This is a genomic window from Streptomyces sp. NPDC030296 (assembly GCF_055572815.1).
The window spans coordinates 228598-286268 of the sequence record NZ_JBVICQ010000005.1 but is presented as its reverse complement, the minus strand read 5'-3'; the positions used below and the strand labels follow the sequence as shown (position 1 = coordinate 286268).

Genomic DNA, 57671 nt, shown 5'->3' with positions numbered 1-57671 from the left:
GGTTGCGCCGTCGGAGGTCTGCATGCCCGAGGAAGGCGTTCCGTGCGGTGGGACCTTCCTGTCATGCCCTTTGGAGATGCTCGGCATCGCCGTTCCTGAGGTTGGCGCAGGAGGGCTTCGGCTCATTCAATGTACGCCGGTGGGCCTCAGTGGCGCTTGCGCACGATGGGCCGCGAGGAGTCTGCGCAAGGCGTCGACACCCTCCTCGGTGTGGTCCGGCGCGCCGGACGTGACCTGGTGGAAGACCAGGCCGTCCAGGGTCGCGAAGACGATCTCCGTCATCTCTTGTGACACGTCGAAGCAGGCCAGTGCCTCGCGGACGGCGTCGCGGTAGGCGTCGTAGAGCAGGTCGACGTGGTGGCGCAGTTCTGGCCGTCGGCGGGATTCGAGCTTGAGCTCGTACTGGAAGGCCTGGACGTCGGGGTCGGCCGCGATGAAGTCGGCCAGGGTCGCGGCGAAGTCCTCCAGCCTTCCGCTGGCGGGCACCAGCGACGACGTCTCGATGCTGCGGGTGACACACCACCGCAGTGCCTCTTCGAGCAGGGCGTCACGCGAACCGAAGTGGTGGGCGACCAGCCCGTGCGTGACACCGGCTTCGGCGGCCACGGCACGGTAGGTCAGCTTGCGCAGACCGCCCCGGGCCACCACTCTGACGGCCGCCGCCAGGAGCGCCTCCCGCCCTTCGCCGTAACCGGGCCGGGCCTCCTGGCCGGCCTCCGTCTCTGCCACGGCAGCCACTCGCCCTCCCTCTGCATACACGCCCCCAAAGGTCAATCTATCCTATTGACAAGTTATCCAGATGGATAGATTCTCGCTGCAGCGCAAGTCACCTCTCTCCGCTGGAGTTCCCCATGGCCGTCCCCGAAGGACTGAGCACCACCCCGTTCACTCCCCGCTACGCGGACCGGGTCGAGGAGTGGATCGACATCTACGGCAACGCCGTACCGCTGGCCATCGGTGATCCGGCCGAGGAATACGAGGCGATCCGCTCCGCCGTCGGCGCCTCCGAGTACTCGATGCTCTACAAGTGGCACGTCGAGGGCGAGGACGCGGTCCCCGCGGCCGACGCCGTCTTCTCCCGCAGCGTCAAGGGGCTGGGCGCCGGACGCATCGCCTACGGGGTCGTGGTCGACAGCGACGGGATGATGCTGGACGACGTGACCGTGGCGGTCCTCGCGCCCGATCACGTCGTCGTCACCGGCGGCAACCCGGCCACTCAGCAGTCGCTGGCCGCGCACGCCCCCGCCGGGACCACGGTCACCGAGCGCCGCGACGAGTCCGCCGTCCTGACCCTGCAGGGCCCGCGCAGCCGCGACGTCCTGCGGCGCCTCACCCACGTCGACGTGTCCAACGAGGCCTTCCCCTACTACACCTTCCTGCGCGACGCCCTCATCGCCGGCATTCCCGCACAGGTCAGCCGGCTCGGGTTCACCGCCGAACTCGGCTACGAGATCCAGGTCCCGCGGGAACGCGCGCTGGAGCTGTGGGACGCGGTCTTCGAAGCGGGTGCCGACCTCGGGATCAAGGCCTTCGGCGCCATCGCCCTGCTGACCTGCCGCACCGAGGCCGGGATGATCATGGGTGGGCTGGAGTACGACCACACGGTCACCCCGTTCGAGTGCCGGATGGGCTGGGCGCTCGACTTCGACAAGGGCCCCTTCCAAGGCCGGGACGCACTGCTGGCGAAGAGGGACAGCGTCACCGGACGGGTCGTCAGCGTCGTCGTGGACGCAGCGCCGGAGGCCGCTGAGGGGGCCCGGCTGGAGCTGGACGGCCGGGACATCGGCTACGTGACGATGGCGGTGCCCTCGCCCGTCCTCGACGGCGCCACCCTCGGCCTGGCCCGGGTGCACCGCGACGCCGTGAAGTCCGGGACCGCGCTGACCGCCGTCGCCGCCGACGGCTCCAAGGCCGACGCCACGGTCCGGCCCACACCCGTGTACGACCCCGAGCGCGCCCGTGTGCGGGCCTGACCCGACGGAGATCCTGACGTGCAACGCTACATTCTCACGCTCCGCTGCCCCGACCAGCCGGGCATCGTCCACGCACTCGCCGCCGGCGTCGTCGAGGCCAAGGGCAACATCCTGGAGAGCGCCCAGTTCTCCGATCCCGGCACCGGCATCTTCACCATCCGTGTGAGCCTGGAGACACCCGAGGCCGACACCGAGAGGCTGCGGGACGAACTCGCCCTGCGCCTCGCCCGCTTCGACCCGGTGCTGACCGTCCGGCCCGAGGGACAGCGCCGCCGGGTGCTGCTGATGGTCTCCAAGTTCGACCACTGCCTGGTCGACCTGCTCTACCGCTGGGACCTCGGCGAACTGCCCGTGGACATCCCGCTGATCGTCTCCAACCACCCCGACCTGGAACCGGTCGCGAAGCGGTACGGCATCCCCTTCGTCCACCTCCCCGTCACCCGCGACACCAAGCCCGAGGCGGAGGCGGAGCTGCTGCGGCTGGTGGCCGACCACCAGGTCGACTTCGTGGTGCTCGCCCGCTACATGCAGGTCCTCTCCGACGACCTGTGCCGCAAGCTGTCCGGGAGAGTCATCAACATCCACCACTCGTTCCTGCCGGGCTTCAAGGGCGCCAAGCCCTACCACCAGGCCCACGAGCGGGGCGTCAAACTCATCGGCGCCACCGCCCACTTCGTCACCGCCGACCTCGACGAGGGCCCGATCATCGAGCAGGACGTCGTCCGCGTCGGACACCGCCATACCGCGCCCGAGCTGGTCGCGATCGGCCGGGACGTCGAGCGGATCGTGCTGGCCCGGGCGGTCCGGCTGCACGCGGAGGACCGCGTCGTCCTCACCGGCTCCCGCACCGTCGTCTTCAACTGAGGACCGCACCGGGAGGCTCGTACGACATGACCACCGCGACGCTGCTCGACGGGAAGGCCGCGGCAGCCGACACCAAACGTGAACTCGCCGAGCGAGTGAAGCTGCTCAAGAGCCGGGGCATCGCCCCCGGGCTGGGCACCGTCCTGGTCGGCGACGACCCCGCCAGCCACTCCTACGTCGGCGGCAAGCACCGCGACTGCGCCCAGGTCGGCATCGCGTCGATCCGGGTGGAACTGCCCGCCACGGCGACCCAGGCCGATGTCGAGGCCGCCGTCCTCAGACTCAACGCCGACCCGGCCTGCACCGGTTTCATCGTCCAACTGCCGCTGCCGGCCCACATCGACACCCACACCGTGCTGGAGCTCATCGACCCGGCCAAGGACGCCGACGGGCTCCACCCCGCCAACCTGGGCCGACTCGTGCTGGGCATGCCGGGGCCGCTGCCCTGCACCCCGCGCGGCATCATCGACCTGCTGCGGCGCAACCACGTGCCCATCACGGGGCAGCAGTTCTGCGTCATCGGCTGCGGGATCACCGTGGGCCGCCCGCTCGGCCTGATGCTGACCCGCAGCACCGAGCACGCCACCGTGACCCTGTGCCACGAGGCCACCCAGGACACCGCCGCCCACGCCCGCGTCGCCGACGTCGTCGTGGCCGCGGCCGGCGTGGCCCACCTGGTCAGGCCCGACTGGATCAAGCCCGGCGCCACTGTCCTGTCCGTGGGCATCACCCGGACCGTCGAGGGCATCCTCGGAGACGTCCACCCCGATGTCGACCAGGTCGCCGGCTCCTTCGCGCCGCCGGTCGGCGGCGTGGGACCGATGACCCGAGCCATGCTGCTGACCAACATCGTCGAAGCCGCGGAGCGCGCCTGACATCTCGGGGCCGGTGCCGCACACGCGGTACCGGCCCCGAGGTGTTGCATCGCACGGTGTCCTCCGTGGCGAGGGTCCATTGCTCGGGTTCGCGGCCGGCCTGGTCGGCATCGAGCTCTCCCGCCGCAACGCTGTCCTGTGCGGACGACGAGAGCTGCTGGGACAAGTGCAGGAAGACGTGCTCACCCGACGGTTGCCGGAGGCGCAGCCCGTACACCGCCTCGCCGCGTACGGGCTGGAGGTGGCCGACAGCCACCGCGTTGTCCATCCACAACCACCGCCCCCGCAACCTGCCGGCGGTGTTGTTGCTGACCGGGGTGGAAGCCCGGGTGCCGCTGTACGAACTGAGTAGTGAGGTGCTCGGTTCCGAGGTGGCCCGACTCGTCGAACTCGGTGCCCGGGTCCGCGTGCCGAGCACCGACACCTCCTTGAGTGCCTTCGCTGTACTCACCGACCCGCAGGGCATCGCCTTCGGACTCCGGACGCGAGCGTCGGACATCCTGCTGCGGACGGTGTCCTACGCGGCAGAGCAGCAGATGCCTGTCCCATAGGCGCGTCCTCCGTGCGTTTGATCCGAAGGACCCGGCGCCCCCATCGCCCTCTGACGGCGGCTTCAGCGGGCGAATTGTTCCACCGGGTCCCCCTCGTAGTTCCACGGCCACGGCGTCACCAGCCCGCCGACCGCGGAGAAGACCGGATGGGCCTCGCCGCTGCGGCCCGCCCGGATCAGGGCGTAGGCGAGGATTCCCAGGTCCGCGACGGCGGCCGCGTGACGCAGGTATCCAGGTTGCAGCCAGTGGGCCATGCCGTGGCCCAGCAGCCGTGCGGTGTGCGGCTGCGACCAGTACCGGCTGACCCCCAGCGCCTGGATGCCCCCGCTGCTCCTCTCGCGGTGGTACTGCCGCACAGCCGCGGTCAGGGGCAGGCATGCCGTCGGCGCGTCCCACGGCATGACCGCTATGGCGTCGTCGAGGAAGTCCCGCAGCGCTGCCAGGCTGCCCTGCTCCTCCGGGGAGAGGTAGCCCAGGATCTGCAGATGCGCCTCCCGGTGCCACGGATCGCGCGCGCGTATCTCCTGCCAGACGGGGGAAAGTTCAGAGCTCGGCCGGCCCAGGATCCGCAGCGCCGCCAGCGCACCCACCCACGGGGTCGGATCAGCGGGGCGGGCGTCGGCGGCGACGCGGCAGAGCGCCAGGGCCCCTCGCGGGTCGGCCGCCAGTTCGGACCACGCGGCCAGCGCCAGGGCGTCCGGGTCGCGGGGCCGGCGCTCGCGCCAGCCGCGGGCCAGCGCGGGCGCGGCCTGCGCGAGGACGCCGACACGGTGGCAGCGGCGGTCCCAGTCGTCGCCGGTGTTCCGCAGGAGCCGCTCCACCTGGGCGATGGCGAGGTCCTGCGGCCCGGGGTCGCGGGCGGCGGCGATGCCTCTCAGCACCCGGCCCAGCGGAACGTCGTCGAGTTCGGGGGTGAGGCGGGGTGCCTGTCGCTTGGGGCCGAAGAGAGCCATGTCCTTTTCAGTGTCTGTCGTGGGCGGCCTGGACCAGTGCGTCGAACAGGGCCTGCTGCGCCGGATCCTGGTCCGCGGTGTCCTCGGGGTGCCGTTGCACCGCCGTGAACCACGCCGGGTGTCCGGGCAGTTCGAGTCCCTCCACCGTGCCGTCGGCGGCTCCGATCCCGATGGTCTCGACCAGCGCCACGCCGGAGGATTCATGGCACATGTTCGAGCAGTCCGGCAGGTTGTTCGTATCCAGCGCACGGGCGAACAGCCGGTAGACGAACGCCGCCTCGTTGCTGGTGCGCCCGGAGGTGGAGAAGGACGCCTCGTCCGGCGATTCCAGCCCGGCAAGCTCCTCCGTCACGATGTCGTAGGCCCGCTCCCAGCTCACCGGCGTGTAGTGCCGGGCCCGGGTGCGAGGTACATGGGATGGGTGAGCCTGCTCTCCTGGCCCAGCCAGTAGTCGCTGCGCTCCAGCAGCTCCGCCACGCTGTGCTCGGCGAAGAAGGCCGGGGTGACCCGGCGCAGCGTGGCCTCCTCGGCAACCGCCTTGGCGCCGTTCTCGCAGAACTCGGCGGCGTGGCGGTGGTCGCCCTCCGGCCAGGCGCAGCCGGGGCAGTCGAAACCGGTCTTCTGGTTGACGCTCAGCAGGGTCGGCAGGGTCCGCTTGGCGCCCGTCTGGCGGCCGCCGTGTCGCAGCGACTGGACGACGGCCGGGATGCCGGCCGCGTACTCCTTGGGCGGACCGACGGTCAGACCGCTGTCGCCCGGGTTGCTCTCCGGTGGCCCGGACGCCATCGGTGACATGCCGCGTTCCCGTCTCTACGCGTGCACCGTGATGGCCTGCAGCGGACAGACCTCGGCGGCCTCGTACAGTTCCTCGGCGCTCTCCTCGGCCACGTCGGCCACGTAGACGTCGGTCGCCTGCGACCGCAGGGTGAGACGCCCCTCGTCGTCCAGCGCGAACAGGTCGGGGGCCGCGTACACGCACTGGCCGTGGTCCTGGCACTTCTTGAGATCGACTTCGACCTTCATGACGGCTCCTGTCTCTCGAAAGGGTCGGGGATCAGCGGAAACGGACGGGGAGATGCGTGATGGTGCGCAGGAACTCGGTGTGCGCGTGGGCGGGCTCTCCCGCCAACTCGACACCGGAGAACCGGTCGACGATGGAGCTGAAGACGATGTCGGCCTCGGCGCGGGCCAGGACCTGACCCGCGCAGCCGTGCATGCCGGAGCCGAAGGCAAGGTGCTGGCTGGCGGCGAGGGGGCGGGTGTGGTCGAAGGTGTCGGGGTCGGCGAAGACCTCGGGGTCGCGGTTGGCGGAGGCGATGAGCAGGGCCAGCGCCTCTCCGGCCGGCACGGTGGTGTCGCCGATGACGGTGTCCTGGGTGGTCAGGCGCACCACCATCGACTCGGGCGTGTCGATGCGCAGGATCTCGTTGATGATGCCGGGCCGTGCCTCGGGCTCGTCGCGGTAGGCGGCGAACAGCTCGGGCTGCCGCGTCATCAGCCAGAGGCCGTGGTTGATCAGGTGCTTGACGTCGAGGTGGCCCACGGCGAAGAACAGGAAGATCGTGTAGACGACCTCTTCCTCGGTCATCCTGCCCTCGTCCTGTGCGGCGATGAACGCGTCGATCAGTCCCTCGCCGGGGTGGGCCCGCTTGTCGGCCACCAGTCGGCGGATGTGCCCGGCGAACCACTCCAGGGCTTCGGCGGTGCCCTTGGCCTCCTCGTCGTTGCCGCCGGGGCCGAGGCTCAGCCCGATCTCGTAGGTCTTGCGCTGGATGGTGTCCATCTCGGTCGGCTCGATGCCGAAGATGTGGCAGGTCGTCTCGAAGGTGCACTTCAGGGACAGCCCGTCGGCCGCGTCCAGAGTGCCGTCGCCCTTCTCGACCCCGTCGAGCACGGCCTCCACGGAGGCGCGCATCACCTTGGACCACTCCTCGACGGCCTTGGGGGTGAACCAGCGGTTGGTGATCCGCCGCAGCCTCGTGTGGTCGGGGGCGTCCTTGCCGAGCATGGTGTGGTGGATCGGGGCGGCCGGTCCGAAGTCGAGCTGCTGCACGCTCAGGGTGGGGTTGCGGATCAGCCGGGCGACATCCTCGTAGCGGGAGACGACGTACAGGCCGAGCGGATGCCGGTAGACCGGGTGCTCCTGCCGCAGCCGCGCGTAGTACGGGTACGGGTCCGCACGGAAGCCGGGGTCACGGAAGGGCAGCAGGTCCTCGGTGGCGGACGCGGGTTCGGCGGTGGTGACGGTCATGGCGAGGCACTCCTCGTATCGGGCGCGAGGCGGAGGGAGCTGGGGAGTGGAAGAAGGAGGGGCGACCCAAGGACCCCGTACCGCCGAGAATTATCCAGCCGGATAATTTCGTCAATACTTCGCGGGCACGTAATCAACTCTTTACGCCGCCGGAAACGGACGAGCCCCCGTCGCTAGGCGACGGAGGCTCGTCCTGACCTGCTGTTATGCGGGGATTGGCAGGGGGCGACTACTCTGCGTCTCCCCGCTGCCGGGTCAGCAACGACCGCAGTTCCTTCAGCGCGGCCTCGGTGACGTCCGGCTCGTTGAGCACCAGCTGGTGCAGCACGAGACCCTCCAGGGCGGCGAAGACGAGCCGGGTCAGGGCCGGGCTCGTGCCCTCCGGCAGGCTGCGGGACAGCTCCCTCTCCGTGGCCTGGAAGTACTCGTCGTACAGCGCGCGGATCTGCGGCAGCAGCTCGGGCCTGCGTCGGGATTCGAGCATGAGCTCGTACTGGAACGTCTGCAGGGCCGGCTCGCGGGCGACCATGTCCGCCAGTCCCGCGGCGAAGTCCGCGATGTCGCCCGTGCCGGGCTCCAGGGAACTCGTACTCGCGCTGGTGCGCACCGCGTGTTCGAGGGCTGCCTCGATCAGCGCGTCCCGCGAACCGAAGTGGTGCACCACGAGACCGTGCGTAACACCCGCCTCCTCCGCGACGGCACGATAGGTGAGCTTGCGCAGCCCGCCCCGGGCCACCACGCGCACGGCCGCGCTGAGCAGGGCCTCACGACCGGTCCCGTAGTCCACCCGCTTGCGGGGCCTGGCCGGGGGCTTCTCGGAGGAATCGCTCATGAGCGCGACCCTACCCGTACGCCGGGACTGGCAGACCGTCGCAGGAGCGTCAGCGCTTGGACGGGCGGATGCCGCGGAACTCCCGGTCGCCGCCGGGCGCGGTGGACACGACCTCCTCGGACTCGGTGGGCTGGGCGCCGACATCGGTACGGACCGGGGTGGGGCCGGTGACGATGTGGTTGGTGAGCCGTCCGAGGCCCTCCACCTCGACCTCGACGACGTCACCGGGTCGGACGGGGCGAGAGTTGGCGGGGGTGCCGGACAGGAGTACGTCGCCCGGGTAGAGGGTGATGGTGCGGGCGATGTCGGCGACGAGGTGGTGCATGTCCCACTGCATCTCGTCGGTCGATCCGTCCTGCGCGACCTCGCCGTTGACGTAGGTGCGCAGGCTCTTGCCGTGGAAGTCCCAGTCGGTGACCAGTCCGGGACCGAGGGGGCAGAGGGTGTCGGAGCCCTTCACCCGGAGCATGGAGCCCGCGTCGGTGTCGCGGAAGTCGTGCAGGCCGTAGTCGTTGGCGACGGTGTAGCCCGCGATGTACTCGCCCGCTTCGGCGGGGGAGATGTTGCGCGCCGTCCGCCCGATGACGATGGCGACCTCGCCCTCGTAGTTGAGCCACTTGCAGCCCTCGGGACGGACGATCGCGCCCCGGTGGGAGTTGAGGGCTGAGGTCGGCTTGTGGAAGTACGTGGGCGTGTCCGGCAGCTTGGAGCACCGGTGCCCCGAAGGACTGCAGGCGGAAGTCGTGCTGGTCGCTCAAGAGGGTGGGCAGCGGCGCGAGCGGGGACAGGTCGTGGCCGGCGCCGGTCAGGTGGGCGACGAGGGTCTTCGCGGCGTGCTTGGCGGTGTCCGTGAGGATGCACCAGTGCTGCACACGGCGCGGTACGCCGTCGTAGCGGGCGTTGGGGAAGCGGGCGACGTCCCGACGGCCACCAACGTCGGGCCGTCCGCCGACGCGCAGGTGCTCGTCGGTGGGCACGCCGTCGCTCAGGTCGAGGCCGTTGCCGTCCAGCCACTCGGTGTTGGCGACCGAGCCGACCGACTCGACGACCACGTCGGCGGGCAGGACGGTGCTGTCGGCGAGGGCGACGCCGGTGACGTGGTCGTCGCCGGTGAAGCCGGTCACGCCCATGCCGAGGGCGAAGCGCACACCGCGCTCCTCGTGGCGCTTCAGCAGGGCCCTGGCGCGGAGTTCGCCGAGGGGGCCGACGATCGGCAGGGCAGCGGGTCGACGACGGTCACCTCGCGGGCGCCCAGAGCGACGGCGATGGCGGCGACCTCGCAGCCGATGAAGCCGCCTCCGACGACGACAACCCGGGTTCCGGGCCGGGTCAGGGCCTGCCGCACAGGGGTGGACTGACCCGGCGCAGTGATCCTCACAGGGATCCGGCGTCCCGGGCCGTCCAGACGCTCGCGTAGATCGGTCGGAAGCCGAGCTCCCGGCGGATCCGCTGGTTGGACATGATCCCGAACCACGGGTCGGGGTCCGTGAGCTCGTGGAGCCCAGCGGGCACCTCGACGCCGTTGAGCTGGTACAGCTCGACCGTCGTGACGGGGGCGTCATCGGCGATGTTGTAGATCCGGCCGGCGATGCCCGGCGCGTACAGCAGACGCATCAGGCCCTGGGCGACGTCCGCGTGGTGGGCCATCTGCAGGCGCTGGTGCGGCGCCCAACGGGCGGCCCAATGCAAGGAGTTGGCGAGGTGCGGATCGCCCTCGCCGTAGACGAAGGGGAGCCGTCCGATGCGTACGTCCAGGCTCTTGAGCGCGAGCAGTTCGCGCTCAGCCTCGGCCTTGGACTCGGGGTAGGCGCCCCACATCTCGCCGCCCGGCCGGCTCTCATCCTCCTCCGTCAGCGGGCGGCCCCGTCCGACGCCGTACACATTGTTCGTGCTGACCTGCACGAACCGCTCCACGCCGGAGGCCTGCGCGGCGCGGCCCAGGGCCACCGCGGCGTCCCGGTTGACGGCCCATGCCTCCTCGTCCGGCACCCCGCGGAAGGATGCGGCGACGTTCACGACGGCGTCCACGCCGGCGAGCGCCTTACCGAGTGTCTCCTCATCGCGCATGTCTCCTACGGCGACCTGGGCGCCCAGCTCCGCGAAGCGCTCGCCGCGGGCCGCGTCCCGCACCAGGACTCGAACCTGCTCGCCCGGCTGCCGCTGGACCAGCAGCCTCGGCACGAAGCGGCGTCCGACCTGTCCCGTCGCACCGGTCACCAAAGTCAGCATGACGTACTCCTCACGCACTGTGTCGCCTGTCGTCGGTGACCAGCCTCGGCCGACGCGGGGACGACCGGGAGAGACCTCTTCATCAGGGGATCGAAAGTCCCTGGATAAGCCGGCCGGCCTCCCGCACCCTGGAGAGGCGAACCGAGCCCACCTCGCCGACTTCCTGCGCCGCGCCCGCTCCCGCCTGGGCCCCTCCGACGTGGGCCTCACTGCCGGAGCCCGCCGCCGTACGCCGGGGCTGCGCCGCGAGGAGGTGGCCCAGCTGGCCGGCATGTCCGTGGACTACTACACGCGGCTGGAACAGTCCCGGGGCCCGCGCCCGTCCCGCCAGATGCTCACCGCCCTGGCCCGCGCCTTGCGCCTGACGGAGGACGAGCGCGACCACCTCTTCCACCTCACCGGTGAACAGCCGCCGCGCCGGGAGGCGACCAGCATGCACGTGCGCCCGGGCCTGCTCCAGGTGCTGGACCGGCTGCACGACACCCCGGCGACGGTGGTGACCGACTGCGGCGAGGTCCTGGCCCAGAACGCGCTGTCGCGGGCGCTGAGCGGAGACGTCCTCGCCCGCCCGCCCCGAGGACGCAACATGATCCGCCGCTTCTTCCTGGACCCGGCGCTCCAGGAGCTGTTCCCGCCCGAGGACCGCCCGGAGCGCGCCCGCGAGCAGGTCGCCGGCCTGCGAGCGGTGGCGTCGGCCCGCCCCACGGACCCCGAGCCTGCCTCCCTCGTCGCCGAACTACGCGCCGCGAGCGAGGAGTTCGCCCGCCTCTGGGACGAACACGAGGTCGCCGTACGCCGCGCCGCCACGAAACGCTTCCGGCATCCTGCGATCGGCATCCTCGAACTCGACTGCGAGGTCCTCGTCAACTCCGACCACAACCAGCAGCTCGTCATCCACACGGCCCGCCCGGGCACGGAGTCGTCCGAGCGCTTGCAGTTGCTGCGGGTGGTGGGCTTGCAGGACCTGACACCGACGAGCTCCTGACCGCGTGCGCGTCTTTCGAGTTCGATCCCTGCCCACCGCACATGCCCACGGTCCCGGACTCCCGCGCCACCTGGGGCCGGGAACAGCGGCACAACTTCTCCCACTGGCACAGGAGACAGACGACCACCCCTCCTACCGAGGGCTCAAGCCCCTGTCAGACACCCACGCCGAGCAGCTGGCCGAGGCGATCGACAGCACACCGCGGCACCGCCAGTGACAACAAGTCTGCCTATGTGACGACGATCGCGCTTCGGCTCAACGGGTAACTGGTACTCGACATAAAGGACTCGGAAATGAGTAGTCGAGATCCAGGCAATCGATGTCATTGATGGCCACAAGACGGAATCACCGGACGGTTCACCATCTCTGCCGGAGACGACCGTTGCTACCAGGCCGTCGCCGACCTCACGGCGGCCGCCGACACCCACCCCCGGCCGTCACCACAGTGACGGTGATCCACCGCGACGGCCACGCCCTGCTGCGCCAGGAGCGTCCCTCCGCGCCGGGCCGGGCCTCATGGGCGCTGGCCTCCGATCGCATCCGCCCTATACCGAGCAGGAAGCCGCTCACTTCATCCGGCTCCTCCACGGACTGAGCCAGGCCCTGCCCCAGCACCGCAGCGAGCTGGACAGCATCGCTGCCCTGCCCCGGCCGCTGACGCCCGCCCGCCTCCAGCAATCCCAGATCACCACCGCTCACCCCGACATACGGCTGCCTCCCCTGCCTCAGCCGGGCTACGGCTCAGTTTCCTCAGGTGGGCCGCGTAGAGCGCGGCGACCCGTTCCCGCTCCTCCGAGTCGGCCAACTCCACGCGCTGGAGGTCTTGGTAGGCAGCCACCCTCTCCGCCACCAATTGCGCGATCCGCTCATCATCAGGCGATGTCGCCCGACGCTCGGCAGCGATCAGCTCGGTGTACCAGTGCACTACCTCCTGCACGATGGCGGCCGCACGCTAGGCGCTCACGCTGCCCGGCACCATCGGCTCGGTCGTCAGACAGGTCACCGGCGTCTTCATCGGTGCACTACGCGAATGCCGCCAGACCGTAAGGGCCCTGGCGGGCTGCACCCGGCTGGCGGACTTGCTGGAGGCCGAACCCGACCTGGACGCCCTGTTCTGCGGCGCGGTGTTCTCCGGAGGCAGCGTGCTCTTCGTCGGCGCGGTGTTCTCCGACGGCGAGGTGTCCTTCGACGGCACGGTGGACTTCAGTAACACGACGGGCCAGGCTCGCCGCAGGCTTCTCGCTGCCGTCGGTACTCCTGCTCCTACGACGGTCACCCTTCGCTCCGATTGGCTGCCCCCCGACTCAACTGCGCCGGGTCCACGACCTGCGGCTGCCGTTCGGCAACAACCCCGCCGAGCAGACGATCAGTGTGGGAATACTGCGGAGCAGGGTCTCCGGGTGTCTGCGGACCCTGCAAGGCGCCCAGGACTTCGCAGCGATCCGCATCTACCTCGCCACCCCGGCCCGCCAGGACCAGCCCATGGTCGACGTCCTCGTGCAAGCCATGCGAGGCAGTCCCTGGATGCCCGCCACCCACTTGACCACGCCGGCCCCAACCGATCGGCGATCGAGCACGCCCTTCTAGGATGGCCCGGTGCCGCACTTCGAGATCGTGACAGCCGTCGCCGCACCTCCGGACCGGGTGTTCGAGGCATGCCTCGACGTGGAAGCACACACGCGATCGATGGCAGGTTCGTCGGAGCGGGCGGTCGGCGGCAGGACCCGAGGCGGACTCTCACTCGGCGACACGGTGACCTTCCAGGCCCGCCACTTCGGCCTGACCTGGCGACTCACCGCCCGCATTACGGCGTATGACCCGCCCCAGTGCTTCGTTGACGAGCAGGATGCCGGCCCCTTCAAGCGATGGCATCACAGTCATCACTTCGAGCCGGACGGCACTGGCGGCACCGTTATGAGGGACGTCGTCGACTTTGCCTCGCCGTTCGGATTCCTCGGACGTGTCGCCGACCGCACTGTCCTGAGCTGGTACATGCCCCGCCTCATCAGAACCCGCAACGCTTACCTCGCCAGCGCCTTGCGCTGAGCCCAGATTGACGATCACCACGCCCTCAGCGGCGGTACAGGGTCCCGGCAGCTGCCACAGAGCCGACCGAGCCAAGCCAACCAGCCACCTATCCAGTTACGTGTCGTCATGGTGGCTGGTGTCGGAGGCCGGTGCCGGTGAGACAGCCATCGAGGACGCCGGGGCGGTACTGGAGTGGCGTAGGCCGCGCCGGACGGCGGTGATCAGGCCGTCGGGGTCGGCGAAGGCGCGGTTGTCTGCACACATAGAGCGCTTTGCTGGGTTACCTGACAAGCCGGTTCAGGACCTGGCATGCACGCCCGACCCCGTCCTCGGCCGTCAGCGCACGGCCCAGTCGGCGGGCCGCGTCAGCATGGCCGCTGTCCCTCGTGACGGCTCGCACGCGGTCGGCGAGAGCGGGGACGGTGAGCTGCCTGGAAGGCAAGGGCTTCGGCCCCACTCCGAGGCTGTGGGACCGGTCGGCCCAGTAGGGCTGGTCGCCGAAGAACGGGCAGACCAGGGACGGCACTCCAGAACGCAGAGCCGAGGCGGTGGTGCCTGCACCGCCGTGATGAACCACCGCAGCCATACGGGGAAACAGCCAGCTGTGGGGCGTGTCCCCGACCACGAGCATGTCGTCGTCACTCGTGGTCGGGTCTCCGGCCAGGACCCCACGCAGTCCCGCGCGCCGCAGTGCGGCGCGTACGACACGGTCGGTGGCCTCGGGGTCGTTGGTTCTCATGCTGCCGAAGCCCACGTAAACGGGAGGGGGTCCGTCGTCCAGGAAGTCGAGCAGGCGCCGTGGCGGTTTCCACAGTGGCTGTTCGTGGTGCCAGAAGCCGGTGATGTGGACGTTGGGCCCCCAGTCGGTCGGCCGGGGTACGACGGTGGGGCTGAAGGCACACAGCACGGGGACATGGCGGACTCGGCGGAAAGGGCCGAGCGGGGAGAGGGCGGGAAGACCGAGGCTCTCCATGCGCCAGGCGTTGATGAACGGGCGGGAGACCAGCCACGATCCCAGGTTGACCGCCTCGAAACTGAGACGGTTTCCGAGGGATCCGAGGAAGCGTGCGGCCGGCGTGAACGGGTGAGGGAACACGCCCGTGGGCTGGCTGGGTTGGAAATGGACAATCGCGTGCGGGACGCGCAGATACTGGCTGAGGTGGACGCCCAGAAAGCCGAAGGTGGGCGCAAGGACGAGATCGGCTCCCTGCGCACCGGCCTGGGTCTCGGCGAGCAAGCGGGAGAACAGGGGACGTACGATCCGGTTGATGCTGCGGATGAAGGCCGCCGGACTGCGTCTGCCGGCCAGCAGCTCCTGGCCTTCGGGTGACTCGATGATCTCGGTGGGGTCCGCCGGGAGCGAGTGGAACTGCAGTCCCGCCGCCGTGATCAGTTGCTGGTAACGGGCGCTGGCGAGCAGGCGGACGGCATCGCCCTGGCGGATGAGTGCCCTGCCCAGCGCCAGACACGGCTGGACATCGCCGCGCGACCCCGCGGCGAAGATCACTACTGTGCGGGCCATGCCCCCCTCGATCCATCCAGTTCCTTCATCACCGTGGGCCAGATGCGGTGCAGTTCCCGCTCCCAGTAGGGCCAGGAATGCGTCCCGGGTTCGTAGAGGTTCGTCGTGACGTCGACGCCCACCGAGCGGAGCGATTCGGCGAATTTGCTCACCGATGCCGGGAGTGCGGCTTCGGCGAGCGCGCCAACGAGGGTCACACCGAACGGATTGCCGTCGTCCAGGGGGCCGGGCGTTCCGTTTCCCGTGGACAGGTGGACCTTCGTTCCTCGGAAGGCGCGTGGCATGGCCGACGGGTTGTGGGCCTGCCAGATGTCGTCATGTTCCTTCGGGTCGCCCCAGATGTCATGAAGATTCGTTCCGTCCCCGAGGGAGCCGAGGTCGAGGAGGAAACGCACCAAGGGGTCGTTGAGGTCGACGTACGAGCTCATGGAGGCCGCGTACTGGAACATTCCCTGGTGACGCGCCGCATAGTTGAGCGCGCCGAACCCTCCCATGGAGAGGCCGATGACGGCCCGGGAGGAGTTGGCCCGGAATCTGCGCTCCATGAGCCGGACCAGTTCTCTGGTGTGGAACGTCTCCCAGCGGGGCCTGCCGACGTACCAGTCGGAGTAGTACCCGTATCTCCCGCCGTCGGGCATCACGACGAGTGCGCCGGAGTTCTCGGCAAGTGCCTCGACGTCCGTCTCGCGCGTCCAGGAGGTGTAGTCGTCCTCCCCGCCGTGCAGCATGTACACCACGGGGAAGGTGCGTCTCCTCTCGCTGTGCCACTCCTTGGGGAGGATGACACGGACCGGCACGGTGCTTCGCATGGCCCGTGACAGGACGGTCAGATCGAGCGTGCGCTCGTCGAGGGTCTTGACGCCTGTGATCCAGGCGCCGGTGTCGGCCGACCACGATCGGTGGTCCGGGCCGTCGGTGGCCGCGGCTGTCGCGGTGTGGCACAGCGGTGTGAGGAGCAAAAGGCAGGCAAGGAGTGACAGGCCGGTGAGTCGTGCCCGGCCGGTGAACAGTGCGGGGGCGGATGGCATGGGCTGCGGAACTCCTTGGGGCGGGTGAAGCCTGGAACGATGGAACACAGGCGGAAGCGGAGAGGAGCCCCCCGGTCCGACCGCTGACACGATGCACGGCCCAGCCCGTGCTGAGCGGCTACGGCTCCCGGGGGTCTTGGCCACGGGGGGGCCATAGTCGTCACGAGACCCTGCAGCGGACATGGCAGGGGTTGCCGTCCTGGGCGCCAACGGGTCGTCAGAACCAGCGTGGATATATACATGCAGACCATGGCGAGACAGGTCATTAAAGACCAGTAGACACACCGATTTGATATGAATGTGATCATCCGATCGCACGTCACCTGAGGGAGGGGCATCTGGCGCGTCGGGGGCGACCGCGACCATGGCGATGACGTGTCCCCCGCGGTCAGGTCAGGCAACCGGACCACCACTCCGTGGTCGGCCGCCCATGCCGTCGCAGGATCCCGTCCGATGGAGGGGATGAATCGGGCTCGGAGCCCGAAGGCCGACGGCACCGCCTGAAAGGTCAGCCGGCCGGCGGGGCGCGCGTCCGGTCACGTCCGCACCGGCCGCCGGGCGGCCATGCCCTTACACCCTTCGAGCAACGGCACGCATGCCGCTGCACCTCAATTGACCTGCGCCTTTCGTCCAGGGGGAGCCAGGCGGGGGGCTGTGCGGTTGCGACGCGACGATGCAGGCAGCTTGCTAGGTACAAGTGGCGGGTCAGATCAGCCGGTGAACTGAAGGGCAGGGCTCCACGCGGCCCGGAGCGAGGGAGACTCGATGAGCACGACCATGTCCGAAGCCGTCATCGCGGGTGTCGGCGGGGATGCGCTGGAGAAACTGCCTTTGCCCAAGCGGTTCGCCGCGGCGGTGGTGCGTCTGGCTGACATCGGGATGTTCGAGGACGTCGACGACAAGAATGTGCAGAAGTCCCTCATCGTCGACGAGGTCCCGATGCCCGAACTGGCTCCGGACGAGGCACTGGTAGCTGTGATGGCGAGCTCCATCAACTACAACACCGTGTGGACCGCGATGTTCGAGCCGCTCCCGACGTTTCAGTTCCTGAAACAGATGGCAAAGGCCGGGGGATGGGAGCGGCGCCACGACCTGCCCTACCACATCGTGGGGTCGGACGCCGCGGGCGTCATCGTGCGGACAGGGTCGTCGGTGCGCAAGTGGAAGGTCGGAGACCACGTCGTGGTGGCCACCGCCTACGTCGACGACCAGGACCATGACACACATCGGGACGGCATGCTCGGCGAGGGGCAGAAAGCGTGGGGCTTCGAGACGAACTTCGGCGGACTGGCACACTACGCGATCGTGCGGGCAAGCCAGCTGATGCCCAAACCAGGACTGCTCACCTGGGAGGAGGCGGCCGTCAATCCCCTGTGCGCCGGCACCGCGTACCGCATGCTGGTCAGCGATCGCGGAGCGCACATGAAGCAGGGCGATGTGGTGCTGATCTGGGGTGCGACCGGAGGGCTCGGTTCCTACGCGGTGCAGCTCGTCCGTAACGGTGGCGGTATTCCGGTGGGCGTGGTGAACTCCCGCCGGAAGGCTGACCTGCTGCGGTCCCTCGGATGCGAGGTCGTCATCAACCGTTCGGAGATCGACGGGGGAGACGCCACCCTGCTGCAGCGGCCGGAAGGCTGGAAGAAGATCGGCGCCGCCGTGCGCGACGCGCTGGGCGAAGACCCGCACATCGTCTTCGAGCACGTCGGCGAGAAGACGTTCGGTGCCTCGGTCTTTCTCGCCAGACGCGGAGGGACAGTGGTCACGTGCGGTTCCAGTACCGGATACCAGCACAGCTATGACAACCGCTACTTGTGGATGCGACTCAAGCGGATCATCGGAAGCCACGGGGCCAACCTGCATGAGCAGTGGGAGGTCAACCGGTTGCTCAGCATGGGCCGTCTGCTGCCGGCCCTGTCGAAGACATACCCGTTGGAAGAGGCCGCAACGGCTGCCCGGAGCGTCCAGACCAACCAGCACATCGGCAAGGTGGGCGTTCTGTGTCTGGCCCCACGCCCTGGGCTGGGGGTGACGGACCCGCAGGCCAGGGCGCGAGTGGGAGAGGACCGTCTGCGCACTTTCCAGGCTGGATGAGCGCGTCCGATGATCCTGCCGCGACCATGGCGAAGGGCGCCCGCCGGCTCGTGCGGAAGAGCAGCCCTGGCGTTCATCGGGTCCGGCCGAAACGCACGTCGAGCAGGTCCGGCACGGGCGACTCGCCCGTGCGACCGGTCGGTTCGGGGTGGACGGGCGTGAACTCCGTTTTCGGCCCGGTCCCGCACGTTCGAAGGCGTCGCAACCGAACGACTAACCGTCTCCCTGCCCCTGCCCCTGCCCCTGCCCCTGAAGGGCTTTGGTCAGGTGCTGTGCGATGACCTCGACGTGGGGCGGGTCGATGAGCGACAAGTGGTCGCCTTGGACGGGTACGACCTCGAGCGACGGGCACAACGGCGCCCACCCGAGGTCTGGCTCGCTGCGCAGGTAACGAGGGTCGAGCGACGTGGTCAGCCGCTGTGCCTCCTGGGCCCGATAGAGCACGACGGGGTCCGGACAGGGCTGAGGCCGGTACCGCTCTCCGACGCGCGCGTCGATGTAGGACGTCCGCTGGTGCTCCATGATGCCGGGGCTCATGTCGAGGCCGGCTTCGGCGACAAGTCGCATGACCACGTCGATCTGCTGCTCGTCAGGCGTGGCAGCCAGTTCCTCGTAGGGCAGGTCAAGACGGTGGCCGTATGTTTTCTCGATGTACTCGGCGAAGCGGCCGAACCGTTCGAGGAGCAGTTCCCTGGAGTCCAGCCCGGAAAGGGCTGCCGGCAGGATGGTGTCGATGAGCCCGAGGAAGCCCACGGCCTGGTCCGTCTCGCGGAGCTGGCGGGCGACCTCGTAGGCGAGACAGCCGCCGAAGGACCAGCCCAGCAGGTGGTACGGCCCCTTTGGCTGGAGCTCCCGGATGAGACCCAGGTAGTGGGCGGCCTTCTCTTCCATCGTGTGGAGGCGGTCCACGCGCTCGAATCCGTACACGGGCTGTTCCGCCGGAAGTAGCTGGACGAGGGGTCGGTAGACCGATGTCGGGCCACCGGCGGGGTGAAAGGTGAACAGGGCGGGCCGGTGGGTGCCGGGTCGGATGTCGCGGAGGACGCGTAGGACAGACCCGGCCGTTTCGTTCACCGCGGGCCGGATCAGCTCGGCGAGGGTGGCGACGGTGGAGTGGTCAAGCACCTGCTCCTCGGTAAGGGACGGGGCGTCGTCGCCCAGGCGTCGGCGGATGCCCTCCACCAGGTGATGAGCGGTGTGCTGGTCACCACCTGCGGCAAGAAAGTCCTGGTTGACACCTTCCGGCCGCCGTCCGAGGACCTCGCGCCAGACGCCTGCCACCAGACGTTCGGCGGCATCTCGAGGATCCAGCGTGGCCGGCAGCGCAGGGATCGCCTCGCTGCCGACGCCCTCCTGCTCGACGCCTTTCGGCTGAGCGGCTGGTGCCATGTCACCGGTGTCAGCCCCTGCCAGACCCAGCTCCTGCAGTACCGCGTCACCGACGGCACGAAGACTGGCTCCCCGCAGCAGGAGAGGCCCGGGCAACGCCACGGCGAAGTCCTGTTTCACGGCGTTCTGGATCCGCACGGCCATGAGGGAGTCGAGGCCGAGGTCGGTCAGCGGAACGTTCTCGTCCGCGTCCTGGACGGCACCTCCCATGACAGCGACCGTACGCCTGACGAGACGTTCGTAGATTCTGGCGGGAGCAGCTTCGCCGAGCGCAGAGATGCTTCCCGGGCCGCCCCAGTCGTCGTCGGGGAGACCATCGACTCGCAGAACTTCCGCGAAGAACGCGACCGTGTCCAGTCCGGGGAAGGCTTCCAGAGCCCGACGGGCGTCCAGGTGTACCACGCCGGTGTATGTCCTGCCCCGGGTGACGAGCGCCTGGAGGGCGTCCAGCCCTTCGGCCGAGGTGATGGGCTCAAGAGCCACGGCGGGGTTCTGGGGCGCCGCACCCTCGTCGGCCCAGGGGCCCCATGCGATGGCGGTTGCCGGCAGGCCGCAGGCCCGGCGCCGGTGGGCGTGTGCGTCCAGCCAGGCGTTGGCGGTGGCATAGGCCGCCTGTCCGGGAGAGCCGAAGAGGGCGGCGGCGGAGCTGTACACCAGCCACCAGTCGAGATCGTGCCCCGCGGTGGCCGCCTCCAACTGGAGGGCTCCAGTGACCTTCGGCCGGAAGACAGCCTCGATGTCGGACGATTGCAGGTCGGTGATGACGCGGTCGTGGAGCACGGCCGCGGCGTGTGCGACTCCGCACAGGGAATGGCCTTTGGACAGGGCCGCCTCGACCAGACGCGTAGCCACACCGGGCTCAGCCACGTCTCCCTGCACCACGACGAGGGAGGTACCGAGCTCGCCGAGCTCGGTGAGGACGGCCTGCGTCGCGCGGCTCGGGGCGCTGCGGCCGTTCAGGACGATGCGGCCGGCGCCCTGCTGGGCCAACTTTCGCGCCGTCGCCAGCCCGAGGCCGGTCAGTCCTCCTGTCACGATGTAGGCGCCGTCGGAACGCGCGAAGGGCACCCTGGCGCAGGCGTCGTCGGGGCCCGCGGCAGCCAGCCGGGCAATGAAGCGTGTACCTCCGCGCCAGGCCACCTCGTCGGCCTCGCCGTCGGCGAGCAGTTCCTGGGCCAGGTCGTCGACGAGGCCGGGCTGCGGGTCGATGTCCACGAGGGTCGTACGCAGAGCGGGATGCTCCAGGGCCGATACGCGTACCAGACCGCGAAGAGCGGCCAGGTCGGGGTTCCCCGCTTCCCCCGGCAGCACCGTCTGGGCCCGTTCGGTCACCAGCCACAGCCGGGGAAGCGACAGCCGCCGCTCGTCCGAGGCCAGACGCCGGGCGACGTCCGCGGCGGCGTGAAGTCCGCGGCACGCTCCGGGCGGCTCGGGACCGGCCGCCAGGAGCATGATCACGGCAGCCCGCCCGTCGCGTGTCTCCTCCCGCCAGGCGTCCAACAGGCTGCCGCAGGAATCGGCCTGGTGATCCGCGAGCGCCACTTCGACGCCTTGTTCCCGCAGTGCCGACGCGAGGGAAGCGGCCCAGGGGTGGACGCCGCCGCCGGACTGATCCGTCAGCAGCAGGACGTGGGAGGGTGGGGAGGGGAGGGAGACCGGTGCTTTCTCCCACGTGATCTCATACGTGGTTTCGTCGAGCGGCCGCGGAATTTCCCCCGGTTCGACGGCCCGGAGCTGCGTGTCGTGGGCGACGGCCAGCTCCCACCCCCCGGGGCCCTCCGCGTGGATGTCCCACCTGCCGCGGTGGGGTGATCGCCCCCGGGCGTCGCCGGAAGTCGATTCGTCGATACGCGGCAGGCATCGGACCCGGTACTCGCCCCGGGCAGGAGCCCGCAGCCCTACCTGCAGAGACCGCACGAAGACCGGGACGTCTTCCGTCGCGGACGGTGCCTGATCTGCCCCGGGCACCTCCCCGTCCGGGCGGTCGCGACCAGCAGGTGCGTGCAGGACACAATGGAGGAACTCTCCGTGCGGCCATTGGTTCGGTGCGTGCGCCTCATCGCCGGGCACGGGGAAGCCGACCTCGAAGGGAGCGACCCCTCCTGGTTCACGGCGGGCCAGCGGTTCGGGTCTGGTGAGTACGCGGGCAGAGGCATGGCACAGCCAGGCGCCGGAGGACGACCGTGAGTGGATGCCGACGTTTGCCTGATCGTGCCCCTCCGGCTCCCAGACGATGGTGACAGGCGTCCTCGCGGAGACCGGCAGCCAATGGTGCACCGCCAGGTTCTCGATGCGTACCGTCTCGATGGACCTGTCGCTCGTGGCAGTCGCCGCGGTGATCATGAGTTCCGCGCAGACGGGCAGCGAGAGAACGGCTCTGCCGTGCAGCTTGGCCGGTTGCTGGTTCCAGCCGTCGGTGCCGATGTCCCCGTGCCACAGGATACGCTCCGTGCCGGGATCCTCCACCCGCGTACCCAGCATCCCATGGCCGCCTGCGGGGACCGGCCGCCTCGACACGCTGCCCCTGCGGAACCAGTGGGGGACATGACGCCAGGGAGGGCTCGGCACGGCCACCCGCTTGCCGTCCGGCCACAGTTGTCGGGCCAGACCTGGCACGTCGGCCAGGTGGAGCTCCGCAAGTGCGGTGCGCAGCCGCACGCTTTCATCGCTGTCCCGGTGAATCGTCGACAGCGCTCGGCCGTGCCCCGGGGCCACCACGTCAAGAATCTCGGTGACGGGGACGACAGCAATGGGGTGGGGTGAGACCTCCAGGAAGATGTCGTGGCCGTCGGCCGCGGCGGCGGCCACCGCCTGCTGGAAGCGAACGGGGTGGCGGGCGTTGGCGCACCAGTAGTCCGCATCTGCATGGATGCCGGCGCGCGCGTCGTCGAGGACCGTCCCGTACCAGGGGATGGTCGCGGTGCGTGGGCTGACGCCGTCGAGGGCGTCTCGCAGGGCTGGAAGGACGGGATCGACTGCCGGTGAATGTCCGGCGCCGCCGACAGCGAGGAGCCGGGCGAGTCGTCCCTGCGCCTCGACTTCCTCGACCACGCGCGCAACAGATTCGCTGGGACCCGTGACGGTACAACGCCGCGGCGAGGCGTACACCGCGATGCCGACATCCGGATAGCGGTCGAGGACGTCCGCGCGGGTTTCCTCCGGCAGCTCCACGGCAGCCATCGCGCCGGCCTGCTCCTGGTCGATGGCCGCGAGCCGGGTGGACCGGTTGAGGATCACTCGTAGGCCGTCGCGGGTGTCAAGGGCGCCGGCGAACACGGCCGCACTCACTTCTCCCATCGAGTGTCCGATGACAGCGGCGGGTTCGACGCCGTAGGCGCGCAACGTGTCAGCCAGGGCGAGCTGTAGACCGAAGAGGAGCGGCTGCGTGAGGTCGACGCTCGTGCCCTGGTCCGTGCGGGAGATGAGATCCGTCAGGGAGCTGCCGGTCTCCGCCTCGAAGACCGGGTCCTGTTCGCGTACGGCAGCGGCGAAGAAGGGATCGTCGCGCAGCAGCCCGCGGCCCATTCCGTTCCACTGCGAGCCGTAACCGGAGAAGACGAGGACCGGTCTTCTCGGCGTCTTCCGGTCCGCTTCCGAGTCCTGTGCCGTCCGTGGTGGTACGACGCACGTCGGGGTCTCGCCCTTGGCGAGCGCCGCGAGTGCCGCGGTGAGGTCTTGCCGCCCCCGGCCGACGACGGCGGCGCCTGCCGGTCCCCGGCGTTGGTGGGCCAGCGTATGGCAGACATCGGCGAGCGGCAGGGTACGGCCCCGCGCGTTCAGCCAATGGGCGAGACCGGTGGCAACGTCGCCGAGCCGGTCCTGCGAGCGTGCCGTGACCACGAGGATGTGCGGGACACCCTCGGCGGTTTCCTCGGCGCGCGGGGAAGCCGGCTGGGGCGCCTGCTCGAGGACGGCATGAGCGTTGGTGCCCCCGAAGCCGAAGGCCGATACGCCCGCCAGGGCGGGGCGTCGCCCCGGTTCCGGCCAGCGAGTCGGCTCAGCGACGACGCGCAGGCCCAGCTCAGCGAAGTCGACGTGCGGGTTGGGGCTTTGGAAGTGGAGGCTGGCAGGCAGCTTTCCGTGGTGAAGCGAAAGCACCGTCTTGATCAGGCCGACGATCCCCGCTGCGCCCTCCAGATGCGCCAGGTTGCTTTTGACCGAGCCGATCAGCAGCGGTTGGTCGGCCGGGCGGCCACGGCCCAGGACAGCGCCCAGGGCTCCCGCCTCGATGGGGTCGCCCAGCAGCGTTCCCGTGCCGTGAGCCTCGACATAACCGATGTCGGCTGCTTCCGTGCCGGCGTCGCGCAGTGCGCTGCGCAGCAGTGCTTCCTGGGCGACCGGATTGGGTGCCATGAGCCCGGCTGAGCGGCCGTCGGAGTTGACTGCTGTTCCGCGGATGACTGCCAGAACCCTGTCACCGTCGCGCTGGGCGTCGGTCAGCCGTTTGAGGACGACGACGCCGCATCCCTCCCCGCGCACGATGCCGTCGGCCCTCGCGTCGAACGGCTTGCATCTGCCGTCCGGTGCCAACGCGCCGACCTGGTCGAAGTTGGCGGTGATGGCCGGCGAGAGCAGCACATTGACCCCAGCGGCCAGAGCGGTGTCGCATTCGCCGTCGCGGAGACTGCGGCACGCCAGGTGCACGGCGACCAGGGACGAGGAACAAGCGGTGTCGATCGTCATGCTGGGGCCGCGAAGGTCGAGCAGGTACGACATACGGTTTGCGGCGATGCTGCCCGCCGCCCCGGTGCTCGTCCACGGCGTGACTCCTGACAGATCGGCCGTGGTGAGATGCCCGTACTCGAGCGCGCTGAGGCCTACGAATACGCCGGTGGCGCTGCCTTGGAGGGCCGAGAGCGAGAGTCCGGCGTGATCGAGGGCCTCGCATCCCACCTCGAGCAGCATTCTTTGCTGAGGGTCCATGACTTCGGCTTCGTCGGGCGTGATCCCGAAGAAGTCCGCGTCGAAGCCCGCGAGGTCTTCCAGGAAAGCGCCCCAACGAGTGGTACGTGCCAGCGCCGCCGTGGTCTCGGACGTCCCGTCGTCGAAGAACTGCCAGCGTTCATCCGGAACCTGGCCCACAGCGTCCGTACCTGCGAGCAGTCCCTCCCAGAAGGCGTCAGGCCCGTTGATGCCACCGGGGAGACGGCATCCGATACCGACCACCGCGATCGCGTCGGCGCCGGTACGGTCGGTACCCTTGGCCACCGTCTCGGTGCGGGTGCTCTGTTCGCGCGGTTGTCCTGATGCCAGGCTGCGGACCAGTTGCTCGATGCTCGGGTTCTCCCACACCAAGGTGGCGGGAAGCGTCCTGTCGAGCAGCTCTTCCAGCCGTCCGCTGAGACCGACCGCGTCGCGCGAGGTCAGTCCGTACTCGGTCAGGGGCCGCTCGTCGTCGAGTTCGTCGCCGGGTACGCCGCACAGATCCGCGATCAGACGACGCAGCATGGAGCGGATTTCGGTGGCGGTCGGTGCCTCGATACCCGCGGTCCCCGGCGGAGGCGTGTCCCCGGTGCTCGGCGGCTGCGATTCCGCCTCCCCTCCTGGTGCGGTGGTCATGCGGTACCAGATCCCTTCAGTGTCGCGTTCTTCGTAGCCGTCCAGGTGCCGGCGAGGTATTGCGCGCGGCAGGCGCTGCGGGCAACTTTGCCGCTGGTGGTGCGGGGTACGGAGCCGGGTGGGACGTAGACGAAGTCATGAACGGCGATACCGTGGGTGGCTGAGACAGCTCCGCGTACGGCCCGCGTCACCTCGTCGAGATGCGTGTGCGGGTCCGTGACGGCAGGGGAGTGCTCGGCGACGACGACCAGCCTTTCGCTCTCGTCGGTGGACACGGCGAACGCGGCCGTGTGGTGGCGTCGGACAGCGGGGTGTGCGCTTTCCACGGTGAGCTCGATGTCGTGTGGATAGTGGTTCGTACCATCGACGATCACCAGGTCCTTCATTCGACCCGTGACATAGAGCTGCTTGTCGTGCCACATGCCCAGATCGCCCGTGCGCAGCCAACGCTGTGCCGGATCAGCCGGGTCTCCGTCCTCCATGACGGCGCCGAAGGACTCCCCGTCCAGCGCGCGTCCCCAGTAGCCGCGTCCGATGTTCGGGCCACGTACCCAGATCTCCCCGATTGCCCCGTCCTCCTGTCGGCGGCCGGTGGCAGGGTCGACGATGGCCACTTCCTGATCAGTCGGTCGGCCGCAGGCGACCAGTTCGGTGATGAATCCGCCTTCCGTCGGTTCAGCGACACGCGCGGTGCCCTGCGCCAGCAGGTTTCGGTCGAAGGAGGTGACGGTCGGTTCCTCCCCGGCAGGCGACGCCGCGACGAACACGGTGGCTTCCGCGAGACCGTAGGAGGGGCGCATGGCGGTCCTGTGCATGCCGGACGACGCGAAGGCTTCATGGAAGCGCTCGAGAGTCCGCGGGCTGACGGGCTCGCTGCCGTTGATCATGCCGGCGACCGTTCCCAGGGACAGGCCGGTCCGTTCCTCGGGTGGCACTCGATGAACGCAGTAGTCGTAGGCGAAGTTCGGTGCGGCTGTGAGGGCTCCGTCATGGAGAGTGAGTAGGCGGAGCCAGCGGACCGGCTGCTGGACGAAATCCAGCGGATCCATGATGACGGACCGCATGCGGCCCACGACCGGCATGGCGATCCCCAGCATCAGACCCATGTCGTGATACAGCGGAAGCCAGCTCACCGCGCAGTTGCGACCTCTGCGGACGTCATACGCTTCCATCGCCTGCCGCGCGTTGACGCAGACATTGGCATGGGTGATCTCCACCCCTGACGGCATCCTCGTCGATCCTGACGTGTACTGCAGGTAGGCGCAGTCCTCGGGCTGGGGTTCCCGGGCTGTCCGAGCTTCCGTACCTGCTGTTCCAGCAGTGCGCGTCAGGTCTTCGACGCTCACGACGCGCAAACGGGGAGCAATGCCGTGGCCGGCGCAGAAGTCGGCCACCGCTTCCCGTTGCTCGGAGGCGGAGATGGCAACGGAGGGTGCCGCATCGGCCAGCACAGCCGCCAGTTTCTCGCCGTGGCCGGGCAGGTCCGGTGGGAAGAGCGGCACGGCAATCGCGCCCGCGCAGACGGCACCCAGGAATCCGACCACGTAGTCGGGGCCCTGCGGTGCGACGATGGCTACTCGCTCGCCTACCGCACCCGCCCGGCGCAGCCCTGCCGCCACCGCCCGTACCCGTGTGTCCAGTTCGTTCCACGTCAGCTCGACCGAGGTCCCGTCCCTGTTGGCGCCGAAGTCCACAAAGGCGAAGGCCGCCTCATCGGGGGCCTGCCGGGCGGAGAGTGCCAAATGGCCACTGAGGGTATTGCCCGTGGCTGACGACATTTGATCACCATGCCTTGATAGGGGTCGGACAGCATGACAGGGTTTTCCACGGCCGGCCGATTCCGAGGCGCGCCCCGTGCGGCACAGGGAAGGATGGGTACGGGCGTGCTTCCGTTCCTTCCGGCATGCCGGAGAGGCCCCGTATTCAGCGTTAGCGAAACATGAACTTATGGTATTGACATGACGACACGCGGGGTCCGCCGTACGGAGATCCTCATTCGCATCCATGCTGCGCACAGGGCGGAAGGGAGGAGCGCAAGGGAAGGGCAGCCAGGCGGAATGAACAAGCGTGGCGTGTCCGCTTGAGTCCGTTGGTCCTCTCCGTACGATGTATTCCTGCTCCACTTGTTCGAGCCCGCTCGGGCTGCTCCCGCCCCCGTCGATCGGGGTCGACTTCCGGGGTATGGTTGATGAGTCGACTGCGCGGATTCGGCGTTCTGGTGGCGATCACCCTGCCGTCCTTCATGACGGCTGTCGACAACACCATTGTCAACGTCGCTTTTCCGCAAATCCAAGAGGAGTTGAACCTCGGCGAGTCCGGCCTCAAGTGGGTCGCGACGGTGTACCCCCTCACCTTTTCCAGCTTCCTGCTGCTGGGGGGCCGCTGTGTGGACTCCAGAGGGCGGCGCCCCACGCAAGTGTCGGGCATCGCCCTCTTCACGGCTTCGTCACTGCTGTGCAGCGTAGCCACCAACGGTCCGGACCTGATCGTCTACCGGGCGCTGCAAGGGGTGGGAGCGGCGCTCATCATGCCAGCTTCACTAGCGGTGCTGTCCCACGACCTGCCCTCCGGCGCGCGAAATGCCGGCATCAGCGCGCTGACCGGGGCACTGGCCACCGCACTTGCCTGCGGTCCCGTGATCTCCGGAATTATCACAGAACACCTGGGATGGAACTGGCTGTTCGCGATCAACGTGCCGCTCGGCGTTCTTTCCCTGCTCGTCACGGTTGCGGCGATTCCTCGCGCCGCCACACCCGGCGGGGCTGTCCTGCGGCAGGCCCCAAGCTCCGCCCTTCCTCTCCGCACAGTGATGCTGGCCTGTCTTTTCTTTGGCGGATTCGCCTATTGCCTGATCGAGGGGCCTCATTACGGTTTCACGGCCGCCAGAATCCTTCTTCCTGGAAGCGTGTCCCTCATCTGCTTGATTATCGTCGTGGTAACGGAATCATCGAGCAGGAGAACACTGCTTGCTGATCTGCTTCGTCGGCGGGCGTTTGCGGGAGGAATCGTCACCCAGTTGCTGTGGGGCCTGGGAGTCACTGGCGTCTTCTTCTTCACTTCGCAATTCCTGCAGAATGTGCTGGATTTCAGCCCGACGTCCGCCGGCCTGACCTTCACGCCAGTGGCGTCAGCCTTGCTCGTGACCGCTGTACTGGTCCCGAAGATGGTCCGGCGGTGGGGTGAGGGCCGGGTGTCGGCAGTGGGATTGCTACTTGTGGCCCTGGGGCTGTTGCTCGTGGCCCGCGGCAGCGCCGCGGGCGGCTTCACCGACCTGCTGCCCGGGCTGACCGGTATCGGCATCGGCTCCGCCATGGCGGTTCCCTTGACGACGCGGGCTCTGGAGGCTGCCCCTGACCATGCGTCAGGTATCGCCGCGGGCTTGTTCAGCGCCACCCGCGAAGCCTCGGGCGTCCTTGGCGTCGCCGTGGTCGGTGTGATCGTCACGTACCGGCAACACTCGGCGGCTTCCGCGGGGGCCCACGTCGGCGCGGCATTTCTGGCGGGATACCAAGCGGGGCTCTACACCGCTGCCGCGCTGGTTGCGGCTGGCGCGCCGGTGGCCTTGTGGACGTTGCACAGTCGCCGACCACCGACTGCGCATGTGATCAGCGGCGCTTCACCGCCGCCGAAGGCCGGGTGCGCAGGCGGTGGGCCCCGGCCTTGATGTTAAGACACCGTTTCTGATGGCGTGATCGCTAGTCGAGTCGTGCATGACGGATCTGGTGGAGCGGTTGGTACCGGACGAGTTGTGGACGCTGTTTCGGCGGGTGGTCCCGCCGACAGAGGTCATACGCCCGCAGGGCGGCGGCAAACGGAGGACCGGCGACCGCGAATGCCTGGCGGCGATCATCTTCGTAGCCATCTCAAAGTGCACCTGGCGGCAGTCGCCCCCGGTGTTCGGCCCCGCATGGCCGACGGTCTACCGGCGTTTCGCCCGGTGGAGCCAGGACCGGGTCTGGGCCCGGCTCAACCGCGTCCACCTGGACGAGCTCGGCGCCAGAGGCGAGCTGGACTGGTCGCGGTGCGCCATCGACTCCGTCAGCCTCCGGGCCGCAAAAGGGGGCCACTGACCGGACCGAATTCGACCGACCGCGGCAAGAACGGATCGAAGATCCACCTGATCACGGACCGGAACGGTCTACCTCTGTCGCTGGGCATCTCCGGCGCCAACATGCACGACAGCCTCGGTCTGAAGCCGCTTGTACGGGGGATCCCGCCGATCCGCTCTCGGCGCGGCCCGCGCCGTCGACGACCGGCCAAGCTCCACGCCGACAAGGGATACGACTACGACCACCTGCGCCGATGGCTCCGCAAGCGCGGCATCCGCCACCGCATTGCTCGCAAAGGCATCGAGTCCTCGCAGTGGCTGGGCCGACACCGCTGAGTCGTCGAGGGGACGGTGTCCGGCTCGCCGGCTGCCGACGCCTGCACCGCCGCTACGAGCGCAAGGCCGAACACTTCCTGGCCTTCGTCGGCATAGCCGCAGCCCTTATCTGTCACCGGCGTCTGGCCAGGACGTAACAGCGAGGACAGCGGTGATCCGGCTGGATACGCTCACCTGTCATGACCAGCCGAAAGGTGCCGTGTTGAGCCAGTACTTCGATATAGGCGACGAGACTCTGTGGAACCCGTCCAACGGAGCTTCCCGTCTGTTCCAACGCCAAGTATCGGTCTTCGAGGCGGAGCTGGAGCTCTCATCCGGCATCGGGCCGATGGAGAACGACGAGTGCCAGATCGACCCGGTCATCTTCGAGATCTTCGTCAACGCCCTACTGGCGCAGCACCGAAGAACAAGCCATGCCATAGTGCTTGCGCTCTCCGAGGGGTTCACCGCCACCGTGCTGGTTCTCGCGGAGCGCGCAGGGATCAGGGTGGACTGGGCACAGTTCGGGTCCGCCCCGGATGGCGCACTCGAAGGTACACAGATCTCCGCAGCCACAGGGATGTCCGCTCCGGCCGAAGGGCGTACCTGGGGTGCGGGACTGTGCGAGAAGGCACGGGAGCTCGGGCAGCACATGCCTCGCTGACCAGAGCAACCGGGTCCGCCGATCGCTTGCCCACCGATGCAGTCCACCAAGAGAAACGGTGTCTTAGCCCGGGCTTGGCCCGGAAATGCCCCGTAACAGCTGATCGGGGGTGGGGTACCAGTGGGAGAAATCGGGAGTAAGGTCGAATTTCGCCTCGCGAACTAGGCGCACCCGGACATGGGCGCCTGACGGGCATCTGCCCAGATCAGGCGCCCTTTTTCTATGCCTAGAAGAAGCCCAGCTTCTTCGGCGAGTACGACACCAGCAAATTCTTCGTCTGCTGGTAGTGGTCCAGCATCATCTTGTGGTTCTCGCGGCCGATGCCGGAGCCCTTGTAGCCGCCGAACGCGGCGTGTGCGGGGTACGCGTGGTAGCAGTTCGTCCAGACGCGGCCCGCCTGGATGGAACGGCCCGCCCGGTAGGCCGTGTTGGCGTCCCGTGTCCACACACCGGCCCCAAGGCCGTACAACGTGTCGTTGGCGATCTTGATCGCGTCGTCGAAGTCGTCGAACGACGTGACGGACACGACCGGCCCGAAGATCTCCTCCTGGAAGATCCGCATACGGTTGTCGCCCTCGAAGATCGTCGGCTGGACGTAGTAGCCGCCCTTCAACTCGCCACCGTGATCGATGCGTTCCCCGCCTGTGAGGACCTTGGCCCCTTCCTGCCTGCCGATGTCCAGGTAGGAGAGGATCTTCTCCAACTGGTCGTTGGACGCCTGCGCCCCGATCATGGTGTCGGTGTCCAGCGGGTGCCCCGTCCTGATCTGCTCCGTGCGGGCCACGGCCGCCTCGAGGAACTCGGCGTAGTGCCCACGCTGCACCAGCGCCCGCGACGGGCACGTGCACACCTCGCCCTGGTTGAGCGCGAACATCGTGAAGCCTTCGAGGGCCTTGTCGCGAAAGTCGTCGTTCGCCGACCACACGTCGTCGAAGAAGATGTTCGGCGACTTGCCACCGAGTTCGAGCGTCACCGGCGTGATGTTCTCCGAGGCGTACTGCATGATCAGACGCCCCGTCGTCGTCTCACCCGTGAACGCCACCTTCGCCACCCGCGGACTCAACGCCAGCGGCTTGCCCGCCTCCACCCCGAACCCGTTGACGATGTTCACGACACCCGGCGGCAGCAGGTCCGCGACCAGGCTCAGCCAGACATGGATCGACGCCGGAGTCTGCTCCGCAGGCTTGAGCACGACCGCGTTGCCCGCCGCCAGCGCCGGCGCCAGCTTCCACGTCGCCATGAGGATCGGGAAGTTCCACGGGATGATCTGCGCGACCACCCCCAGCGGCTCGTGGAAGTGGTACGCCACCGTGTCGTCGTCGAGCTCCGCCAGCGAACCCTCCTGCGCGCGCACCACCCCCGCGAAGTACCGGAAGTGGTCGATGGCGAGCGGGATGTCGGCGGCCAGCGTCTCTCGCACCGGCTTGCCGTTCTCCCAGCTCTCGGCGACCGCCAGCTTCTCCAGGTTCGCCTCCATCCGGTCGGCGATCTTCCGCAGGATGTCCGAACGCTCCGTCACCGACGTACGACCCCAGCCGGGCGCGGCCGCGTGCGCCGCGTCCAACGCCCGCTCCACGTCCTCACTCGTACCTCGCGCGATCTCCGTGAACGGCAGCCCGTTCACCGGACTCGGGTTCTCGAAGTACTGCCCGCGCACCGGCGGCACGTACTCACCGCCGATGAAGTGGTCGTACCGCGCCTCGTAGGAGACGACCGCGCCATCCGTACCAGGTGCTGCGAAACGGGTCATGGAAAATCTGCCTCCCCAGAAGCGCCACCCGCCGTTGGGCGGCTCTCGTGTGGAGGCTAGGAATCCGACGGTTGCAACGACGTTGCGCCGCGACCCGTGGCGAGGACGCCTCCGCCCTCCCGCACGCGGCTCCCTCCCCTCCCCCTCCCGCCCTCTCCGTCCTTCCGCCCCGCCGTTTCTCAGGTACGTCTCCGATGGGCCCATCCCGTCGGCGCCCTCAGCTCCGTCTCCAGTTCCCGCAACCGCACACGTACCGCCGGTGTGGGCCGTACGGCCGCGAGTGCGCGCCATACGTCAAGGTCCTCCTCGCCCCAGGGCGCGTGCGCCCAGTCGGCCAGCAGGTCGGGATCGCGGCGGGCCATGAGAGCCGTGCGCAGCCCCTCGGCGAGCCTGTGGCGCAGTCGGGCGACCGCCGGGGCCTGCGAACCGGGCAGCAGCGGACCTGTGTACGCCGTCGCGGCCGACGTCACCGCACCCGTCTCCAACCTCCGCTCCACGACCGCCACATCGGACTCCACCGGAACCAGCAGCCGGTACGGACGCGAACCGAGCAACCCGGGGCCGAGCAGTCTGCGCAGCCTCGCCAGCTCGGCCCGCAATGTCACCGGCGTCACCGACTCGTCCTCGTACAGGGCACAGAGCAACTCGTCGCCGGAGAGCCCTTCCGGATGCCGGGCGAGCAGCACCAGGATCTCGCTGTGCCGTCGGCTGAGCCTCACCTTCCTTCCCGACACCAGGAGTTGCGCCTCGTCCCGACCGAGGGCCGTCAGCTCCAGCGCGTCGGCAGGGGCGCCGGGCGGTGCGAGCAGGGCCAACTGGGACTCGGCGGCCCGAGCCACCGCCTGCACGAAACCGAGACTGTGCGGGTGTGCCAGCCGGTCGCCGCCCGTGATGTCGATCGCGCCGAGCACCCGTCCGGTGCGCGGATCGTGCACCGGCGCGGCCGCACACGTCCAAGGCTGCACTTGCCGTATGAAGTGCTCGGCCGCGAAGACCTGCACCGGCCGGTCGACGGCGACGGCCGTACCTGGCGCGTTGGTCCCGACCTCGGACTCCGCCCAGCGCGCCCCCGGCACGAAGTTCATCCCGTCCGCCCGGCGTCTGGTCGCCGGATGTCCCTCCACCCACAACAGCCTGCCGTGCGCGTCGCACACGGCCAGCAGATGCTCGCCGTCCGCCGCGAACGTGCCCAGCAACTCACGGACCAGCGGCATCACGCTGGCCAGGGGATGCTCCGCACGGTAGGAACCGAGGTCGCCGTCGGTCAGTTCCACACGCGCGGTGCCCTCCGGTCCGACGCCGGCTTTCGCGGAGCGCCGCCACGAATCGGCCACCACGGAACGGACCGGCCGCGTCACCGCGCCGCCCTGGGTGAACGCCTCGTGCGCACGACGCAGCACCCGCACTCGCTCGACAGGGTCGGCTCCCGGCTCCAGAGCCACCCATGGATCGGTCAACTCGGCCTCCCGGCAGTCCGTGCATGGCAGGGTCCATCGTCAACCTCGCACCCGCGCCCGACAAGCCATGAGACGTACCCGGCGGTTCCGCCTGCACGGCCTCAGACGGTGTTGACCAGACGTATGTACCGGGCCCAGTCCCAGTGCGGGCCGGGATCGGTGTGGTCGGTGCCCGGCACCTCGTGGTGGCCGATGATGTGGTCGCGGTCCTTGGGGATGCCGTACCTGTGGCAGACCTCCGAGGCGAGGGCCGCCGACTGCTCGTACATGGCGCGGGTGAAGTACTCGGGGCGCTCGACCCAGCCCTCGTGCTCGATGCCGATGCTGCGTGCGTTGTAGTCCCAGTTGCCCGCGTGCCAGGCGATGTCCCGCTCACGGACGCACTGGGTGACTCTGCCGTCGGCCGATCGCAGGACGTAGTGCGCGGAGACCTGCTTCGCCGGGTTCCAGAAGACGGGCATCGTGTTCTTGTAGGTCGTCTGCGTCACGTGAATGATCACCAGGTCGACGGAGTGGCTCGTCGGGCGGTCCGCCGCCGTGAAGTTGGCCTCGCTCGCCGGCTCCCACAGGGCGAACGTGTGGTCCACGGGCGCTGGGTGGGCGTCCGCGCGGGGACTCGGGAGCAACGCGTAGGGGATCGCGGCGAAAGCGGTGCCTTTCAGTAGCCGCCGCCTGCTCGGCAACGCTTCGGCTCGCTCCATGGGGTGTGCCTTTCCGAGGGGGCTGAATCCGATCTGCGGGAGGGGCGCCCGTGTGTGAGACGCATCCGCAGGTCGAACGGCTGCGCCTCGCGTGATTCACGGTACGGCGATCAGCCGATACGCCGTCGAGGCGTGGGGAAAACGGTGGAAAAGCGAACTGTTGTGGATAACTCCGCCACCTTCAGGGGTGAGGTGGCCGTGGCAGCCCGGGACTCGAGGACTGCTCCTCCTTCCTTCGGCGCACCCGCGCTCTCGCCCGTAACGCCTGGGATCTCTGCGGTTACGCCCGCACCCCGACCGTCGCCGGGTCGTCGAGCACCGCCCGGACCACGGAATGGGCCGCGCCCAGCAACGGTCCCTCGGAGCCGAGGCGCGACACGGTCACGGCGCACGCGGGCCCCGCTGTCCGCCGGGCCAGCTCACGTTCCAGTGACGGGACGAGCCAGGGTGCGAGAGCGGCCAGGGCACCGCCCAGGACCACCGTCTCGGGGTCCAGCAGATTGACCGCGCCGGTCAGTGCGATACCCAGCGCGGTACCGGCGCCGCGCAGTGCCCGGCGTACCTCCTGGTCCCCGGCGGCGGCCCGCTCGGCGAGCAGCTCCACCCGGTCCTCGCCAGGCTCGAGCCCGGCCGCACGCAGCACGGCCTCCTCGCCGGCGTACTGCTCGAGACAGCCACGCCCCCCGCACGCGCACCGCGGGCCCTCCGGTCGCACGGGGACGTGCCCCAGCTCGCCCGCGAAGCCGCGGGTGCCCCGCAGGAGCCGGCCGTCCACGACCACCGCGCCACCGATACCGATCTCCGCGGAGACATGCAGGAAGTCGCGCGGCGTCGCGGCGCCCAGCCAGAGTTCGGCGAGGCCGCCGAAGTTGGCCTCGTTGTCGACGGTCAGCGCCAGACCGTCGGGGAGCAGTGCGCCGAGGTCCGTGTCCCGCCAGTCGAGGTTGGGGGCACGGATAACGGTGCGGGCGTCCCGCGCCACCAGTCCGGGCACGGCGACCGCGAGGCCCGCCGCCCACAGGCCCTCCTTCTCGGCCTCGGCGACGACCTGCCGTACGAGCCCCGTCAGCTCGTCGATCACCGGCTCGGGGGAGCGGCCGCGGTTGGTCCCGTGCCGCACGGCACGCGCGCGTACCGCGCCGCGCAGGTCCACCGCGCACACCGCGAGGTGGTCGACGCCGATCTCCGCGCCGATTCCGGCGGGACCGCGTCCGCTGAGAGCGAGCGCCGAACCGGGACGGCCGACCCGGCCGGGACGCTCCGGACCCAGTTCCTCCAGGAGTCCCGCCCGGATCAGTTCGTCCACCAGCGTGGAGACAGCCGCCCGGGTGAGGCCGATGTGCGACGCCACCGCCGCGCGGGAGAGCGGGCCCTCGGCGTTGACGGTGTGCATGACCCGGGAGAGGTTGCGGCGGCGCATGCCCTGCTGGGTGTCGGGCAGGCGGCGGCCGGGAGTGCTCGGGTGCGCCTCGTGCAGCGGTGCGGTCATACCTCCCCCCGTTCCTCTCGGAGTGTCGTGGCTGGTGCGCCTCAGATCATGCGCGGAATCGTATCTCCCCACTTCAGGCGCCCCTTGCCCGGTCAGCGGCCGCCAGGCTCGCGCTCCAGCAGCGGCGCGGCGTCGGAGAGTACCCCGGAAATCCTGGCCAGCGTCTCCTCGTCCCGCTCCACCGCTTCCAGCACAGGCCCGCGCGTGGTGTCCCACCGGCGGGCGACCGCGGCCGGGTCCTCGCCGGTGAGGAGCCCCGCGGCCTGCGCCGCCGCGCCCAGCGCGACCAGTTCCTTGGCCTCCGGGACCTGCACCGCACGCCCCGACAGCCGTCGCACGGTCTGCTGCCACGCCGTGCCCCGCGCGCCACCGCCGATCAGCAGCAGCGGAGCCGAAGGGTCCGCGTCCGCGTCGAGCACCAGGTCGAGGGCACCGAGCAGTGAGTGCACGGCACCGTCGTACGCGGCCTGGAGGAGCTGTCCGCCGGTCGTGTCGTGCCGCAGCCCGTGCAGGAGACCGGAGGCGTGGGGGAGGGCCGGGGTGCGTTCGCCGTCCAGGTAGGGGAGGAGGGTGACGCTCGTGCCGGGCTGCACGGCCTCGCGGTCCAGCCTCAGCAGCGCGGCGACGCGGTCGACGGCCTGGGTGCAGTTCAGGGTGCAGGCCAGCGGCAGCCAGTCTCCGTGGGCGTCCGCGAAGCCCGCCACCGTGCCGGTCGGGTCGGCCGGGCGGTGCTTCGACACGGCGTACACCGTGCCGGATGTGCCCAGGCTCAGCACTGGTGTGCCGGGCCGCAGGCCGAGGCCCAGTGCGGCGGCCGCGTTGTCCCCGGTGCCGGGGGCGACCAGGGTGCCCTTCGCGAACGGCAGGTCGTGGGCGTCCCGCACGGTGCCGGCGACCTCGCCGGGCCGGACCACACGGGGCAGCAAGGCCGGGTCCAGGCCCACATGGGCGAGGACCTCCTCGTCGTACGCCTCCGTCCCGGAAGCCCACCAGCCGGTGCCGGAGGCGTCACCACGGTCCGTCGTGCCCTGGCCCGTGAGGCGCTCGGTCAGATAGTCGTGCGGCAGCCGGACGGCGGCGGTGGCGCGGACCGCCTCGGGCTCGTTCTCGACGAGCCAGGCCCACTTCGTGACGGTGAAGGACGTGCCGGGGACGCTTCCGGTGCGCTCGGCCCAGGCCTTCGGGCCGCCCAGCTCCGCCACCAGCCGGCGCACCTGCGGCGCGGAACGCACGTCGTTCCACAGCAGCGCCGGGCGCACCGGATCGCCCTGCGCGTCGAGCGTGACCAGGCCGTGCTGCTGACCGCCGATCGACACCGCCGCCGCCTCACGGGCGGGTTCACCGCACTGGCGCAACGCCTCGCACAGCGCGTCCCACCACTGCCGCGGATCGCTCTCCCGTCCCGCTCCGGACGACACGGTGTGCGGGGCCTGCCCGCTCGCCACCACCCGTCCGGTCGACGCGTCGACGACCAGGGCCTTGGTGGACTGTGTGGACGAGTCCACACCGACGACGAGCGGACCCTCGGCTGCTGACATCGGGCTCTCCCTCTCACGCGGGCTCGTGACTGCCGCCGACGCGGCTGACGCGTCCGGCGGGCGACATCTTGTCTTCCCACAGACGCGTCCGCATACTAATTTGTAAATCGCCATGACGAAATAGTCGGAGCGCAAGGAGCCGCGGCATGAACTACCAGCCCACCCCCGAGGACAGGTTCACCTTCGGCCTGTGGACCGTCGGCTGGCAGGGAAGGGACCCGTTCGGCGACGCCACCCGGCGGGCCCTCGACCCTGTCGAGACGGTGCAGCGTCTGGCCGAACTGGGCGCCTACGGCGTGACCTTCCACGACGACGACCTGATCCCCTTCGGGTCCTCGGACAGCGAGCGCGAGGAGCACATCAAGCGCTTCCGCGCCGCCCTGGACACCACCGGCATGACCGTGCCGATGGCCACCACCAACCTGTTCACGCACCCCGTCTTCAAGGACGGCGCCTTCACCGCCAACGACCGGGACGTCCGCCGCTACGCGCTGCGCAAGACGATCCGCAACATCGACCTGGCGGTCGAGCTCGGCGCCAAGATCTACGTCGCCTGGGGTGGCCGTGAGGGCGCCGAGTCCGGTGCCGCCAAGGACGTGCGCGTGGCGCTCGACCGCATGAAGGAGGCCTTCGACCTTCTGGGCGAATACGTCACCTCCCAGGGCTACGACCTGAAGTTCGCCATCGAACCCAAGCCGAACGAGCCGCGCGGCGACATCCTGCTCCCCACGGTCGGTCACGCCCTGGCCTTCATCGAGCGCCTGGAGCGCCCGGAGCTGTACGGCGTGAACCCCGAGGTCGGCCACGAGCAGATGGCCGGGCTGAACTTCCCGCACGGCATCGCGCAGGCACTGTGGGCGGGCAAGCTCTTCCACATCGACCTCAACGGTCAGTCCGGCATCAAGTACGACCAGGACCTGCGCTTCGGCGCCGGCGACCTCCGCTCGGCCTTCTGGCTGGTCGACCTCCTGGAGAGCGCCGGTTACGCGGGCCCGAAGCACTTCGACTTCAAGCCGCCGCGCACCGAGGACTTCGACGGGGTGTGGGCGTCGGCCGCGGGCTGCATGCGCAACTACCTCATCCTGAAGGAGCGCGCCACGGCCTTCCGCGCAGACCCGCAGGTCCAGGAGGCCCTGCGCGCGGCCCGCCTGGACCAGCTGGCCCAGCCGACCGCCGCCGACGGTCTGCAGGCACTGCTCGCGGACCCCACCGCGTTCGAGGACTTCGACGCGGAGGCCGCCGCGGCCCGCGGCATGGCCTTCGAGCAGCTCGACCAGCTCGCGATGGACCACCTGCTGGGTGCCCGCGGCTGATCACGCGCGCGTGAAGGAGGCCTCCGCCGCTCGCAGCGGTGCGGGCCTCCCGCCGTTCCGGGCGGCGGGTTCGGCCCGCCGCCCGGGAGGGGCGGTTGTTTTGCCGAGGCCGCGCACGTCTCCGACCAGCGCACGTCTCCGACCCGCTCACGCCTCGGTGACACGCTCAAGCCCAGGTGACGCGCTCACGCATCGGTGTCGACCGAAGCCAGTGCCGTCGCCGGATCGTGGGTGGCCGGGCCCGCCGGTGCCCAGCGGCCCCCCTCCTTGCGGTACGGCCACCAGCGGCCGTCCCGTCCGAGGCGCAGCTGGGCGGAGCCGCCGACCACGGTCCAGCGATTGTGGGCGGGGCGCAGCCGTGGCCGTTCGTCGTCGTCCCAGGCCGCTTCCAGCGCGGCACGCGCGCGTGCGAGCGATTCCGCCGGGACGGGCCACTCCTCGTCGAGGACGGCGAGCCCGGCCGCACCGCCGTACCGCCAGGCGCGGACCGCGAGCGCCAGCCCTTCCCCGCCACGTCCGGAGCCCTCCGCGAGCCGTGCCGTGACGCTCGGCTCCGGGCCGCCGGCGGCCAGGCGCACCGCGTCCTGATCCGGCGCGGGTTCTGCCTCCACGGCCTGCTGATCATGTCCGTCGCACAGGGCCTCGGCCAGCAGCCTGAAGGCCTCCTGGGCGGTCCGCGCCGCCAGGAACTCCAGCGCGCCCGGGTCGACACCGGGCCCTGGCTGCACCTCGGTGTCGAGGGACGGCGGCAGACCGGGCTCCGCGGGCAGCCCGGGCGGCTCCGGGAGCGGAGGCAGGATGTCCCCGGCCGCGTACGCCTCGGCGGCGTCCAGGCCGTCCCAGGGGCTCTCCGGTGGGCTCTGCTCCTCGGCCTCGGGGGCGGCACTGCGGGCCTGGAGTTCGTCCAGCAGCGCCCGCTCGGCCCGGCCCCGCATCAGCAGCAGGACGAACGGATCCTGGTCCAGCAGTCGCGCCACCTGGTAGCAGAGTGCCGCGGTGTGCCCGCAGTGGTCCCAGGCGCCGCAGTCGCACTCCGCCTCCAGGTCTCCGAGCCCGGGCAGCAGGTCGACCCCAGCCGTCGCCGCGTCCTCGACGAGATGCGGCGGCATCTCACGGTCGAGCAGGGCGGCGACGTGCCCCGACCGCTCCGCGGCCATCCCGAGGAAACGGTCCCAGTGCGCCTCGGACAGTTCCTGGAGCAGGACGTCGGCCCGATGGGCCGTGCCGTCGCGGTCCTGGACCACGGCGGTGACCCGTCCGGGGCGCACCGCCACGGCGCCCACGGCTCCCGCGCGCACGAGTCTGCGCCCCTCCTTGAGCTGCCCGGAGTCCAGCGCGGCCTCCTCCAACGCCTTCAGCCAGGCCCGGCCCCACCACGTCTGCGTGAATCCACGCCCGTGAACGGGCGCGAGAGCGGCGAACGTGCGTTCCTCACTCTGTCCACTGCGTTCCGTCATCGTGCGTCCCCTCGCAGTTCCACCAGGTCGGCCAGTTCGGCGTCGGACAGCTCGGTGAGGGCCGTGTCGCCGGAACCGAGCACCGCCTCGGCCAACGCACGCTTGCGGACCAGCATGTCCGCGATCCGGTCCTCGATCGTTCCCTCCGCGATCAGCCGGTGCACCTGCACCGGCCGCGTCTGACCGATGCGGTACGCCCGGTCGGTCGCCTGGGCCTCCACGGCGGGGTTCCACCAGCGGTCGTAGTGCACGACATGCTCGGCGCGCGTCAGGTTCAGACCGGTACCGGCTGCCTTCAGGGACAGCAGGAAGACGGGAACTCCTCCCTCCTGGAAGCTCTCGACCATCGCCTCGCGCTCCGGGATCGGTGTGCCCCCGTGCAGGAACCGCGTCGGCACGCCACGCGCCGCCAGATGGCGCTCCAGGAGCCGCGCCATCCCCACGTACTGCGTGAACACCAGAACGCTCGCCCCCTCGGAGAGGATGGTGTCCAGCAGTTCGTCCAGCAGCTCCAACTTCCCCGACCTGCCGGCGATCCGGGGCCGCTCCTCCTTGAGGAACTGCGCCGGGTGATTGCAGATCTGCTTGAGCCCGGTGAGCAGCTTCACGATCAGCCCGCGTCGTTCCATGCCGTCGGCCCGGGCGATCTCCGCCATCGTCTCGCGGACCAACGCCTCGTACAGGCCCACCTGCTCCCTGGTCAGCGACACGGCGCGGTCCGTCTCGGTCTTCGGCGGCAGTTCCGGGGCGATGCCCGGATCCGACTTGCGGCGCCGCAGCAGGAACGGCCGTACGAGGCGGGCGAGCCGCTCCGCGGCGGCGGGATCCCGGCTGCCCTCGACAGCCTGCGCGTACCGGGTGCGGAAGGTGCCGAGCCTGCCGAGGAGCCCCGGCGTCGTCCAGTCGAGGATCGCCCACAGCTCGGACAGGTTGTTCTCCACCGGAGTGCCCGTGAGCGCCACACGCGCGCGTGCCCCGATGGTGCGCAGCTCCTTCGCCGTGGCCGAGTACGGATTCTTCACGTGCTGCGCCTCGTCCGCGACGACCATGCCCCAGGGGACGTCGCCGAGCCGTGACGCGTCGAGCCGCATGGTGCCGTACGTGGTGAGGACGAACTCTCCGTCCGCCGGCCCGTCCAGGGTGCGCCGTGTGCCGTGGAAGCGGCGCACCGGAACGCCGGGCGCGAACTTCTCGATCTCGCGCTGCCAGTTGCCCATCAGGGAGGCCGGGCAGACCACGAGTGTGGGGCCCGCGGTGGAGGTGTCGGACTGCCGGTGCAGATGGAGGGCGATCAGGGTGATCGTCTTGCCGAGCCCCATGTCGTCCGCGAGGCAGCCGCCCAGCCCCAGAGATGTCATCCGGGCCAACCAGCCGAGGCCCCGCAGCTGGTAGTCGCGCAGGGTCGCGGCGAGCCCCGGCGGCTGCCCGACCGGTACCTGACCCTCCGGGTCCGACAGCCGCTCCCGCAGAGTGGCCAGCCAGCCCGTGGGCCGCACGTCGACCATCCGGCCGTCGATCTCGGTGGACCCCGTCAGGGCGGCGCCGAGCGCGTCGACCGGGGAGACCTTGTGGTCCCGCTGCGCGCGGGCGCGGTGGATCTCCTCCGGGTCGACGAGAACCCACTGGTCGCGCAGGCGCACCATCGGGCGGTTCGCCTCCGCGAGCGCGTCCAGCTCCTCGCGGGTCAGCCGCTGGTCGCCCAGGGAGAACCGCCAGTCGAAGGCGAGCAGCGCGTCGGCCGACAGGAACGACGCAGTGCCGGAGGCGAACCCGCCGGAAGCAGTCGTGGTGGGGCCGCCCGTACCGGCCGCCTTTTCGTCGTCCTGTTCGTCGTCCGGCGGACCGATGACCGCCCGGGCGGTCAATGTGCGTGCCAGTTCCTTGGGCCAGTGCACCTCGACGCCGGAGGCGGCCAGCGTCCGGGCCCCCTCGCCCAGCAGCTCGGTGACCTCCTCGTCGGCGAGATCCACCGCGTCCGGCACGGCGGCCGAGAGCAGGGGGGTGAGCGGGGGCCAGGAGCGAGCCGCGCGGCGCAGCGCGAGCAGGGCGTCCATCCGCGTGCGCGGGCTGAACGCCTCGGCACCGGCCCACACGGCGGAGGCGTCCGCGACCAGCGCCGGGTCGCTGACGCTGTGCACCTGGAGGACGGCCCGGAACGACAACCGGGTCTCGTCCGGGTCGGCCGAGGCCAGTCCGGGGACCTCCACGCGCAACGACAGGCGGACCCCGGCGTCATGACCGGCGGCGACATCGGAGGCCCAGGCGCGCTGCTCGGGCACCGACTGCGGCTCCCGTGCCGCGAAGGCAGGGCCACCTGCGACGAGGGCGGCGGCGGGCGTGCGCGGCAGCGAGTCGGCGACCGCGTCGAGGAACGCGCGCAGCAGCCGCTCGGGGTCCGGCAGACGCAGCGGCGAGGTGTGGTCGACGGGCACGGCGTGTGCCTCCGGTGGCATCGCCGCCGCCAGCTCGCGGACCCGTTCCAGGTCCTCCGTCCGCAGAGGGCCGATCCGCCACGCGTCCTGGCCCGCGGCGGTCACACCGGGCAACAGAAGTCCACGTGCGACGAGTTGCAGGGCCAGGACGGCGGCGGTACCCCAGAAGACGGTCGACCGGTCGGCGTCCGCCGCCGCACGCGCGCGTGTGAGCACCGGCAGGGCGGCGCTCACCGGGAGCGACACGACGGGCACGGTCACCAGCTCGGCACCCGTCTCGCCGGGCAGGACGACCGTCGACTCCCCGGCGGAGCCGACCGCGACGGGCGGCGGTGCCGTGCCGTAGGGGCGGCGGAAGACGAAACGGCCGGTCCTGGCAGGGGCGTCGGCCACGAAAGCGGCGTGACAGCGGGCCAGCTCGGAGACATCGGCAGGGGACGCCGCGAGGTTCGTCGGCACAGGGATACTGAACTCCTCAAATTTGACTACCGCACTCAGGATCGCCGAGGGTACCTCACTTCAAACGTGACGGGCGTGCGAACCGAGGTGATGCCCGTCACGGCGTGTGGATGGGCCGAGAAAAGTCGAGGGCGTCTCAGGGTTGCGCCGGGGGCGGAGTCAGGGTTGCGTCAGGGTCGGGGTCCGGAACTGCGGGGAGCAGGAGCCCGTTTTCAGGACAGAGAGCGGCAGTGGGCCGCGAAGGAGGCGACGGAGATGTCGAAGAGCACGAAGATCGTCGCGGGGGGTGCGGCAGTCGGGATCGTCCTGCTGTTCCTGTTGCCGTTCCCCTTCTGGGCCAATCTCCTGATAGTCCTGGGGATCCCCACGGCGGCGTATCTGACACTCGACCCCTCGCAGCGACGCAGGCTGCGCCGGGTCGGCCGCAAGGAGCTCGGACGCTGAGGTGTCACCGGCCCGGGGCCGGGCCGGTGACACGCGGCAGAGTCGGGGGCGAGCCCGCACTCAGTTGGGGCGTACCGCGATCTTGTCGAGGGACTCCAGAAGGCCGGGCAGTTCCTCGCCCCGCCCCACCGGGAGCACTTCCCCCGGTTCGTCGTCGAGAAGGACGAAGGCGATGTCGTCGGTCCTGGCCACCATCGACCACCCGGGGCCGTCGGCACGAAGGGTCCGGGCATCGCCCGGCGCGAACGACGAGCGCACACGCCCGAGGGGCGGCGGCGACTCGACGTAGGCGCGTGCCTCGGCGAGGACCCGGCGGATGCCCGAGCGGACGCCGCCCTCGTCGCGGCCGGATTCGGCGGCGTCTCCGGCTGCCACCGCGCTCGCGCCGTTCTGCCCCGTGAAGGCGGAGTCGTCGATCTGTGCTCGCCAGGTGCTCCACTGCAGCGCGATCTCATCGGCGCCCAGGCGTCGCTGCGCGGGCCCCCAGACCGTGGTGTCCGGCGGGCTCAGCGGCGGCAGGTCGGAGACCTCCGGGTCCGGGTCGTGGGGAGCCGGCACACCGGGAGCGGCCACGGCCACCGCGAGGGGCCAGCCGGGCAGCGCGGCCACCACGGAGTCCTCGTCGGGCGACAGGTCGTACTCCATACCGCAGTCCCACGAGGCGATGGCCACGGCGACCAGGGACACGTCGTCCACCACGACCGTCCACCGGGCGCCGTCGCCGTCCTGGCCCAGGACGATCCCGTAACCGTCGGCGAGCGGGGCGAGACCGAGCGCCGAGCAGGCCTCGGGGTAGTCGTCGCCCAGTACGCTGGGGAAGTTCGCGGGCGTGAGCAGCACCGCCGTCAGCACATACAGTGCGTCGTCGTCCCCGGCGGCGACGGCGTCATCGTCCGTCCCGGCCATGCCGGCCTCCCATTGCTCTCGCTCGTCCGTCGGCGCACCCTAATGCGCCCGGCGGGCGCTTGTCACGGGAGTGAAACCCACGCAGAGCTGCGGTTCCGGCCGGACAGGGGCGAATCGACCCGGGCTTCTCGCCCCTTCAGGCGGCGGGCAGCCCCAGAAGCGACCGTGCCACCGTCTGCGGCGACTCGTCACGCTCGCGCGCCAGCGCTATGACCGCACGACAGGCCAGCTCGCTCACCCCGAACGACAGCGCCTCGGGCGACACCCAGGTCACGGTCTCGTCGATCCGCTCCTGGTCGTCGTCGGCACACGCCGAGATGTAGGCGGCCGCCGCCTCGAAGAGGTTGTGCGTGCGCTTCTCCTCCTGCGTGGTCGCTGCGGTGCGCGTCGAGTCGAGGAGTCTGTCGAAGGTCTTACGGAGCCTGTCGAACATAAGGGCACCTTCCCCCATCCCGGTATTCACATACCGTTCACGTGTTCCTACTCAACGTAGAGACGGAGGCGCGGCGACAGAAGAGGGTCCGCCCCGAGGCCGATGTCGAGCGGTGGGTCCGCGACCTTGGGACGGTGCTGGTCAGGGGGTGCGCCGCGGGTCAGCCGGTGCGTACGGCGAGCGCGAGGAATCGGCTGTCCTCGTCGACGTACGACGTCATGCGCCAGCCCGAACCCGCCAGCAGCGGGCCGAGGTTCGCCTCCGCCCGGAGATCGGCCGGGGTGATCTGCCGCCCCTGGCGCGCCGCGAGCGCGGCCCTGCCGATCGGGTGGAAGAGCGCCAACGTGCCGCCCGGCCGGACCACCCGCGCGAGCTCCCGGAGATTCCCCGCCGGGTCTACGAGATGCGCGATGAGCCCGGCGGCGAACACCGCGTCCAGGGACTCCGTGCGCAGCGGCAGTGCCGCCACGTCCGCGAGCAGCAGCTGCCCGTCGAGGTGCCGTCCGGCTCGGACGGCGGCCTCCAGCATCGCCGGGGTCAGATCCGCCCCGAGAACCACACCGGAGGGGCCCACGGCCGTCCGCAGCGGCGTCAGGGCCCGTCCCGTGCCGCAGCCCGCGTCGAGCACACGGTCACCCGGTCGCAGGCCGAGGTCGGCGACGACGGCGGCGTAGGCGGGTCCGTCGTCGGGGAACCGGGCGTCCCAGTCGGCGGCCCGTGTCGTGAAGAACTCCTGGACGTGTGTGTGATCGTCGCTCATGCTCCGCATGATCCCCCACCGTCGGGTGAGCGGACACGGTGTGCATGTTCGAGCGTGAGGCGATCGTTCCAACGCATATATGCGCCACCTTCCACCACTTTTCGAACTGCGCCCCCTTCGTGCACCCGTGCTCCCACTAGCGTCCCGGAGCCATGGGACACCTGGACCACGCCACCTTCGGCTGGCTGACCCCCGTGCTGTCGTACGCGATGGCCTGCATGGGCGCGGCACTCGGACTCCGTTGCACCGTCCGTGCGCTGGGTGCCACCGGACGCGCCCGCCGCAACTGGCTCGTCACCGCGGCGTCCGCGATCGGCACCGGCATCTGGACCATGCACTTCGTGGCCATGCTCGGCTTCGGTGTGAGCGGCACCGAACTCCGCTACGACGTGCCGTTGACCATCCTCAGCCTGATCGTCGCCATGGCCGTCGTCTGCGGCGGAGTCTTCGCCGTCGGCTACAGCCGCAACCGCGGACGGGCGCTCCTTCTCGGCGGCCTCACCACCGGACTGGGCGTCGCCAGCATGCACTACCTGGGCATGGCGGCGGTACGGATGCACGGCGAGGTGACCTACGACCCGGCGCTCGTCGCGCTCTCCGTGGTGATCGCCGTCGTCGCGGCCACCGCCGCCCTGTGGGCGGCGCTCAACATCAGGTCGCCCCTCGCGGTCACCGTCGCCTCCCTGGTCATGGGCGGCGCGGTGAGCAGCATGCACTACACCGCCATGTGGGCGGTGCGCGTGGAGGTCGCTCCCTCCGGCGAAAACCTGCCCGGGGCCACGGCGATGCAGTTCATCTTCCCCCTCGCCGTCGGCCTCGGGTCCTATCTCTTCCTCACCTCGGCGTTCGTCGCGCTGTCGCCGACGGCCGGGGAACGCGAGGCCTCCTCGTCGGCCCAACGGCCCGTCGGGAGCGCAGCCACCCCCTAGCAGCCCACCTCGGCGACACGAAGGAACATCCAGACCACTCCGAGCGAGGAGGCCATGCGTACACCCGGCAGGACCTCGACCACCGGCGCCGAGACGCCGCCCCGGCCCGCGGCACGCGGACGCCGCGCCCACGCGGGACCACCGGCCGACGAGCGTTTCGACCCCGACGAGACCGGCGCTCCCACGACCGGCCCACCCAGACGCGCCGGCCGCCCGCACATACGCCCCCGCACCGTCCGAGCCAAGATCATCTGCCTGCTGATGGTGCCCGTCGTCTCCCTGCTCGCCCTGTGGGCGTACGCCACCGTCACCACCGCCCAGGACGTCGCCCGGCTTCGGCAGCTCCAGCGCGTCGACGCCTCCGTGCGCGCCCCGGTCGCCGACGCGGTCGCCGCGCTCCAGGCCGAGCGTGCCGCCGCGGTGCGGTACACCACGAGACCCTCCGACGCACACGGGAGCGACCTGGAGGCGCTCTCCCGGGCCTCCGATCGTGCGGTCGCCCGACTGCGGCTGGGCGGCCGCCACACCGTCGCCGACGGAATCGACCTGCCCGCCGGGGTCGCCGAGCGGCTCGCGGCCTTCGTCTCCGGCGCCGAGCAACTGCGCCCCCTGCGCGCGTCGGTGCTGGACCGCCGCAGCGGCTGGGCGGAGACGTACCAGAGGTACACCACGACCATCTCCACGGCCTTCGGTGTGGGCGGCGCGCTCAGCGGTATCCAGGACGCGGAAATGGGCTCCGACGCGCGCGTGATGCTCGAGTTCTCCCGCGCGGCCGAGGCCCTCGCCCAGGAGGACGCGCTGCTGGCCGGCGCACGGCTCTCCGGCACCCTCGACGGCGAACGACTGCGTCTGTTCAGCGGCGCCGTGGGTACCCGCCGCACTCTGACCGAAGCGGCTGCCGCCGACCTCCGTGGCCCCGAACGGGCGGCATGGGGCGAGCTCGCCGAGGGCGACGCCTACACCGGCCTGAACGCGGTCGAGGACAAGGTGCTCGTGAGCCGCCCCGGCAGCAAGGCGCTGACCGCCGCCCCGGAGGATGTCTGGGAGTCGGCCCACGCGCGCGTGCGGGACGGGATGCGGCAGATCGAGGCCGACGCCGGACGCGACGTGGCCGAGCGGGCCGACCCGTTCACGCGCGCCCTGCTCACCCCGGCCGGTGCCGCTGTGCTCCTCGGTCTCGCCGCCGTCACCGCGTCGCTCGTGATCTCCGTACGCATCGGGCGCGGACTCGTCGTCGAGCTGGTGAGCCTGCGCAACGGAGCCCTGGACATCGCCCGCCGCAAACTGCCCCACGCCATGCGGAAACTGCGGGCCGGAGAGGAGATCGACGTCGACGCCGAGGCCCCGCCGGGGCCCGCCGCCGAGGACGAGACCGGCCAGGTCGCCGAGGCGCTGCGCATCGTCCACCGGGCCGCCCTGCGCGCGGCGGTCGAGCGCGCCGAACTGGCCGGCGGCATCTCCGGGGTGTTCGTCAACCTCGCCCGCCGCAGCCAGGTCCTCGTCCACCGCCAACTGAGCCTTCTCGACAGCATGGAACGCAGGTCCGAGGACCCCGACGAGCTCAGCGACCTCTTCCGGCTCGACCACCTCACCACCCGGATGCGACGCCACGCGGAGAGCCTGATCATCCTGTCCGGGGCGGCACCGGGCCGCGCCTGGCGCATGCCTGTCTCCCTGACGAACGTCGTCCGCGCAGCAGTCTCCGAGATCGAGGACTACGCGCGCGTGGAGGTACGGCAGCTGCCCGAGGCACGCATCGCCGGCGCCGCCGTCGCCGACCTCATCCACCTCCTCGCCGAACTCGTCGAGAACGCCGCCCAGTTCTCACCACCGCACACGCGCGTGCGGATCACCGGGGAGCCCGTGGGCAACGGATACGCCGTCGAGGTCGAGGACCGCGGACTCGGCATGGGCAAGGAGACCCTCGACGAGGCCAACCGCAGGATCGAGCAGTCGGAGGCCCTCGACCTCTTCGACAGCGACCGTCTCGGACTGTTCGTGGTGAGCCGACTCTCCTCCCGCCACGGCATCAAGGTCCATCTGAGGCCCTCTCCCTACGGTGGCACCACTGCCGTGGTCCTCCTGCCGACCGCTCTGCTGCACAACGGCACCACGGAACGTTCCCACGGAGCCGCCGTCGAGGCACAGCGACAGCCCGCGCGACGGGAGTACGCGCGCGTGCACGCCGGTCCGCGTCAGGACCCCGTGGAGCAGTCCGTCGACCGGCGGGCACTGATGGCTCCCGTGGCCTCCGCCGGGGAGGCCACGGAGGGCGGCCCGCCCGAACCGTCCCCGCCGGGCGTCACCGCCCTGCGGCAGCACCGTCCCCCGCAGGAGCCGGACCCCACCGGTGAACTGCCACGCCGTGTACGGCAGGCCCACCTCGCCCCCCAGCTGCGCGAACGGCACAGTGGCGGACCGGACCCGGCCCCGGGCCACGGGGCCGACGACGACCGCACCCCCGAACTCGTACGGGACCGCATGGCGGCCTACCGCGACGGCTGGACGCGAGGCGGCGGCAGGGCACCCGGACGAGGCGTCACCCACGGCCCCGCGACGGGCAGCGACAGCAGCGAAGGAGACCCCGCATGATCCAGGACCCGACCACCAGGGCCACCGGACGGTCCGGAGAACTCGACTGGCTGCTGGACGACCTCGTACTGCGCGTGCATGAGGTCCGACACGCGGTGGTGCTCTCCAACGACGGACTCGCCGTCGGCGCGTCGACCGACCTCCCACGCGAGGACGCCGAGCATCTCGCCGCCGTCGCCTCAGGCTTCCACAGCCTCGCCAAGGGGGCGGGCCGCCACTTCGGCACCGGGGGAGTGCGCCAGACCATGGTGGAGATGGACGACGGCTTCCTCTTCGTGGCGGCTGCCGGAGACGGCTCCTGCTTGGCGGTCCTCACGGCCGTCACCGCGGACATCGGCCTCGTGGCGTACGAGATGGCGCGGCTCGTGAAACGCGTGGGCGAGCACCTCTACACCGCTCCTCGCGCCGGCGCGCGCCCACCCGTCGCCGGATGAGCGGGAACGAGCCGTGTTCATGACCGAGGACAGCGCGAGCCCTCCGCACGAGCCGCCGGGCAGCCAGTGGTACGACCACGAGGCCGGGCCCCTCGTCCGCCCCTATGCGATGACCGGCGGACGCACCGCCCCCGGCCCCAGCGGAGTCCGCTTCGACCTGATCGCCCTGGTGTCCCTCCACATCGGAGCTCCCGACGTCGACGGGGACACCTCACTCGGTCCCGAACACCGCACGCTGATCGAACTGTGCCGGACCGAGACCCAGTCGGTCGCCGAACTCGCCGCCGGAGCCGACCTGCCGGTCGGCGTGGTGCGCGTACTCCTCGGTGACCTCCTCGAACTGGGCCACGTCACGGTCAGCCGGCCGGTGCCGCCCGCGCAACTGCCGGACGAGCGCATCCTGCGTGAGGTGATCGCCGGGCTGAGGGCGCTGTAGTTGTGAACAACAGTACGAACCCCAGGGATGGGCAAACGGTGCGGGTCGATCTCGTACGCACTTGTGCATCCAACCGGGCATCGAACGCGCACGAGTCGGTCGATGCCAGGAAGAACCGATCCAACTCCCCGCTGTGGAGCGGCGGTTGTCCATGATGCTGGCTCCGCACAGCAGTACCGATGTCGACCTTGCACCCGCACTACCGAGAGAAGTGATCGATGGCCTCCGAGCACTCCGACACGACAGACGGCGACACGGGCGCCCTGGCATTGAAGATCCTCGTCGCCGGTGGTTTCGGGGTGGGCAAGACCACCCTGGTGGGGGCGGTCAGCGAGATCAAGCCGTTGCGCACCGAGGAACTCCTGAGCGAGGCCGGCCAGTCGGTCGACGACACCGGCGGAGTGGATCAGAAGGTGACCACCACGGTGGCCATGGACTTCGGCCGCATCACCATCCGTTCCGGCCTGTCGCTCTATCTGTTCGGCACCCCGGGACAGGACAGGTTCTGGTTCCTGTGGGACGAGTTGGCCCAGGGTGCGTTGGGGGCGGTCGTCCTCGCGGACACGAGACGACTCCAGGACTGCTTCCCGGCGGTGGACTTCTTCGAGCACCGGCACATCCCGTTCGTGGTCGCCGTCAACTGCTTCTCCGGATCAGGCGCCTACGGCCCCGACGACGTGTCGCGCGCCCTCGACCTCGACCAGGGCACCCCCGTGGTCCTCTGCGACGCGCGGGACCGCGCCTCCGGCAAGGAGGTACTGATACGCCTCGTCGAGTACGCCGGACGGATGCACACCGCCCGGCTGCTCGACTCGGTCAGCTGACGCGCCCCGACCGGCCCGGTGCCGGCAGGTGACGACCGGGTCGGTGCTCAGTCGGAGACGGCGGAGTACGCGAGGACCTTGTCCACGCGCACCCGCACGAGCAGCTCGCCCGGCACGCCGTTGCGAGCGCCGAACTCCTCGGCCCGGTCCTCGCCCATGTAGCGGGCGCCGATGCGCGCGGCCCAGTGCCGCACCTCGTCGAGGTCCTCGGAGAGTTCCGCCCGGCCTTCCAGCACCACGAAGTCGTACGGCGGCACATCCGAGTCCACACAGAGCGCCACACGGCCGTCCCTGGCCAGATTCCGTCCCTTGACACTTTCCTTGCCGGTGTTGAAGAGCAACTCGTCACCGTGCAACAAGAACCAGATGGGCGTGACGTGAGGACGTCCGTCGGCACGGGAGGTCGCCAGTTTTCCGGTGCGAGTCCCGTGTGAGACGAAGGCCCGCCATTCCTTGTCGGTCATCTTCTTTGCCATGTCCCCATCCTGCTTGCTCCCGCGGCAGCAGTGGGGAAGGCTGAACCGTCGGATCCTCCTCGCCAGGGGGAACGACGAAAACGGGGAGTAGGAAAAATGCCGCAGAACGCGGGACTCGGTTGGTTGCTGGACGACTTGACCGAGCGCCTGGAACCCGTACGGCACGCACTTGTGCTGTCCAGCGACGGATTGGTCACGGCGGCCAGCACCGGGCTGAGACGTGAGGACGCCGAGCACCTCGCCGCGGTCTCATCGGGGCTGCACAGCCTCGCCAAGGGCTCGGGACGCCACTTCGGCGCCGGTGACGTACGGCAGACGATGATCGAGTTCGACGACGCCATGCTCTTCGTCACCGCGGCCGGCGCGGGCAGTTGTCTGTGCGTGCTCAGCGCCGCGGAAGCGGACATCGGTCAGATCGCCTATGAGATGGCCCTGATGGTGAACCGTGTCGGCGAACACCTCGGCCTGGATGCCCGCCACCCAGAACCCTCCGCTTCCAGGGACCTCTGACCTGCGGGTTCGGTTGCCGGATGCAAGTTATCCACAGGCCCCCGCCGACTTTCCGTGAACGGGCTACGGTTTTCCCGAGGCGACGCGCACCGGCGTCGCGGCACCACCGCACGGGGGAGAACCACCATGTCCGGCAACACCATCACGCGACCCGCCACACCCACCGCGGCGACCGTCGCCGCAGTACCGGCCAGGGCGGCCGACCGGCCACTCTCCCAGAGCCGCGCCGCACGTGAACTGAGCCTGAACCGAAGCGAACTCGACCTCGCCGTGCACCTCGGATGCGTACGAACCGTCCCCGACGAGGGAGGCGGAGGACGCCGAGTCGCCCGCAGCGAGATCAACCGGCTCCGCGCCGAGGAGGGCTTCCCGCAGACGCTGCGCGCCCGCGTCGAAGCCGTCGGTTCCAAGGACGCCGCAGCGATCCTGGAGGTGGCGCCGACGCGTTTCGTGCGCCTCGCACGGCTGGGGCTCGTCACACCGGTCAAGTTCCATCTGAACCGCTACCGTGCCGTCGTCTGGCTCTATCTGGCGGAAGAAGTGCGGCGGTTCGCCGCCGACGAGAACAACGCCCCGTGGCTGACGGGGCGTCTCCCCCAGGAGCTGAGGACCCAACTCGACAGCGGCCTCGACCTGCGGCCCAGGAACTGGCGAGGACGCCATCTGGGGTTCCTGCTCAGGCAGGCCGAAGACCCCTGGGCCCGCGCCGCCGCGCCGGCCTCCCTCCTCGACCCCGTCCACCTCGCGGAGGTCGTCCGGGATCCCTATGAGCGCGCCCATCTCCACCGCCACCGGCCAGCACGAACCGACCAGGGTCCACCCGACTCACCCGCCGCCCTGCTCACCGGCACGATCATGACGGCGGACGACCCCGACGAGATCGAGTGGCTCCGGGCGGACCTCCGGCAGGCTCTCGTCGAGGCCCGCGCTCACCGCCTCGCGCCGAGGCCCCGCAGGAAGGAACCGGCCCCGCGCCCGGCGAGGAACGTCAGGCGTCCCGCGAACCGCCACGAGAAACCGGGTCCGGCATCCGAGAAGCGCCACGGCCTGCTCGGCTGGCTGACGCGCAGACACCCCTGATCCGTCGGCCGGGCGCAGTGCGACCGACCGCGGGCGCCGGCCGACGGACGCGTCAGGAACCGAGCTTGCGGAACAGTCCCTCCTGGACGACCGACACGAGCAGCCGCCCCTCCAGGTCGTAGATGCGGCCACGGGCCAGACCACGTCCGCCCACCGCGATCGGCGACTCCTGGTCGTACAGGAACCACTCGTCCGCACGGAACGGCCGGTGGAACCACATGGCGTGGTCCAGCGACGCCATGTCGAAGCCACGCGGTCCCCACAACGGCTCGACGGGAAGGCGGACCGCATCCAGCAGCGTCATGTCGCTGGCGTACGTCAGCGCGCAGGTGTGGACGAGCGGATCGTCCCCCAAGGGGCCCACGGCCCGCATCCACACCGCGCTGCGCGGCTCCGCGTGCTCGACCTCCTCGGGGGTCCACCGCAGTCGGTCGACATAACGGATGTCGAAGGGCTGACGCCGCGCCATGCGCTGCAACTGCTCGGGCAGCGCGCCCAGATGATCGGTGATCTCCTGCGTCAGCGTCGGCAGCGACTCCGGGTCCGGCACCTCGCGGGCCGGCGGCAGCTGGTGCTCGAAGCTCCCCTCTTCAGGCTCGTGGAAGGAGGCGGTCAGATTGAAGATCGTGCGGCCCTGCTGCACGGCGGTGACCCGGCGCGTGGTGAACGACCGCCCGTCGCGGACCCGTTCGACCTGGTACACGATCGGCACCCCCGGGCGCCCCGGGCGGAGGAAGTACGCGTGCAGCGAATGCACGGGCCGGTCGCCCTCGGTGGTGCGTCCTGCGGCGACCAGCGCCTGGCCGGCCACCTGGCCACCGAAGACCCGCTGCAAGGACTCCTGCGGGCTGCGCCCGCGGAAGATGTTGACCTCGATCTGCTCCAGGTCGAGGAGGTCGACGAGCCGCTCGGCGGGGTTGGTCGTCATCTACCGGCCTCTCCAGTGCTCACAGTTGACCGACGTCGGTGACCCGGACGACGGCGCGGCCCTCGGCGTCGGAGGCCGCAAGGTCGATCTCCGCGCTGATGCCCCAGTCATGATCGCCGTTCGGGTCGGCGAAGGTCTGACGGACGCGCCACAGCCCGTTCTGCGGCTCCTCCTCGATCATCAGCAGGCGAGGACCGCGGGCATCGGGGCCGGTGCCGAGCTCGTCGTACTCGTCCCAGTACTTGTCCATCGCCTCACCCCACCGCTCGGCGTCCCATCCGGACTCGGCGTCCAACTCTCCCAGCTCGTCGACCTGGTCGAGGGCGGCCAGCTCGACACGCCGGAACATCGCGTTGCGGACGAGGACGCGGAAGGCGCGCGCGTTGGAGGTGACCGGCTTGACCTGGTCGGCCTTCTCCTGGGCCTCCTCGGCGGTCATCTCCTCGGGGTTGGCCAGCTGCTCCCACTCGTCCAGGAGGCTGGAGTCGACCTGGCGGACCATCTCGCCGAGCCAGGCGATCAGATCCTCCAGGTCGTCCGACTTCAGGTCGTCGGGGACGGTGTGATCGAGGGTCTTGTAGGCGCCGGCCAAGTAGCGCAGCACGATGCCCTCGGTACGGGCCAGCTCGTAGTAGGACACCAACTCGGTGAAGGAGAGCGCCCGTTCGTACATGTCCCGGATCACCGACTTCGGGGACAGCGGGTGGTCGCCGACCCACGGGTGGCTCTTGCGGTACGTGTTGTACGCGTGGAAGAGCAACTCCTCGAGCGGCTTGGGGTAGGTGACGTCCTGAAGCCGCTCCATGCGCTCCTCGTACTCGACGCCGTCCGCCTTCATCGCGGCCACGGCCTCACCGCGCGCCTTGTTCTGCTGGGCCGCGAGGATCTGCCGCGGGTCGTCGAGTGTCGACTCCACCACGGAGACCATGTCCAGGGCGTACGACGGCGACTCCGGGTCGAGAAGCTCGAACGCGGCCAGCGCGAACGTGGACAGCGGCTGGTTGAGCGCGAAGTCCTGCTGCAGATCGACCGTCAGACGGACGATGCGGCCCTCGGCGTCCGGCTCGTCCAGCTTCTCGACGATGCCGCCGTCGAGCAGCGAACGGTAGATGGCGATGGCCCGCCGGATGTGGCGCAGCTGCTGCTTGCGCGGCTCGTGGTTGTCCTCCAGCAGCCGTCGCATCGCCTCGAAGGCGTTGCCGGGCCGGGCGATCACCGACAGCAGCATCGTGTGCGTCACCCGGAAGCGGGACGTGAGCGGCTCCGGGTCGGAGGCGATGAGCTTCTCGAAGGTGTTCTCCGTCCAGCCGACGAACCCCTCGGGCGCCTTCTTGCGGACCACCTTGCGGCGCTTCTTCGGATCGTCGCCCGCCTTCGCGAGCGCCTTCTCGTTCTCGATGACGTGCTCGGGCGCCTGCGCCACCACGAACCCGGCGGTGTCGAAGCCGGCGCGTCCGGCGCGCCCCGCGATCTGGTGGAACTCACGGGCGCGCAGCGTCCGCACCCGGCTGCCGTCGTACTTGGTCAGGGCGGTGAACAGCACCGTGCGGATGGGGACGTTGACGCCGACGCCGAGCGTGTCAGTGCCGCAGATGACCTTCAGGAGACCGGCCTGGGCCAGCTTCTCCACCAGACGCCGGTACTTGGGCAGCATCCCGGCATGGTGGACACCGATACCGTGCCGGACGTAACGGGAGAGATTGCGGCCGAACTTGGTGGTGAACCGGAAGTTGCCGATCAGCTCGGCGATCTGGTCCTTCTCCTCCCGCGTGCACATGTTGATGCTCATCAGCGCCTGCGCCCGCTCCACGGCCTGCGCCTGTGTGAAGTGCACGATGTAGACGGGCGCCTGCTTGGTGGCGAGCAGCTCCGTGAGCGTCTCCGTCAGCGGCGTCAGGACGTACTCGTACGACAGCGGCACGGGGCGGGTGGCCGAGCGGACCACGGAGGTGGGGCGGCCGGTGCGCCGGGTGAGGTCCTTCTCGAACATCGAGACGTCGCCGAGGGTCGCCGACATCAGGATGAACTGGGCCTGCGGCAGCTCCAGGATGGGGATCTGCCAGGCCCAGCCGCGGTCGGCCTCCGCGTAGAAGTGGAACTCGTCCATGACGACCTGGCCGACATCGGCGTCCTTGCCGTCGCGCAGCGCGATGGACGCCAGGACCTCGGCGGTGCAGCAGATGACCGGGGCGTCGGCGTTCACGGACGCGTCGCCGGTGAGCATGCCGACGTTCTCGGTACCGAAGATCTTGCACAGTTCGAAGAACTTCTCCGAGACCAGCGCCTTGATCGGAGCGGTGTAGAAGGTGACCTCGTCACGGGCGAGGGCGGCGAAGTGCGCGCCTGCCGCGATCATGCTCTTGCCGGAGCCGGTGGGCGTCGACACGATCACGTTCGCGCCGGAGACCACCTCGATGAGCGCCTCCTCCTGATGGGGGTAGAGGGTGAGACCGCGTTCCACGGCCCACGACTCGAAGGCTTCGTAGAGGGCGTCGGGGTCGGCGGTCCGCGGCAGCTGATCGATGAGGGTCACGCCCCCATCTTGCCTGCCCGCGCCGCCAAGGCGGGAATCGGATACCCGGCCGAAGATCGCGAACGCTACGCTGTGGCGCCGACGGAGCGTCGACGCACGTGGACAACTGGACAGCGGCCCGGGGCAACTGGACAGCGGCACAGAAGGAATGGGGCGGGGCACGGCCATGATGGGACCAGCACACTCACTGTCCGGGGCCGCGGCCTGGCTCGGCGTAGGGGCGGCGGCAGCCGCGACCGGGTACACCATGCCCTGGCCGGTCCTTCTGGCCGGTGCGCTGATCTGCGCGGGCGCCGCGCTCGCCCCGGACCTGGACCACAAGGCGGCGACGATCTCCCGTTCCTTCGGCCCGCTCTCCCGCTGGGTGTGCGAGATCGTCGACAAGCTCTCGTACGCCGTCTACAAGGCGACGAAGAAGCAGGGCGACCCACGCCGCTCAGGCGGGCACCGCACGCTCACCCACACCTGGCTGTGGGCCGTACTGCTCGGCGCGGGGGCCTCCGCCATGGCGATCATGGGTGGCCGTTGGGCGGTGCTGGCGATCCTGTTCGTGCACATGGTGCTGGCGATCGAAGGGCTGCTGTGGCGGGCGGCCCGCGGGTCGAGCAGCGACGTGCTGGTGTGGCTGCTGGCGGCGACCAGCGCCTGGATCATCGCCGGTGTCCTGGACAAGCCGGGCAACGGGGCGGACTGGCTGTTCACCGAGCCGGGCCAGGAGTACCTGTGGCTCGGCCTGCCGATCCTGCTGGGCGCGCTGGTGCACGACATCGGCGATGCGCTGACCGTCTCGGGTTGCCCGATCCTGTGGCCGATACCGGTGGGCCGCAAGCGCTGGTACCCGATCGGTCCGCCCAAGGCGATGCGGTTCCGGGCCGGCAGCTGGGTGGAGCTGAGGGTGCTCATGCCGGTGTTCATGGTGCTCGGGGGCGTGGGGGCGGCCGCGGCCCTGAACGTCATCTGACAGCGCGGGCGGGCGGCCGGGCGGGGTCAGCCCGACACCGAGTCCTCGTCCACGATGTGCATCGCGGCCTCCTCCGCGGAGGCGGCCGCCCCGTCGATGCCCACGTCGGTGGCGACCAGCCCGCTCTCCTCGTCCTCGTGCGCACCCTCGTCGGGGGCGACGAGACGGCCCGAGCGAGGCCCTCCCACCTCGTTGTCCAGCGGCTCACCGTCGGTGTCCTGGGCGTCGCCGATGCCGTCCCCGTCGACCGAGGTGACGTCCGGCAGTTCCTCCGCGAGCCGCTGCTCCAAGGTCTCGCCGCGCAGCCGCTCCGCGGCGGTCACACCGGTGTGCTCCACCGCCCATGGCCGCTCCGGTGGCGACCAGCCCCGGTCGAGCGGGTCGTCCACACCGTCGGCGACCAGGGTGTCCTCGGCGTCCAGCAGCCCGGCGTCGTCCTGGATCTCCGATCCATCCGGCTGGTAGACGTCGTCTCCCCATCCGCCGGCTCTGTCCACGGGTACCTCCAGTGGTGGGACGGGCCCGGTGCCACCGTGCGGCGACGGTGGGCGCGCGAACCCCTGGGCGACGGTCCGACCCCCGCGAACCGGGCGGTTCACGGGCGTCCCCCGAATCAGTGCCCACCACCAGGGTTCCACTCGGCGTCGGCACCACGCAACGTCAGGGGACGGG

At 70.2% G+C, this 57671-nt stretch carries 44 protein-coding genes and 4 pseudogenes (1 of these 48 running past the window's edge); 20 read left to right on the top strand and 28 right to left on the bottom strand.

Annotated elements, in window-relative coordinates; all coding sequences use genetic code 11:
* Positions 1-24, bottom strand: the start of a protein-coding gene (locus ACZ4Z3_RS16665; RefSeq protein ID WP_468501930.1) for a PAS domain-containing protein. Its footprint begins 564 nt before the window's first position; only the first 24 of its 588 coding nucleotides appear in the window; the start codon lies at positions 22-24; the stop codon falls past the left edge of the window.
* A 102-nt stretch (positions 25-126) separates the two neighbouring features.
* Positions 127-738, bottom strand: coding sequence for a TetR/AcrR family transcriptional regulator (locus ACZ4Z3_RS16660; RefSeq protein ID WP_468501670.1), 612 nt, complete (start codon positions 736-738; stop codon positions 127-129).
* 113 nt (positions 739-851) lie between these two features.
* On the opposite strand from ACZ4Z3_RS16660, the gene ACZ4Z3_RS16655 reads away from it, so the two are divergent.
* From ACZ4Z3_RS16655 to ACZ4Z3_RS16640, 4 genes are all read left to right on the top strand, one after another.
* Positions 852-1973, top strand: coding sequence for an aminomethyl transferase family protein (locus tag ACZ4Z3_RS16655; protein WP_468501669.1), 1122 nt, complete (start codon positions 852-854; stop codon positions 1971-1973).
* 18 nt (positions 1974-1991) lie between these two features.
* Positions 1992-2837: a formyltetrahydrofolate deformylase gene (gene purU, locus ACZ4Z3_RS16650; RefSeq protein WP_468501668.1), complete on the top strand. Its 846-nt coding sequence runs from the start codon at positions 1992-1994 to the stop codon at positions 2835-2837.
* Positions 2838-2863: 26 nt separating this feature from the next.
* Positions 2864-3712: a bifunctional methylenetetrahydrofolate dehydrogenase/methenyltetrahydrofolate cyclohydrolase gene (locus tag ACZ4Z3_RS16645; RefSeq protein ID WP_468501667.1), complete on the top strand. Its 849-nt coding sequence runs from the start codon at positions 2864-2866 to the stop codon at positions 3710-3712.
* Between the two features lie 260 nt (positions 3713-3972).
* Positions 3973-4263, top strand: coding sequence for a hypothetical protein (locus ACZ4Z3_RS16640; RefSeq protein ID WP_468501666.1), 291 nt, complete (start codon positions 3973-3975; stop codon positions 4261-4263).
* A gap of 62 nt (positions 4264-4325) precedes the next feature.
* Here ACZ4Z3_RS16640 and ACZ4Z3_RS16635 read toward each other — a convergent pair whose 3' ends face one another.
* The 8 genes and pseudogenes from ACZ4Z3_RS16635 to ACZ4Z3_RS16600 form a co-directional block, all read right to left on the bottom strand.
* The gene (locus ACZ4Z3_RS16635; RefSeq protein ID WP_468501665.1) at positions 4326-5216 is read right to left on the bottom strand and encodes a hypothetical protein; all 891 of its coding nucleotides are present in this window, start codon (positions 5214-5216) and stop codon (positions 4326-4328) included.
* A 91-nt stretch (positions 5217-5307) separates the two neighbouring features.
* Positions 5308-6002: pseudogene (locus tag ACZ4Z3_RS16630) on the bottom strand (hypothetical protein); the annotation flags it as partial.
* Positions 6003-6026: 24 nt separating this feature from the next.
* The gene (locus ACZ4Z3_RS16625) at positions 6027-6239 is read right to left on the bottom strand and encodes a ferredoxin (RefSeq protein ID WP_468501664.1); all 213 of its coding nucleotides are present in this window, start codon (positions 6237-6239) and stop codon (positions 6027-6029) included.
* A gap of 31 nt (positions 6240-6270) precedes the next feature.
* Positions 6271-7467 (bottom strand): cytochrome P450, encoded by a 1197-nt coding sequence (locus ACZ4Z3_RS16620; RefSeq protein WP_468501663.1) that lies wholly within the window; start codon positions 7465-7467, stop codon positions 6271-6273.
* Positions 7468-7696: 229 nt separating this feature from the next.
* Positions 7697-8299 carry a TetR/AcrR family transcriptional regulator gene (locus tag ACZ4Z3_RS16615; protein WP_468501662.1) on the bottom strand — a complete coding sequence of 201 codons (603 nt, stop codon included), beginning with the start codon at positions 8297-8299 and terminating at the stop codon, positions 7697-7699.
* 49 nt (positions 8300-8348) lie between these two features.
* A pseudogene (locus ACZ4Z3_RS16610) lies at positions 8349-9002 on the bottom strand (fumarylacetoacetate hydrolase family protein); the annotation flags it as partial.
* Positions 9003-9006: 4 nt separating this feature from the next.
* A pseudogene (locus ACZ4Z3_RS16605) lies at positions 9007-9707 on the bottom strand (FAD-dependent oxidoreductase); the annotation flags it as partial.
* Positions 9674-10528 carry an NAD-dependent epimerase/dehydratase family protein gene (locus tag ACZ4Z3_RS16600; protein ID WP_468501661.1) on the bottom strand — a complete coding sequence of 285 codons (855 nt, stop codon included), beginning with the start codon at positions 10526-10528 and terminating at the stop codon, positions 9674-9676. The gene ACZ4Z3_RS16600 and the pseudogene ACZ4Z3_RS16605, both read right to left, overlap by 34 nt.
* Before the next feature lie 100 nt (positions 10529-10628).
* On the opposite strand from ACZ4Z3_RS16600, the gene ACZ4Z3_RS16595 reads away from it, so the two are divergent.
* Positions 10629-11513, top strand: a complete 885-nt coding sequence (locus tag ACZ4Z3_RS16595; RefSeq protein ID WP_468501929.1) for a helix-turn-helix transcriptional regulator — start codon at positions 10629-10631, stop codon at positions 11511-11513.
* 1596 nt (positions 11514-13109) lie between these two features.
* Positions 13110-13559 carry an SRPBCC family protein gene (locus tag ACZ4Z3_RS16590; protein ID WP_468501660.1) on the top strand — a complete coding sequence of 150 codons (450 nt, stop codon included), beginning with the start codon at positions 13110-13112 and terminating at the stop codon, positions 13557-13559.
* Between the two features lie 262 nt (positions 13560-13821).
* Here the strand turns inward: ACZ4Z3_RS16590 and ACZ4Z3_RS16585 are convergent, their stop codons facing one another.
* Complete coding sequence (locus tag ACZ4Z3_RS16585; RefSeq protein WP_468501659.1) at positions 13822-15063, bottom strand: glycosyltransferase; 1242 nt, start codon at positions 15061-15063, stop codon at positions 13822-13824.
* Positions 15048-16091, bottom strand: a complete 1044-nt coding sequence (locus ACZ4Z3_RS16580; protein WP_468501658.1) for an alpha/beta hydrolase — start codon at positions 16089-16091, stop codon at positions 15048-15050. Before ACZ4Z3_RS16580 ends, ACZ4Z3_RS16585 begins: the two co-directional genes overlap by 16 nt.
* A gap of 765 nt (positions 16092-16856) precedes the next feature.
* Between ACZ4Z3_RS16580 and ccrA the strand changes: the two genes are divergently transcribed.
* A complete protein-coding gene (gene ccrA / locus ACZ4Z3_RS16575) occupies positions 16857-18182 on the top strand; it encodes a crotonyl-CoA carboxylase/reductase (RefSeq protein WP_468501657.1) in 1326 nt (441 codons plus the stop codon).
* Between the two features lie 213 nt (positions 18183-18395).
* Here the strand turns inward: ccrA and ACZ4Z3_RS16570 are convergent, their stop codons facing one another.
* The gene (locus ACZ4Z3_RS16570) at positions 18396-25130 is read right to left on the bottom strand and encodes an SDR family NAD(P)-dependent oxidoreductase (RefSeq protein WP_468501656.1); all 6735 of its coding nucleotides are present in this window, start codon (positions 25128-25130) and stop codon (positions 18396-18398) included.
* Positions 25127-26908, bottom strand: a complete 1782-nt coding sequence (locus ACZ4Z3_RS16565; protein ID WP_468501655.1) for a fatty acyl-AMP ligase — start codon at positions 26906-26908, stop codon at positions 25127-25129. Before ACZ4Z3_RS16565 ends, ACZ4Z3_RS16570 begins: the two co-directional genes overlap by 4 nt.
* 410 nt (positions 26909-27318) lie before the next feature.
* Here ACZ4Z3_RS16565 and ACZ4Z3_RS16560 point away from each other — a divergent pair, with 410 nt between their 5' ends.
* The 3 genes and pseudogenes from ACZ4Z3_RS16560 (at position 27319) to ACZ4Z3_RS16550 (ending at position 30157) form a co-directional block, all read left to right on the top strand.
* Positions 27319-28794, top strand: a complete 1476-nt coding sequence (locus ACZ4Z3_RS16560) for an MFS transporter (protein ID WP_468501654.1) — start codon at positions 27319-27321, stop codon at positions 28792-28794.
* Between the two features lie 46 nt (positions 28795-28840).
* A pseudogene (locus ACZ4Z3_RS16555) lies at positions 28841-29651 on the top strand (IS5 family transposase).
* 14 nt (positions 29652-29665) lie between these two features.
* On the top strand, positions 29666-30157 hold the full coding sequence (locus tag ACZ4Z3_RS16550; protein WP_468501653.1) for a DUF6086 family protein: 492 nt from the start codon (positions 29666-29668) through the stop codon (positions 30155-30157).
* Between the two features lie 226 nt (positions 30158-30383).
* Here the strand turns inward: ACZ4Z3_RS16550 and adh are convergent, their stop codons facing one another.
* From adh to xylB, 5 genes are all read right to left on the bottom strand, one after another.
* Positions 30384-31907 carry an aldehyde dehydrogenase gene (gene adh, locus ACZ4Z3_RS16545; protein ID WP_468501652.1) on the bottom strand — a complete coding sequence of 508 codons (1524 nt, stop codon included), beginning with the start codon at positions 31905-31907 and terminating at the stop codon, positions 30384-30386.
* Between the two features lie 179 nt (positions 31908-32086).
* A complete protein-coding gene (locus ACZ4Z3_RS16540) occupies positions 32087-33364 on the bottom strand; it encodes a helix-turn-helix domain-containing protein (protein ID WP_468501651.1) in 1278 nt (425 codons plus the stop codon).
* 101 nt (positions 33365-33465) lie between these two features.
* Positions 33466-34065: an N-acetylmuramoyl-L-alanine amidase gene (locus tag ACZ4Z3_RS16535; RefSeq protein WP_468501650.1), complete on the bottom strand. Its 600-nt coding sequence runs from the start codon at positions 34063-34065 to the stop codon at positions 33466-33468.
* A gap of 280 nt (positions 34066-34345) precedes the next feature.
* A complete protein-coding gene (locus tag ACZ4Z3_RS16530; protein WP_468501649.1) occupies positions 34346-35554 on the bottom strand; it encodes an ROK family protein in 1209 nt (402 codons plus the stop codon).
* A gap of 92 nt (positions 35555-35646) precedes the next feature.
* A complete protein-coding gene (xylB, locus tag ACZ4Z3_RS16525; RefSeq protein ID WP_468501648.1) occupies positions 35647-37092 on the bottom strand; it encodes a xylulokinase in 1446 nt (481 codons plus the stop codon).
* A gap of 146 nt (positions 37093-37238) precedes the next feature.
* On the opposite strand from xylB, the gene xylA reads away from it, so the two are divergent.
* Positions 37239-38405, top strand: a complete 1167-nt coding sequence (gene xylA, locus ACZ4Z3_RS16520; RefSeq protein ID WP_468501647.1) for a xylose isomerase — start codon at positions 37239-37241, stop codon at positions 38403-38405.
* 185 nt (positions 38406-38590) lie between these two features.
* On the opposite strand, the gene ACZ4Z3_RS16515 is transcribed toward xylA, so the two are convergent.
* Entirely contained in the window at positions 38591-39862 is a 1272-nt protein-coding gene (locus tag ACZ4Z3_RS16515) for an SWF or SNF family helicase (RefSeq protein ID WP_468501646.1), read from the bottom strand.
* Entirely contained in the window at positions 39859-42753 is a 2895-nt protein-coding gene (locus ACZ4Z3_RS16510) for an SNF2-related protein (RefSeq protein ID WP_468501645.1), read from the bottom strand. Before ACZ4Z3_RS16510 ends, ACZ4Z3_RS16515 begins: the two co-directional genes overlap by 4 nt.
* Before the next feature lie 255 nt (positions 42754-43008).
* On the opposite strand from ACZ4Z3_RS16510, the gene ACZ4Z3_RS16505 reads away from it, so the two are divergent.
* The gene (locus ACZ4Z3_RS16505; RefSeq protein WP_468501644.1) at positions 43009-43197 is read left to right on the top strand and encodes a hypothetical protein; all 189 of its coding nucleotides are present in this window, start codon (positions 43009-43011) and stop codon (positions 43195-43197) included.
* Positions 43198-43257: 60 nt separating this feature from the next.
* Here ACZ4Z3_RS16505 and ACZ4Z3_RS16500 read toward each other — a convergent pair whose 3' ends face one another.
* The 3 genes from ACZ4Z3_RS16500 to ACZ4Z3_RS16490 all read right to left on the bottom strand — a co-directional run bounded on the left by ACZ4Z3_RS16500 (position 43258) and on the right by ACZ4Z3_RS16490 (position 45296).
* On the bottom strand, positions 43258-44103 hold the full coding sequence (locus ACZ4Z3_RS16500) for a hypothetical protein (RefSeq protein WP_468501643.1): 846 nt from the start codon (positions 44101-44103) through the stop codon (positions 43258-43260).
* A 136-nt stretch (positions 44104-44239) separates the two neighbouring features.
* Positions 44240-44536, bottom strand: a complete 297-nt coding sequence (locus ACZ4Z3_RS16495; RefSeq protein WP_468501642.1) for a hypothetical protein — start codon at positions 44534-44536, stop codon at positions 44240-44242.
* A 160-nt stretch (positions 44537-44696) separates the two neighbouring features.
* A complete protein-coding gene (locus ACZ4Z3_RS16490) occupies positions 44697-45296 on the bottom strand; it encodes a class I SAM-dependent methyltransferase (protein WP_468501641.1) in 600 nt (199 codons plus the stop codon).
* Between the two features lie 152 nt (positions 45297-45448).
* On the opposite strand from ACZ4Z3_RS16490, the gene ACZ4Z3_RS16485 reads away from it, so the two are divergent.
* The 5 genes from ACZ4Z3_RS16485 to ACZ4Z3_RS16465 all read left to right on the top strand — a co-directional run bounded on the left by ACZ4Z3_RS16485 (position 45449) and on the right by ACZ4Z3_RS16465 (position 50511).
* A complete protein-coding gene (locus tag ACZ4Z3_RS16485) occupies positions 45449-46225 on the top strand; it encodes an MHYT domain-containing protein (protein ID WP_468501640.1) in 777 nt (258 codons plus the stop codon).
* Between the two features lie 54 nt (positions 46226-46279).
* Positions 46280-48817, top strand: coding sequence for a sensor histidine kinase (locus ACZ4Z3_RS16480; RefSeq protein WP_468501639.1), 2538 nt, complete (start codon positions 46280-46282; stop codon positions 48815-48817).
* The gene (locus tag ACZ4Z3_RS16475) at positions 48814-49251 is read left to right on the top strand and encodes a roadblock/LC7 domain-containing protein (RefSeq protein WP_468501638.1); all 438 of its coding nucleotides are present in this window, start codon (positions 48814-48816) and stop codon (positions 49249-49251) included. The genes ACZ4Z3_RS16480 and ACZ4Z3_RS16475 overlap by 4 nt, the downstream gene beginning before the upstream one ends.
* A 19-nt stretch (positions 49252-49270) precedes the next feature.
* Positions 49271-49687: a DUF742 domain-containing protein gene (locus ACZ4Z3_RS16470; RefSeq protein WP_468501637.1), complete on the top strand. Its 417-nt coding sequence runs from the start codon at positions 49271-49273 to the stop codon at positions 49685-49687.
* A gap of 218 nt (positions 49688-49905) precedes the next feature.
* Entirely contained in the window at positions 49906-50511 is a 606-nt protein-coding gene (locus ACZ4Z3_RS16465) for a GTP-binding protein (protein ID WP_055541713.1), read from the top strand.
* Positions 50512-50558: 47 nt separating this feature from the next.
* Here the strand turns inward: ACZ4Z3_RS16465 and ACZ4Z3_RS16460 are convergent, their stop codons facing one another.
* Positions 50559-50987 (bottom strand): PPOX class F420-dependent oxidoreductase, encoded by a 429-nt coding sequence (locus ACZ4Z3_RS16460; RefSeq protein ID WP_055541714.1) that lies wholly within the window; start codon positions 50985-50987, stop codon positions 50559-50561.
* A 96-nt stretch (positions 50988-51083) separates the two neighbouring features.
* Between ACZ4Z3_RS16460 and ACZ4Z3_RS16455 the strand changes: the two genes are divergently transcribed.
* Positions 51084-51497 (top strand): roadblock/LC7 domain-containing protein, encoded by a 414-nt coding sequence (locus tag ACZ4Z3_RS16455; protein WP_468501636.1) that lies wholly within the window; start codon positions 51084-51086, stop codon positions 51495-51497.
* 126 nt (positions 51498-51623) lie between these two features.
* Entirely contained in the window at positions 51624-52577 is a 954-nt protein-coding gene (locus ACZ4Z3_RS16450) for a DUF6397 family protein (RefSeq protein ID WP_468501635.1), read from the top strand.
* Between the two features lie 52 nt (positions 52578-52629).
* On the opposite strand, the gene ACZ4Z3_RS16445 is transcribed toward ACZ4Z3_RS16450, so the two are convergent.
* Together ACZ4Z3_RS16445 and ACZ4Z3_RS16440 are read right to left on the bottom strand one after the other, a co-directional pair.
* Positions 52630-53505, bottom strand: coding sequence for an acyl-CoA thioesterase (locus ACZ4Z3_RS16445; RefSeq protein WP_468501634.1), 876 nt, complete (start codon positions 53503-53505; stop codon positions 52630-52632).
* Positions 53506-53524: 19 nt separating this feature from the next.
* The gene (locus tag ACZ4Z3_RS16440; RefSeq protein WP_468501633.1) at positions 53525-56038 is read right to left on the bottom strand and encodes a DEAD/DEAH box helicase; all 2514 of its coding nucleotides are present in this window, start codon (positions 56036-56038) and stop codon (positions 53525-53527) included.
* 166 nt (positions 56039-56204) lie between these two features.
* Here ACZ4Z3_RS16440 and ACZ4Z3_RS16435 point away from each other — a divergent pair, with 166 nt between their 5' ends.
* The gene (locus ACZ4Z3_RS16435) at positions 56205-56999 is read left to right on the top strand and encodes a metal-dependent hydrolase (RefSeq protein WP_468501632.1); all 795 of its coding nucleotides are present in this window, start codon (positions 56205-56207) and stop codon (positions 56997-56999) included.
* A gap of 26 nt (positions 57000-57025) precedes the next feature.
* Here ACZ4Z3_RS16435 and ACZ4Z3_RS16430 read toward each other — a convergent pair whose 3' ends face one another.
* On the bottom strand, positions 57026-57496 hold the full coding sequence (locus tag ACZ4Z3_RS16430) for a DUF5709 domain-containing protein (protein ID WP_468501631.1): 471 nt from the start codon (positions 57494-57496) through the stop codon (positions 57026-57028).
* Positions 57497-57671 lie beyond the last annotated feature (175 nt).

Bases quoted from the DNA above. Each gene is read 5' to 3' on its own strand.
- xylB (WP_468501648.1), bottom strand. From the start codon at position 37,092: ATGTCAGCAGCCGAGGGTCCGCTCGTCGTCGGTGTGGACTCGTCCACA.
- ACZ4Z3_RS16475 (WP_468501638.1), top strand. From the start codon at position 48,814: ATGATCCAGGACCCGACCACCAGGGCCACCGGACGGTCCGGAGAACTC.
- ACZ4Z3_RS16470 (WP_468501637.1), top strand. From the start codon at position 49,271: ATGACCGAGGACAGCGCGAGCCCTCCGCACGAGCCGCCGGGCAGCCAG.
- ACZ4Z3_RS16615 (WP_468501662.1), bottom strand. From the start codon at position 8,299: ATGAGCGATTCCTCCGAGAAGCCCCCGGCCAGGCCCCGCAAGCGGGTG.
- ACZ4Z3_RS16485 (WP_468501640.1), top strand. From the start codon at position 45,449: ATGGGACACCTGGACCACGCCACCTTCGGCTGGCTGACCCCCGTGCTG.
- ACZ4Z3_RS16495 (WP_468501642.1), bottom strand. From the start codon at position 44,536: ATGTTCGACAGGCTCCGTAAGACCTTCGACAGACTCCTCGACTCGACG.
- ACZ4Z3_RS16655 (WP_468501669.1), top strand. From the start codon at position 852: ATGGCCGTCCCCGAAGGACTGAGCACCACCCCGTTCACTCCCCGCTAC.
- ACZ4Z3_RS16515 (WP_468501646.1), bottom strand. From the start codon at position 39,862: ATGACGGAACGCAGTGGACAGAGTGAGGAACGCACGTTCGCCGCTCTC.
- ACZ4Z3_RS16625 (WP_468501664.1), bottom strand. From the start codon at position 6,239: ATGAAGGTCGAAGTCGATCTCAAGAAGTGCCAGGACCACGGCCAGTGC.
- ACZ4Z3_RS16445 (WP_468501634.1), bottom strand. From the start codon at position 53,505: ATGACGACCAACCCCGCCGAGCGGCTCGTCGACCTCCTCGACCTGGAG.
- ACZ4Z3_RS16490 (WP_468501641.1), bottom strand. From the start codon at position 45,296: ATGAGCGACGATCACACACACGTCCAGGAGTTCTTCACGACACGGGCC.
- ACZ4Z3_RS16585 (WP_468501659.1), bottom strand. From the start codon at position 15,063: ATGGCCCGCACAGTAGTGATCTTCGCCGCGGGGTCGCGCGGCGATGTC.
- ACZ4Z3_RS16455 (WP_468501636.1), top strand. From the start codon at position 51,084: ATGCCGCAGAACGCGGGACTCGGTTGGTTGCTGGACGACTTGACCGAG.
- xylA (WP_468501647.1), top strand. From the start codon at position 37,239: ATGAACTACCAGCCCACCCCCGAGGACAGGTTCACCTTCGGCCTGTGG.
- ACZ4Z3_RS16635 (WP_468501665.1), bottom strand. From the start codon at position 5,216: ATGGCTCTCTTCGGCCCCAAGCGACAGGCACCCCGCCTCACCCCCGAA.
- ccrA (WP_468501657.1), top strand. From the start codon at position 16,857: ATGAGCACGACCATGTCCGAAGCCGTCATCGCGGGTGTCGGCGGGGAT.
- ACZ4Z3_RS16565 (WP_468501655.1), bottom strand. From the start codon at position 26,908: ATGTCGTCAGCCACGGGCAATACCCTCAGTGGCCATTTGGCACTCTCC.
- ACZ4Z3_RS16530 (WP_468501649.1), bottom strand. From the start codon at position 35,554: ATGACCGCACCGCTGCACGAGGCGCACCCGAGCACTCCCGGCCGCCGC.
- adh (WP_468501652.1), bottom strand. From the start codon at position 31,907: ATGACCCGTTTCGCAGCACCTGGTACGGATGGCGCGGTCGTCTCCTAC.
- ACZ4Z3_RS16500 (WP_468501643.1), bottom strand. From the start codon at position 44,103: ATGGCCGGGACGGACGATGACGCCGTCGCCGCCGGGGACGACGACGCA.
- ACZ4Z3_RS16435 (WP_468501632.1), top strand. From the start codon at position 56,205: ATGATGGGACCAGCACACTCACTGTCCGGGGCCGCGGCCTGGCTCGGC.
- ACZ4Z3_RS16465 (WP_055541713.1), top strand. From the start codon at position 49,906: ATGGCCTCCGAGCACTCCGACACGACAGACGGCGACACGGGCGCCCTG.
- ACZ4Z3_RS16535 (WP_468501650.1), bottom strand. From the start codon at position 34,065: ATGGAGCGAGCCGAAGCGTTGCCGAGCAGGCGGCGGCTACTGAAAGGC.
- ACZ4Z3_RS16560 (WP_468501654.1), top strand. From the start codon at position 27,319: ATGAGTCGACTGCGCGGATTCGGCGTTCTGGTGGCGATCACCCTGCCG.
- ACZ4Z3_RS16460 (WP_055541714.1), bottom strand. From the start codon at position 50,987: ATGGCAAAGAAGATGACCGACAAGGAATGGCGGGCCTTCGTCTCACAC.
- ACZ4Z3_RS16620 (WP_468501663.1), bottom strand. From the start codon at position 7,467: ATGACCGTCACCACCGCCGAACCCGCGTCCGCCACCGAGGACCTGCTG.
- ACZ4Z3_RS16450 (WP_468501635.1), top strand. From the start codon at position 51,624: ATGTCCGGCAACACCATCACGCGACCCGCCACACCCACCGCGGCGACC.
- ACZ4Z3_RS16570 (WP_468501656.1), bottom strand. From the start codon at position 25,130: ATGACCACCGCACCAGGAGGGGAGGCGGAATCGCAGCCGCCGAGCACC.
- ACZ4Z3_RS16480 (WP_468501639.1), top strand. From the start codon at position 46,280: ATGCGTACACCCGGCAGGACCTCGACCACCGGCGCCGAGACGCCGCCC.
- ACZ4Z3_RS16505 (WP_468501644.1), top strand. From the start codon at position 43,009: ATGTCGAAGAGCACGAAGATCGTCGCGGGGGGTGCGGCAGTCGGGATC.
- ACZ4Z3_RS16645 (WP_468501667.1), top strand. From the start codon at position 2,864: ATGACCACCGCGACGCTGCTCGACGGGAAGGCCGCGGCAGCCGACACC.
- ACZ4Z3_RS16580 (WP_468501658.1), bottom strand. From the start codon at position 16,091: ATGCCATCCGCCCCCGCACTGTTCACCGGCCGGGCACGACTCACCGGC.
- ACZ4Z3_RS16600 (WP_468501661.1), bottom strand. From the start codon at position 10,528: ATGCTGACTTTGGTGACCGGTGCGACGGGACAGGTCGGACGCCGCTTC.